Origin of the sequence: Chitinophaga eiseniae, assembly GCF_012641265.1 — a bacterium.
GTDB classification, from domain to species: domain Bacteria; phylum Bacteroidota; class Bacteroidia; order Chitinophagales; family Chitinophagaceae; genus Chitinophaga; species Chitinophaga eiseniae_A.
On the sequence record NZ_JABAHZ010000008.1, the window covers coordinates 1 to 57,671 of the forward strand.

Here is a 57,671-nt window from a genome sequence, read left to right on the forward strand (position 1 = left end):
TGAATGTATAGATTCATTCCCTTTTTCTACAGCGACAACTGCCGCTAACTTTTGCTTTAAGCTGTATTTTATCCTTTTATCCATAAAAATGCCCCCAAGAAGTGTCTAACTTTTTGGGGGCACTACATTTTAAGCTGTCTTTGTTTATTGACTAGCTTAAATTTATCTACGACCATATCAAATGTATCAGAATCATCAATGGGAACAGCTGGTTTTCCATTCTTTTCGTTATCTCTGATTCTCCTTAATATGTCCCCCTTCAAACCAATAACGGGATCTTTATCATAGATATCCATTAATTTCCGAAATCCTGCTTTTTCCGCAATCAAATTATGCGTTAAGTTGAGCTCTTTCGTATCATTCAGGCCGTTAAAGCTCCAACTATGATATTCTTCTAAATAACCTTTTGCTTTAATTACACTAGGCTCAGATGAATAAAGGAATAATATTTCTCCTTCCTTTAAAATTCCATTTACCAAGTTTGGAGCTCCCAAGTCTGCACCAGCCTCCTGTACAATCCCGTCCTTTCTGAGTCTATTTGCTAGTTCGATAACTTTCTTGGGATTTCTTCTATTTTGATTCTTTTTTACTTCAAAGACTTCATCTCGATAGCTATCTAAATTACCAACTGAACCATCATAAATAGCTTGCATTGAATCTCCAAAAAAACCAACCACCGTTGACTTTTGGCTTTTTTTGAAATCCGTAAGAAATATTTCTACTACAGATGGACTTGTATCCTGGTATTCGTCAATTAGAATAAAAGGATATTTATCCTTTACTATATCACATAACTTGGGATATTTTTTGAATAAATATGAAGATACAACCAACAATTCATCATGCGAAATGATTCCATCTCTCAATCTTAAATAGTCTTTATATTGAATTCCTGGGGAAAATGTATCAAAATAATTATCAGGAAGCGGGGATGGTGTATCCATAGAATGTTGAGAAATCTCTTCACTATTAATCAGAAAAACAAGAGCCTTTCTAAGCTCCTTTTGAAAATTTTTAATACTATCCCACAAAAAATCGTGAATTGTTGAAACATTTAAATTTGGATGATCTACCCTGTCCTCAATTTCTTTTACTGCTGCATTAGTGTAAGTCATGCATGCAATCTTCACAGTTGGGTTTTCAACAATGATCTGTCGTATGACCTGAACAAGGGAATAGGTTTTTCCGCTTCCCGCTCCACCACTTAATAAAAAATTCTTTCCGCCATCGATCAGTTCGAATACTTTCTGCACCTCCATTTCCAATTCTAATCTTCCTTCAACCATAATAAACCTTCTTTAATATATGCGGGGATTTTCCAGTTTGACAAGTTCGAGTCACTTTGATAAATAATGTCCATCGCAAAATGAGTCTTCTTCTTTATGCAGTTCTCCGCTAGAAAATAGGCACTTTTACCATTGTCAAAATGTTCCTTAAGTTTTAGTCCAGCAAAATTTTGCTTATTATCTTTTATAAATCCTTTGTTAATATGAATATAAGCATCTTCGAAACTTCGCGCATTATATCCATCTTCTTCTACCTGATAAACGATGCAAAGGTTACCTTTTCTGTCTATTACCCACTTATCGGACTCTTTTCTCAAGCACTTTCTATCAAAACTTCGATTCGTCAAATCTTCCAAAGAAGGTGAGTCATAAAAATGCCTTATTGACGCATTTGAATATCCTTTCCCTTTAGAAACCTCACAAGAATTCCCATCTTCGCAAACCGCGTCTAAATCCGTAATAATAAGCGTTTTCATTCCAAGAAAATCGATAAATACTTCAAAAACATGAGAGTAAGCCCCAACTTCAACAATTGAGATATTTTGAGACAATAGTGGCAAATATCTATCCGATTCTCCTTCTCCTGAAAATTTTTCTCTTTCCTCGATATCAATTTTCCTCATGAGTGTCGGTATCAAGATCCTTTCGGTATCACCTTCTATTAATATCGCTTTTTCCGCGAAAAAAATCTCTGCTCTACTGATTGTAAGGTATTGGGTCAAAAAATGATAGTACTTGGGATTCTTACTGTATCTTTCACTTAAATCTTTTAAGTTTTTGGCGATGACACCGCTGGCTTCTCTAGTAAGATACTTAATATCGTCAAAATCACTATCTGCGACTATATGGGCTGAATGCGTACTAATTATGTACTGCAATTTTCTCTTAATCCCATCATTTCTTTTTATACCTTCGGATAACAATGCCTTAATATTTTTAATAAAAACATATTGCATTTGAGGATGAGTATGTGCCTCCGGCTCTTCGATGAAAAGCAAATTTATGTCCGCAGGTATCTTTTCTGTTTCTCTTTTGAATTCGTGTACAAGTATCTCTATTTCAAAGATCATGCTTATCAAATTCATATATCCAAGACCGTTATAATGCTCAGGCAGCCGGCTATCTTCATCATGTTTATAAACAACTGTTGTATTACCCTTCAACAATTCTCTATGCTGTAGTGTTGAAATTATTTCTATATCAGATTCATTAATCTTAACTCCGCCAAAGTTTCTAACTTTTTCAACTATTCCATTGAATAACGTTTTGTATATACCACTTAAGTGATCATCGGTCTCGCTTAACTTGTCCTTAAAATCCTCTACAGCCTTATTCTGTTCATCGGGAGATTCCGTCTTTTCATAAATCCTCGAAGTCTGTGTTGAAAGCGTCTTATCAACATCTTTGTTTGTCACATCTCTTCTTGCGCTAATATATTTAAAGTTAATAACATCCTTGATGGATATCTGCTCCTTTCCTAAGTTCAGGAAAACCGATTCATTAACAGTTTTCGTTTCTATATTATATTCTAGGGACTTCCTAATTAGAGAAAAGAAATCTTCCTGTCTATGCTTCAAAAAATCAAATGCACTCTTTGGCTTGTATTTATTGTCCTTTTTGACCTTTTGCTCTTCGCTAGTCTGGAATTTTTTAAAATCGTCTTTCATTTTATGATACTTCCGATATTCTAACGAGTATTCAAATCCCAGCACAATCACATTATTCAGGGGATTCAAGTCCATCATTAGGCGACTTATATTAGAAAGGTTATCTTGTTGATTGTACTCGATGAATAACCTCATTTTTATCCCCAGTGGCTTGTAGTCTTCCTCTGTCATTAAAATAGGATCTTCTATCAATACTTTAATCATTTTCTTGTATTCAGTATTAAAGTCATCAAACGAAAATCTATTTCCGTCAGAAGGATTCAGAAATTTCTCTAGCACCAACAGTATAGAGGTCTTTCCCATATTATTTTTCCCTATCACCAGTGATAGTTCATTCTCTAAATCCATAGAGAAGTTCTTTAGAAGACGAAAATTCTCGATCTCTATTTTAGAAATTCGCATGACATTCTACATTTTATGATCACTTCCTCGTTTTCTGAAACTTGTCCTTTAAGAGCAATACTCAGACAAATTTTTATATTAACTATCAATACCAGCAGAGTACTGGATACTTTGAAACAAACTCACATGAAGGAAAATACTAAGTACTGGAAAGAGTATAATCTCGAAATGCTCCATTTGAGGCTACAACTATTAATTTTGATTGATCGGGTAATAGCAACTTGACATCAACAAACATGACAAAGGAATTAACTTTGGTTAATGTTTTAAGGGAAATAAAAAGCCCATAAATATAGACGGGTCCATATTTATAGGCTTTCCAATTATTACGAATATAGCAATTCTAACTATATACTCCCAAAATAAATTAATATCGCTTATCCTTAGTGTCAAAATTAAAGGCCAGTAAGTTAAACATCGCCCGCATCCTACTCCGCAACCTATTCCCATATACCTCTTCCAGCTCTTGGCTATTCAAATTCGTGGTCACATGCGTGATCATCTTATTGGAGATAAACAGATCATACCGTGACAGCAATACCTCCCCCATTACGTTACAGTTATTCCCCCAATAGTTCACCGTCTGTTCCACGCCCAGGTCATCAAAGCAATGTACCCGCGGCACATTGGTGTACGGAAAAAAGGCGTTGGTGCTATACCGGCTAATAACATCGTACCCGATTTTGCTGAATTCAAAGCTGATCTGCCGGCAGGAGACCATATGCGGCCGGTACGACTCTGGCGCCAGGGCCCTCATAAGCGTCATGAGTGAGGTTTTACCACATCCGATCTTACCGGTAAGGAGTATCCCTTTATGCAGGTCCATCCCTTCCGCAGCAGCTATTGCTTCGTCCTGCAGGAAGTAAGCTAGTAATTTGATCACCACCGGCCGGTCCACATCATCGAGCCAAAACCGGGGACCGTAGATATTCTTTCCATGCTCCTCCAGCTGCTGGAAGAGCTGATAGTAGTCATAGGGGCTCTGAGTAGCTTTTGTTTTCATTGGTGTGGAGCCTTCCTGCCCCGGTTGATGATCTGGTATGTTTGTCATGATGTTCGGGTTTGGGTGGGTGAATGTTGAGTATCCATTTGTGCGCGGCGGCCTGCCAGTCGGTGATCAGCGTTTTGCCGCCCTGCCGCCAGCCGTTGGCCTGGTAGTGGTGGAAGAATTTGTCGGCTTCCACCTCCTGGTACCGGCAGGCGGCAAAGAATTCCTGCACCTCGGACAGCGAGGGAAGAATCCGCGCGGCGCCGGCTGAATTTTCCGCGCCGGGTGCATCCGGATCGCGCGGGAGGTTTTCAGTTTCATTTTTATTTTTTTTTGATGGGGGCGGGCGCCTGTTTTCTCCCTCCCGTTTACTATTGTTTATATGTTTATTAAAGTGGCCCACTTTTGGGCCTGTATGTGACCCAGTTTTAGGCCACGTGTCAGGCCCATTATTGGGCCTCATGTGTGGCCCAGTTTTGAGCAGGTCATGTGGCTCACTTTTGGGCCGCATGGTACCGGTCTTTTCATCCTGGAACAGAAACAGCTGTTCAGGGTGCTGATCGGCAATAAAATCGGCTAATGGGATGATGGAAACGTAGCTGGTGGCGTAGGCTTGCCGCGCCTGTACGTAGATGATATAGTGACAGTGGTCCAGATGCTTTAAGCAACGTACATAGGTACTCCGGGAGCCTATGCAGGAAAGACTCATGACTTCTTCGCGCAGGATGGGAAAAGGATTCTGGAAACGATGATAGTTCCAGACCTGAAACAATGCCAGGTAAAGGCTTACATGATTGGCCTGCAAGCGGGTTTCCTTCCGCACCTGTGCGAAGAAAGCATTTAAGTGTCTGATGTAGTTAGTATGAGCTGCTGGTGCCGGCATCAGGAACGCTTAACTGGTTTCTTGGTGCCTTCCATCAGTTTCAGGATGTCGTCGTACTCGTAGAAGATTAAGCCGCCGATTTTGGTAAAGGAGAGCGTACCATTGATACGCATGTTTTGAAGAGTACCGGGGGAGATACCCAATAGGTCGCGGACTTCGTAGGATTTAAGCCATTTCCGGGGCTGGATGGCGGGAGCGTTTACAAGTTCCCGCAGTTCCCGGAACAGTTCTGTTTTGAAGATCGCCAGATCTTCACGGGTGAGGATTTCTGCTGCCATAAGGTTTGGGTTTGTTTGTTACGGCAGCAAAAGAATAGCTAATAGGGACGCAAGAATAGTTACAGGGGTTTTACAACCCCCTGTAACTTATTGATTACTAAAGGAAAGATTTTAGTATAATTATTTTAATAATATTTGAATCAGCGTGTAATGGAGGAATCAGAATTGTTGAAGGAAACAGTCTACCATCAGGTAAAACGCTACGTTTAGCCCTTTGTGTGACCGGTTGACTAACTGCATCAGGATCTCGCGGACGGATCGGGAAACAGCTGCATTATCATTATAGAAACTATTTCGCAGGCTGTTGGGAGAAATACTATCCTGTTTTACAGAGGTGAAGAAGTAAGAGAAGAAGTCGAGGACTTCCGCCCTGTTTTTATTTACATAAATGCCGTTATCTAACAGTAGTTTGAGAATATGGCCAATTTGCGGCACTGAAAAAATAGTCTGAATCTTAAAATCTTTCCAGCGGCTTAGTTCATCAGGAAGATGGGCGCCTCCTGATGTTACGCTGATTTCCTTGTAGTAAACAATTTCCTCTGCCAGCCATGATTGCATTTTGTTTTGAAGTGGTGGCCGCATGGAGTTGAACACATATGCAGGCTTCAGGGTTGCCTGGCTGATTTTCTTCTGCAGATATATCAGCTGTTCCAGTTTCTCCCGGATGGTAGGATAGTCTTTGAGTTGCGCCGTTATCATGCTTACCCAATATTCAAAGTAGTGAATGTTGTTGAAGTTGATAAACAATAACAGCTCGTGCAGTTTTTGGGGAAAATCTGCCTTGTCGCCGCTGGCGTCCAGCAATTGGAATAATCGTTTATTCATCTCCGTTAAATAGTGTAACTGCTGGTAACTGATCGGGGATGCAGTGTGGTTATTTTTGGTGAGTTCCAGAAATGGCATGAATACCACATGCTGTAACTGTTCATCAACACCGGAGGAAATAAAACCGTCTTTCAGTATCGCCACGTCTTTCTGAAACTTCGCCTGGGCTGTCAATAGGTAAGACGGCGGTACTTTACAGTCAATGTCCAGGTACTTCCCGAATTTCCGTTCGAGATATGCCAGCAGTTCGGCAAGGTTGAGATAGATGATTTTGTACAGATCTGTCCAGGTCTTTTTAGCTGTAGAAATGGAAGTATCCAGTAGGCTCTCTTCCGGCAGGTTGGCCGCAACCAGCTCCATCAAAATAACCAGGTGCTGCTGGCAATGCTGAATAAACCACCCTACCTGCTTCTTTTTACGCAGATCGTAGAGATACCTTCCGGTACGTTCGAGAATGTTGTTTTTTTCGTTAACAATGTCGTCAACGGCTTGTGTGAAAAATTGTTCGTCAGGGTGTTTGCGTTTGTACGATGCTTGTTGGAGGTCAACGTGAATAAATTTTTCAAAAAAGGATAATGGGTAATACTGTTGCATATTGGTGGTTTTAAAATGTGCGCAGTATAATTTTGGTTGCGTAATGGTCTTTCATAAATCACATGATCGGGGCCGGGGTTGTGATACGCTCAGTATCAACAGGGGTTGCAATAAAATGTATCGGGCGACAAGAAGATGTTAACGAATTGTTAATCAGATACTTATCAAAGCTGGCGGGCTTTCCAATCGACCAGCCTTGATAAGTTAAATCTATCTGCTTTAAAAATTAATCCAGTGACAGGAAATTGGTTCGTTATCCAGTTCTTCCATTATCTCTTTGACTATTTCTTTTCTTATACTGATGATTTTTTCCTTTTCAGCATTGCTTAACAAAGAATTTCTTCTTCGATAGCCGGCAAAGCCCGGTGAGCGCATTTTTCTATAGTATGTAGCCTCACTCCAGTTACATTCTTTACAAACCCGTATCCTAAACTTTTGCAGAAAGCTGCCCAGCTCTGTATGAATGCAAAACAAGATATTTTGTTGTATTTCGGTTTCCATAACAAACAATAATGTAGAGGTTAACAAATATTAATCAGTAAATAATCAGGGAATTAAGCCACTGCTACACTCAGCATAGAATCAGGCAATGAAAGGTTAAATCTGTTCTTTAACGCCCTCATGTCATCGCTTACCTTACTGGCTACAATCTTCGCATATATCTGTGTAGTGCGTATGGATTTATGCCCCAGCATGGCGCTCACGGTTTCCAGTGGTACGCCGTTAGCCAGTGTTACCGTGGTGGCAAAGGTATGCCGCGCAGTATGGGTGGTAAGATTCTTCTCTATGCCGCAGAGGTCTGCAATTTCCTTGAGGTATCCGTTAAAACGCTGATTGCTTTTGATGGGTAACAGTACATTGTTAGCAACACAATGCGGATGTTCGCGGTACTTCCGCAGGATCTCTTTAGCCAACGGTAACAGAGGAACGTTTTCACGGCACCAGGTCTTTTCCCTGTTTTTCACAATCCAATCTTCGCCATCGAAGTATTTAGTGATACTGTCAGGTGTCAGCAACTGTGCATCTTTATAAGCGTAGCCGGTGAGTGTCATAAACACATAGGCGTCTTTGGCCTCCTGCAGGCGGGGAATGGAGAATTCTTTATGATACAATGTGCTGAGTTCTGCCACGGTAAGTATATCCCGCTCGGGGTTGATATAGGAACATACATAATCCTGCAAGGGGTTACACTGTAACCATTTCCGCTGGACCGCCAGCTTTAACAGCTGCTTGGTGTTCTTCAGGTATTTCATAGCAGTGTTATCCTGGATACCTTCTGTAAGGGTGAGATAATCGAAGAAATCTTCTGCGAAGGAAAACTCAATTCTTTCGAGGGGAATATCTTTCATTTTCAGGACGCCAGCAAGAAAGGCTGTGATCTTATCCTTTGTGGTGAGCCATTTTTTATAGGTGCTGTTTTCCCGCTTCCCTTTGTCCACCTTTTCTTTGAACTTCCCGTTGTGAAAATCTACAACCTCCAACAGTGTCCGTTTTTCCTGATGAACACCCAGATAGGCGTTTTTAATCATGGTAGGGGTAACGGCTGATCCCTGCTTCTTCAACAGGTTGTAGTGCCGGAGCAGCTCACCTCTGACGTGTTGCAGCTGGTTGTTTATCTCAATGGCTTCTGCTGACTTTCCCATAAAGATGCCGGCTTCTTTGTTGAATTTCGTGGGATCAACTTTGTAGCCCAGTGAAAATCCATCCCGGGGAAAGCCCGTAACAGTAATACGGACGCAGATAGTAGCCTTTCCGCTGGAATTATTGTTATCGTACCGGAGATGAAAGAGGATTGATAAATCTTGACTTACTTTCATAGTCAAATAAGTTTTAGGTTACCGATTTTTGGTTTTGTTTGGTTTGTTTTGTTTCGGTTTGCAAGTCCTAAAACCCTTTACTGATAAGCATCTACCAGAAAAAAGGATACACTAAACTTAGATTTTTTTTGTATCCTTTTTTGTATCCTCGCAGATTCGTTTGATATGATTTATCTTTTCATACCAAAAGCAGAAAAGCCGCATAAATCCTACGATTCAAGCGGCTTTAATTTCCTTTGATGATTTAGTAGTGATCCCGCTGGGACTCGAACCCAGGACCCATACATTAAAAGTGTATTGCTCTACCAACTGAGCTACGGAATCCTTTGCTGTTAAGCGGTTGCAAAAATAGGAATATTTTTATTCCTGCCAAATTTTTATTCAAATTTATTCGCGACCCCGCCACCGCAGACACTTATAACAACAAACTCCCCAAAATAGTTCAGTACATTTCTGTAAATGCCTTATAATAAATTGATGTTACTCACCTATTTTTGTGTCGCTAAATTATACCCATGAATACGTACTTTCAGAATAAGACGGTAGTCATTACCGGCGGATCTTCAGGAATTGGTAAGGCACTGGTCGTTGACCTGCTGGCACAGGGCGCTATCGTAGCGGTGTGTGGCCGTAAGCAGGCGGCATTGGACGCATTGCACCAGGAACTTGGCAGCCAGCAGCTGTTTACCTTTGTGGCCGATGTGAGTGTGGAAGCCGATTGTAAAGCGTTTATTGATGCCACGCAGATGAAGTATGGTAAGATAGATGTGCTGATTAATAACGCGGGGATTTCTATGCGGGCGCTGTTCCGTGACTTGGATATCAAGGTGCTGAAATCGTTGATGGATATTAATTTCTGGGGTACGGTATATTGTACCAAGTTTGCGTTTCCTTCTATTTTGGCGAACAAGGGTACTATTGTGGGTGTGTCTTCTATTGCAGGCTACCGGGGGTTACCGGGACGTACGGGCTACTCTGCTTCCAAGTTTGCGATGCAGGGTTTCCTCGAGGCGCTGCGCACAGAAAATTTACATACAGGCGTTAACGTGATGTGGGTATGTCCTGGATTTACGGCGTCGAACATACGTAATACGGCGTTGAATCCAGAGGGTAATGCACAGAGTGAAACACCGCTGGATGAAGGGAAGCTGATGAGTGCGGAGGCGGTAGCTGCTGCCATCACCAAGGCTATTGCTAAGCGCAAACGTACGCTGGTATTGACAGGCCAGGGAAAGCTTACGGTGTTCCTGAGTAAGATCCTGCCGGGCGTATTGGATGGATTGGTTTTTAATCACTTTAAAAAGGAGCCTGGTTCGCCGTTACAGTAGCAAACAGCCGTTGACGTTAGTGGGAAAAAATTCCGTTCAAAATACGATCGCCTCGGGATTTTTATCGTTATTTGCACTAAGTTCAGCTCGCGTTACCCCGGTGGCATCTTTTTTGGAAGGAAAGCGCGCATTTAACTTGCCATTCTGAAATGAACAAAAGGTGAGAACGGGATTTTGAACATAGGGATTTGGATTTAGATTTTCGGGCATGTCCATCATAACATTAACATCAGACATAGGGATGCAGGATTACCTGGTAGGTGCCATCAAAGGGCAACTCTGGCAATACTGCCCGGAATGTCATGTTACCGACATCACCCATCATATCAGTCCTTTTAACTTACCACAGGCCACTTACATCTGTAAAAGCGCCTTCGCCTATTTCCCGCTGGGCACCTTCCACTTTGTATTAATCAACTTATTCGATAAAAGACCCGATCATGTGCTGGTAGCAGAACATAACGGCCAGTATATCGGTTGCGCCGATAATGGCTTGCTCACCATGATTGTGGGAGGTATGCCGGAGAAGGTGATCAAATTGCCCCTTCCTCCCGACGCGCCTAAAAATACGTTTACCATTTTGCAGCTGCTGGCATCTGCCGCCAGGGAACTAAGCCGGGGCAAGGCCCTCGGTGAACTGGGACCACTCACCCAGCAGATCCAGGTAAAGAACAACCTGCAGCCGCTGGTGGGGGACGACTTTATAGAAGGCCAGATCATTCATATCGACAGCTTCGAGAACGTGGTGGTCAACATCACCCGCCAGCAATTCGATATGCAATGCAAAGGCCGTAAGTTCCGCATCTTCTTCCGCCGCGATGAGGTGATCAGCCAGATCAGCGAAACCTACGCCGATGTGCCGGAAGGTACTAAGCTGGCCATTTTCAATGCTGCCGGCTATCTCGAAATTGCTATCAATAAAGGCAATGCCGCCGGCCTCTTTGGCCTCCAGGGCTTCCGGAGGGAACAGCTGACCCAGCCCGCCGGCTACCAGCAACTGTCATACTACCAAACTGTAAGAATAATTTTTCAATGATCAACCGTATCGTAAAAATGGAATTTGACCCGGGAAAAGTAGCAACCTTCCGGGCCCTCTTCGCCCAACAGCAACAACAGATCCGGAATTTCCCCGGTTGCCTGCACCTGGAGCTCTGGGAACATGACGCCTCCGGGAATACCTTTTTTACCTTCAGCCAATGGGAGTCCGAAGCCGCACTTGAAAACTACCGGCAGTCCCCCCTCTTCCGGGAAACCTGGGCCGCTACCAAGCCACTTTTTAATGCCAAACCCGCCGCCTGGACCGTTACCCAGGCCGCCAGCCTGTAATTCCGGGCAGAAGCCCCTGGATTCTAATGGATTTTTAATATCCCCGCTAACGCAAAACAGGATGCTGAAAACCAGTAGCCAAAGGCTCCCAATTAAAAAGATATTTACAAAAAGTTAAAACTGTTCACCAGATTAGCATAATTTGCTGTTTTTTATATTTTTGTCGGACCTTAAAACAACCTTATGAATTTCAAAAGGACCAACAACATGGTCGGCTGGGTCATTTGCATCATTGCCTGCTTTGTTTACATTAAAACGATGGAAGCTACAGGCAGCTTGTGGGACTGCGGCGAGTTTATTTCAAGTGCTTATAAAGTACAGATCCCCCATCCGCCCGGAGCACCGTTGTTCGTGTTGCTTGGAAGATTGTTTAGTATGTTCCTGAAACCCTCCCAGGCTGCATTGGGCGTAAATACCATGACTGCCCTGGCCAGTGGTTTCACTATCCTGTTCCTCTTCTGGACCATCACCCACTTCGCACGCCGCCTCATGGTGAAAGCCGGGGAAGAAATCTCCCGCGAAAAAATGATCGCCATCATGGGCGCCGGTATCGTTGGTGCGTTGGCTTATACCTTTTCTGATTCATTCTGGTTCTCCGCTGTGGAAGGTGAAGTATATGGTATGTCCTCTTTCTTCACTGCCATCGTATTTTGGGCTATCCTGAAATGGGAGCATGAAGCCGACGAGCCTTACTCCGACCGCTGGATCGTATTGATAGGATACCTGCTCGGTCTGTCTATCGGTGTGCACCTGCTCAACCTCCTCACCATCCCCGCCATGGTAATGGTGTACTACTTCAGACGCTACAAAGTAACCGGCTGGGGTACCTTCTGGGCTTTCGTGATCGGTTGCGGCCTTACCGGTATCGTACAGAAATACCTGATCCAGGACACCGTGAAAGCATCCGGTTATATGGATGTATTCTTCGTAAATAGCCTGGGAATGGGATATTTCTCCGGTTTTATCTTCTACTTCGCTTTAATCACCGCTATACTGATCATCGGTTACCGTAAGCCGAAATTCGCGCTCTATGCACCGTTGATCGTTATCGCTACCATTATATTGGTGCCCGCTTTCAACGATGTGAGCGGTGGTACTATCTTCTTTAAAATAGTACTGGCTGCCCTGTTCGTGGCTATCCCTTACCTCCTCAAAATGGTAGGTGTAAAGCTCGACTTTATCAGAACCACCCACGCCAGCCGCCTGTCGATCCTGTTCGTGCTGTTTATGCTGTTGGGTTATTCTACCTACGTAACTACCATGGTACGTTCTACCGCCAATCCGTCTGTAGATATGTACAACGTAGATAACCCTATCTCCCTGGTAGGTTACCTCGGTCGTGAACAATATGGCGATTTCCCACTGGTATATGGCCAGGTGTTCACCGCACGTCCTACTGAATATAAGGAAGGCGGTAACATCTACGCCCGTGGCGCTAAGAAATACGAAGTAGCCGGTAAGAAAATGGACCCGGTATATGCACCCGATGATATGATGCTGTTCCCGCGTGTATGGGATGCCAGCAACGACCAGGGCCATGCCGATTACTACAAAACCTGGCTGGGACTGCAACAAGGCGAAAAGCCAGGCTTCGGCGATAACATCAAGTTCTTCCTCCAATACCAGGTAAACTTCATGTACTTCCGCTACTTCATGTGGAACTTTGCCGGAAAACAAAACGATACCCAGGGCTATGGCAACGTAAGAGATGGAAACTGGATCTCTGGTATTCCATTTATTGATAACCTGATCTATGGCGACCAGTCCATGATACCGGATAGCCTCAAGGACAACAAGGCACACAACACCCTGTTCTTCCTGCCGTTTATCCTGGGTCTCCTCGGATTCTTCTATCAATATAACAACCACCGCAAAGATACCCTGATCGTATCCCTGCTGTTCTTCTTTACCGGTTTAGCGATCGTTATTTACCTGAACCAGGCCGGCAACCAGCCACGTGAACGTGACTACGCCTATGTAGGCTCTTTCTACGCTTACGCCATCTGGATAGGATTGGGTGTACTGTCTGTATATAATTTCCTGAAGAAGAAAACCAAAAGTGCCCTCTCTCCTGCCCTGGCCACCGCCGTGTGCCTGCTGGCAGTACCAGTGCTGATGGCCTTCCAGGAATGGGATGACCACGACCGCTCTACCAAATACGTAGCCAGAGACGTAGCCAAAGATTACCTCGAATCCTGTCAGCCCAATGCCATCCTGTTTACCGTAGGGGATAACGATACTTACCCGCTCTGGTACGCCCAGGAAGTAGAAGGCATCCGTCCGGATATCCGGGTAATTAACCTCAGCCTCCTCGGGGTAGACTGGTACATCGACCAAATGCGCAGAGCGGTAAACCAAAGCCCTGCCGTGCAAATGTCCTGGACACCGGATAAATACAAAGGCGAAAACCGCAACTACATCCGCTTCTTCGACCCGGGAAATATTCCGGCCGATAAGTCCTTTAACCTGAAAGAAATCATGACCTTCATGGGAAGTGATGATGTAAACAGTAAAGTGACTACCCAGGATGGCGGCTCCGAAAACTTCCTGCCTACCCGTCAGCTGTATGTGCCGGTTGATAAACAAGCCGTACTGGCCAACCATGTAGTAGCAGCGAAAGACAGCGCGAAAGTCCTGCCTTCTATGCCGTTTAAGATCAGCAAAAACTTCCTGTTGAAAAATGATCTCGCCGTATACGATATCATTGCGACCAACAACTGGAAACGCCCGATCTACTTCACCAGCCCAACAGACCTGGGCCTGAACGAATACCTGCAAACAGATGGTCTTACCTACCACCTGGTGCCACTGCCTAAGCAAACCGCACAAGACCCGCTGGGTATGGACATCAACGCTAACGTAGGGGTAATGTATGATAACCTGATGCATAAATTCGAATTCGGTGGCGCACAAACCCGCGGTACCTACTTCGATGAGCCTAACAGGAAAATGATCATGTACCTCCGCCAGGCGTTCACTAAACTGTCGGTAGCCATGACACAGGAAGGCCAATCTAAAGACAGCGCCCTCAACGTGCTCCGTTACATGGATAAAAACATCATGGAAACTAACTTCCCTTATGCGATGACCACGCCAGGTAACATGCACAACTACACTTCCATCCAAACCATCTATGCTTACTACATGGCTGGCGATGCGAAGAGAGCAGAAGAGCTGTCGGCCAAAGTGGTGAAGGATTGCGAGCAACAGTTACGCTACTACGCTTCCCTCCCTGCCAGCAAAATGACCAACGACTTACAACGCGATGGCCAGAATGCGCAGCAGTTCATCACCTGGTTAGGCCAAATGAAATCTGACTTCGGTGTAAATGGTACTAAGAGAAATAAAGAAGGATTAATCCAGGTAAATACCCAGGAAGATTCCAACGGTACCAAGGCGCCTGATTCCGCTAAGTAATTATTTTATATAGAAAGAGGGAGGCCCTCACGCTGTAGCGTGAGGGCCTCCCTCTTTCTATATAAGGACTATTTCTCCCACAAAGCCTCATTCAGCTCATAGCTGGCACTCCGCCCTCCCGCTGTTGCTTTTATCAAAACAGACAAATCCAGCAATTGCTGAATATCCCGAAGCGCTGTATCCTGCGAACACTTCGCAATCTTTGCCCATTTGGAAGAAGTCAGCTTTCCTTCAAACCCGTCCAGCAGCCTGTTCAGCAGCAGTATTTGCCGCTTATTGAGCACTTGTGTAACTGGATTTTTCCAGAAGTGAGCTTTTCTGATAACGGTAGTTAATATTTGGTCAGTAGACATTAACGCACGATCCAGGCATTGCAGGAACCAGGTCAGCCAATCCGTTATATCCAACGTTCCCTGTTGCGTACTTTCCAGGATATCATAATAGCTGTTTCTTTCTATTCTTATTTGAGCCGACATGCTATAAAACCGTCGCGCACTTTCATCAGCGCGGGCCAGCTGCATATCTGTTATTGCTCTTGCGATTCTTCCGTTGCCATCATCGAAGGGATGGATTGTTACAAACCACAAGTGCGCGATGGCAGCCTTTATCACCGGGTCTTCTGCTGCCGGTGCATTAAACCATTCTAAAAATCCGGTCATTTCAACATCGAGCTTATCAGCATCAGGCGCCTGGAAATGTACTTTCTCCCTTCCCATCCCGCCAGAAACCACCCTCATAGGATCCTCTTTGGGATTGTTTCTCCAGCCACCTATAAAGATTTTGTACATACCGCTATACCCTGTTGGGAACATGGCAGCATGCCATCCGTATAGCCGGTCGGCGGTAAGTAGGCTGTCATAATGTTGAGTGGCATCGAGCGTCATTTCCACTACGCCATCTACGTGCCGGTCGGCAGGTACCATACCTGCCATATCTATTCCAAGCTGCCGGGCTATGGACGAACGCACCTGATCAGGGTTAAGTACTTCCCCTTCTATTTCACTGGACTTTACCACCTCCAACGTCAGGTTTGTAAGCGTAGCTTCTGACTGAAGGGCTGAGCTGAGGGCTTCCATATGCCCCAACAACCGGCCCTGGCGGTGGCGGACAGCCACCAACAGCCGATACACTTGTTCTCTATTCCACTGAAAGTGAGGCCAATCCCTTAATTGATGTATGTAACGTGCCATACCCCAATATATCATTTATTCTCCGCAAAACATGCGGTGAATAGACACGTCTTTCTCCGCATCACCTATCTAAAACAAAAATCCGGAAGCCATGGTACTACCCATGACCTCCGGACAATATCTTCGCGAAGCGTTAGGAACTACAGGTTGCTCACCATCGTTCTCCAGAAAGCAGCGCTGGCTTTCACTTCTGGTACGTTGTTATCCCAGTTGTATTCATATTCTGCAGAAAACAGCCCTTTGAACTTCTGGTTTTTCAGTGTTTCCAGTACTTTAGGCATCTGGCTTACACCGTTACCCCATACTACGTCGTGAGATTCAGGTGATTTATTATCCAGGTCTTTGAAGTGCAGGCTTACAATATGACCGTCCAACTTCTTGATGCACTCTACCGGATCCAGGCCGGAACGTACCCAGTGACCAATATCAGCGCAAGCGCCCATCAGCTTGCTTCGGCCTTTGATAGCCGCCAGCACGATGTCGGGGTTCCAGTAATGACTAGGTTTTGGGTGGTCGTGGATAGCCAGTTTGATCTGGTATTGGTCGCACAGGGAAGAAATCAGGTCCAGGTCTTCTTCTTTAGGTTCAGAAGTGATGCTCTGGATACCCATCCTGTTGGCAAAATCAAACAGCATACGCCATTCCGCCGCAGAAGTAGGCACTACTACGCCAAAAGCCATCAATACCTTGTGTTTCTTTTTAAACAGCGCTTTTACCTGCTCCTGTTTTTCGGGCGACATATGGTAATCAAATTTACCTTCAATACCGCCACCGATGGTTTGTCCGGGAAAAGCTTCCACATACTGGATACCGCAGCTATCCATCTTATCCAGGGCCTCCGCCAGGGTAAAATGATTGAATGTCCATGCCTGCGCTCCCAGTTTCCAGCCCAATGCATCAGCCCTGCTTTGTGCAGCCGCGGATTTTGCAAATAATGCAACTGCCAGGCCGCCCGCCAGCATCAATGCATTTCTCAGTTTTTTCATATAGTTATTTTTTTGATGATTGAAAGTAATTGCTTTCAAGGTAAAATGCAAGTTTTCGGAGAAGAAATTACCCCGTGGCCTATATCGCCGGCAATTGTTACCATGTGGTCACTTTTCTCTCCCCCCTTTCTTCATTCCCGTAAAAGTGGTAAATTTAATCCAGAAGACGTGCTATGAGAGGAATACAATTTACCAGGTTCAACCCGGACGATAACAAGAAAACACCCTTCCAGAAACTACTGGACCTTTTCACCCAACTTCTTACCTACACCAGCGGGGATGTGACAGAAGCACTGCAATGGCTCACCGAGCTGGATAACCAGTACCAACTCACCAACCAGGAGTATGGTATAGGCGACTTTATAGAAGAGTTGAAAAACAAAGGGTACATCCGCGAAAACGAGGAAAGCGGCGAAATAGAAATCACTTCCAAGGCAGAACAAACCATCCGTAAAAATGCCCTGGAAGAGATCTTCGGTAAACTCAAAAAATCTGCGACCGGCAACCATAATATCCGCAAATCGGGCATGGGCGATGAACTCAATGCCGAAACCCGCCCGTTTGAATTTGGCGACGGGGTAGATCAGCTGGATATTACGGCCTCTATCAGGAATGCCCAGATTAATCACGGTATCGACAGCTTTTCTATTCAGCAGGACGACCTGGAAGTGAAGGAAACCGACTTCAAAACCCAGACGTCTACCGCCCTCATGATCGATATTTCCCACTCCATGATCTTATATGGAGAAGACAGGATCACGCCGGCCAAAAAGGTGGCCATGGCGCTGGCGGAACTGATCACCACCCGGTATCCCAAAGATACCCTCGATATCATCGTTTTTGGGAACGACGCCTGGCAGATCGAAATCAAAGACCTGCCCTACCTGCAGGTAGGCCCCTTCCACACCAATACGGTAGCCGGACTGGAACTGGCCATGGACCTGCTGCGCCGGCGGCGCAATCCCAATAAACAGATCTTCATGATCACAGATGGTAAACCCACCTGTTTGAAGATCGGGTCACAATATTATAAAAACAGCTTTGGCCTCGACAGGAAGATACTGAACCGCACCCTGAACCTGGCCGCACAATGCAAAAAATTAAAAATTCCTATCACTACTTTCATGGTCGCTACCGACCCATGGCTGCAACAGTTTGTACAGGAATTTACAGAAACCAATAACGGTAAAGCCTTCTTTTCCGGGACCGATAAACTGGGACAATTCCTTTTCCGGGACTTCGAAAACGGGAAAAGAAAGTTCTATTAAACATATATCACTCGTAAATATCTCAGATGAATACCAGTATAAAAACATTAGGCGAGCTCAAAAAAAGTGGCTATAAACCAGTTTCCGTAAAAGAAGAGATCAGACGTAACCTGATTAAAAAATTACAAAATAAGGAAAGCACCTTCCCCGGTATCATAGGCTATGAAGATACCGTAATTCCTGATACTGAAAGAGCCCTGTTATCCAGGCACAACATACTTTTCCTCGGTTTACGCGGACAGGCGAAAACCAGGATGGCCCGGCAAATGACCGACCTGCTCGATGAATACATTCCCATCGTGGAAGGCTCGGAAGTAAACGATGATCCATTTCATCCACTGTCCCGCTATGCGATTGACCTGATTGCTGAACTAGGCGATAAAACACCCATCGCCTGGGTGCACAGCAGCGCAAGGTACGGCGAAAAGCTGGCTACACCGGATGTTTCCGTGGCCGACCTGGTGGGTGATATCGACCCGATCAAGGCCGCCAACCTGAAACTCAGCTACGCCGATGAACGCGTAATCCACTTCGGCATCATTCCCCGCTCTAACCGCGGTATCTTTGTGATCAACGAATTGCCCGATCTGCAGGCCCGTATACAGGTATCGCTCTTTAATATTTTACAGGAAGGCGATATCCAGATCAGGGGCTTTAAAGTGAGAATGCCACTGGATATCCTGTTCGTATTTACCGCTAACCCGGAAGACTATACGAACCGTGGCTCTATCGTTACGCCGCTGAAAGACAGGATCGAAAGCCAGATCATTACCCACTACCCTAAAACCATCGAAAACGCCCTGCTGATCACCGAACAGGAAGCCGATATACACGATGACCAACAGGCCAAAGTGCAGATTGCCGATATGGTGAAACGTCTCATAGAACAAGTATCTTTTGAAGCACGCACCAGCGAATACGTAGACAAGAAAAGCGGAGTATCTGCCCGTCTCACTATTGCCGCTTACGAAAACGCGGTGAGTGCCGGGGAACGCCGTGCCATCATCAATAAGGAAAAGGAAACACAAGTGCGCATTGCGGATCTGCAAGCCATTATCCCGGCTATCACTGGTAAAATAGAACTGGTATATGAAGGAGAGCAGGAAGGCCCGCTACAAGTAGCCCATAACCTACTGGATAAATCGATCCGCACCCTCTTTGCCACCTATTTTCCCAATCCCGACTCCTTTAAGAAAAAGAAACAGAACGCTCCCGCGGAAAATCCATACCGCAGCGTGATACAGTGGTTCGACAAAGGCAACGCCGTACAGCTGCTCCAGGATATCAGCGACAAACAATACGAAGCCACCCTCTCCCGGGTAGAAGGACTCAAGGAACTGGTGAAAGCCCGCTTTCCCAAAGCCAATAACAAGGAAGCGCTGCTGCTCATGGAATTTGTGCTCCATGGCTTATCGTCCTACTCCCTCATCAGCAAGAAAGTAGTGGAAAATGAAACCCGCTTCAGCGACCTGCTCGGTACCATGATGAATTTCGCGTTGGGCGGCGATGGCGACGGGGAAGAACCGGAAGAATAAATATTACCTGGTTATATTTTTAATAGAGAGAAGTTTATAGAGACTTCTCTCTGTTTTTTAGGATGATACCCCATACAACCGTTTTTCACAAAATCATCATGAAAGATGAATATCCTCGCATTTTTTCCTATTTTGTATTATTAATTGTCATTTTAACAATTCCACAAAACGTTTTATTACATGAACAATTCCCGTAGAAACTTTATTAAATCCGCCTCCACGTTAATGGCGGGTGCCGGACTGGTAGCAGCCCTCCCATCTACCCTGAAAGCGGCGGTAGCGCCGAGCGACCGGCTCAATGTGGCCGCTATCGGCATCAACGGTATGGGCTGGGCGGACCTCACCTCCATGCTGAAAAATCCGGCGGCCCAATGTGTGGCCCTTTGCGATGTAGACCAAAACGTGCTGGACAAACGCGTAGCAGAACTGGCGCAAAAAGGCATCAAAGTAAAGGCGTATTCCGACTATCGCAAGCTGTTGGAAGACAAAAGCATTGACGCCGTAGTAATTGGTACCCCCGACCACTGGCATTGCCTGCAAATGATCGACGCCTGTGCCGCTGGCAAAGATGTATATGTAGAGAAGCCAATGGGTAACTCCATCATTGAATGCCGCTCTATGGTGGCTGCCCAGCAAAAATATAACCGCGCCGTACAGGTAGGGCAATGGCAACGCAGTCAACAGCACTTTAAAGACGCCATCGAGTTTGTACATTCCGGCAAGCTCGGTCAAATACGCCTGGTGAAAGCCTGGGCCTATATGGGCTGGATGAAATCGATCCCTGTGAAGCCCGACGGTACGCCTCCTCCAGGCGTAGATTACAAAGCCTGGCTGGGCCCCGCTACTACCCGCCCCTTCAATGAAAACCGCTTCCACTTTAACTTCCGCTGGTACTGGGATTACGCAGGTGGACTGATGACCGACTGGGGTGTGCACCTCCTGGATTATGCCCTGCTGGGTATGCAATCGGCCGCACCTAAATCTATTATGGCTGCCGGTGGTAAATTTGCCTATCCCGATGATGCGGCAGAAACACCAGATACCCTCACCACCGTATATGAGTTCGATGGCTACAACATCCAGTGGGAACAGGCTATCGGCATTGATGGCGGCCCTTACGGGCGTGATCATGGTATCGCTTTCATCGGCAACAACGGTACGCTGGTATTAGATCGGGGTGGTTGGGAAGTGATTCCGGAGAAAGGAAAAATGGAAGCCGTGCCCAGGCAAAAATCTGTGGACAATGGCCTCGACATGCATACTACCAATTTCATAGAAGTGATAAAATCACGCAACTTTACAGACCTGCACGCGCCGGTACAGGTAGGCGCGCTGGTAGCCACCACCGCGCAAATGGGCAACATTGCCTATCGCACCGGGAAAAAAATCTACTGGGATGCCAGTGAGGGCAAATTTACCGACCGCGATGCCAACAAACTGCTGGCAGCCGCTTACCACAATGGGTACAAACTGCCTAACGTGACCGTATAAACGAAAGTAACCTTACCTGATCATCTCTCTAAAAAAAATAAAAGCACCGTATGCGCACCTTATTATTCGCCGCCTGTACCCTGCTCTCGGCAACCGCCCTGGCACAGAACAACGGGCAGATGAAGCCGGAAGAAACAGAAGTATGGGAGCCGGTTCCCAAAGTAATTACACCCGGCACGGAAGTCCTCACCGCGCCTTCCGACGCCATTATCCTGTTTAATGGCAAAAATCTCGATAACTGGGAAGCCGAAAAAGGAGGCCCGGCCCAATGGGAAGTGAAAAACGATATCATGACGGTAGTAAAAGGCACCGGCGTGATCAAAACCAAACAACAGTTTGAAGATTTTCAACTGCATATCGAATGGCGCACCCCGGCAGAAGTAAAGGGAGAAAGCCAGGGCCGCGGCAACAGCGGTATTTTTATGCAGGAGTATTACGAACTGCAGGTATTGGACAACTACAACAACCGCACCTACTCCAATGGGCAGGCTGGCAGCTTCTATAAACAAAGAATTCCGCTGGTAAATGCCTGTAAAAAGCCGGGCGAATGGCAAACCTACGATGTGATCTGGACTGCTCCCCGGTTCAATGAAGACGGCTCGTTGAAATCGCCCGCCAGGGCTACCGTATTGCAAAACGGCGTATTGGTGCAGAATAATGTGGAACTGGATGGCTCAACGCAGTATATCGGCAAGCCTTCTTATGTAAAGCATGGCCCTAAGTCCATTGCGTTGCAGGATCATGGTAACCCGGTAAGCTACCGTAATATCTGGATCAGATCATTATAAACATAAAATAACCGGCTTTTGGCAGAGACGTTTATCCCGCCTTTACCAAAAGCTGGTTTTATACGGCTCAATGCGTTACGGGCTCTATATTCAGTGATAAATATACCGCATCACTGATAGGATTATCGTAATAAGCTGCTATCGGTTCAAATCCGAGGGAAGTATATAAATCAATGGCCGGGCGCATATGTGCCAGGGTATCCAGCAAAATACGCTTGTAGCCCAGCTTCCGGCTCTCCTCGATGGCTGCACTGGCCAGCAGTTTACCTACGCCATGTCCTTTATAGGCATCTTTTACAAAAAGACGTTTCATTTCTGCAATGCTGTTATCAAACGGCCGCACCGCTACACAACCCGCCAGTTGTCCGTCTACCAACGCGAGAAACAACGCTCCCTTGGGCGCTACATAAACACCTGGCAAACTGGCCAGTTCTTCTTCAAATCGCTGAAAACTTAGGTCAACATTTAACCAATTGGCATATTCGCGGAAAAGTAGCTTCACCTGGGCCAGGTGCTGGGTATCTTCGGCGGTTACTTTAATAATCTCTGTCATAACCCCTTCTTTTAAATGGTATATAAAACGCAAGAAGCCTTCTGCATGCAGAAGGCTTCTTGCTTGTATTGTTCGTGGGAAACTTTCTTTTTAGTAGAAGTATTCCCTATATCATCTTATGATCAATTACGCAGTGTAATGTAATTTCTTAATCATGGATAAATATCATGCCTTCTGTAAATCATCGTCCCTCAATGCGGGGGATGCAATATAACCTTTTACATCGACATTTGCATCACTCTTAAAATAAATCTTTATTAATACTGAAACTGGCTAGCAGTAAGGGGTTGGAAGAGCGAGCAGGGGCTCGCAAAGGGAGTAAGGAGCAAAGTCGCAAAGGCATTTTGTCAAAATATGAGCACTTCAGGAGCTTATAAATTTCTTTGCTGCTTTGCTCCTTAGCGTGAAAAAAAAAGAGCTGCATCGCTGCAGCCCTTTCAGATTCGAGGTTCGAAGCGGATTCGAACCGCTGTACGAGGTTTTGCAGACCTCTGCCTAGCCACTCGGCCACCGAACCATCTTATCAAAATGTTCGCCGTAACTCCCCCACTGGCGTACATCTCATTCGTTTTGTGGGATTGCAAAAGTAGTGAATTTCTGATAACTGCCAAATATTATTTAAAAAATATCTAAAAAATATTTTGATAATAAGGCAGAACGGTGGAATATTGAGGCGGAAAACCTGGAAACTTGACTTATGACAAAATAAAAAATTAGTACCATGGATAATCAACGTATTGCTGAATCAGAGCTGATCATCAACAACCGCGGAGCCATATATCACCTCGATGTAAGACCGGATGAACTGGCTGATACTATCATCACTGTAGGCGACCCGGATCGGGTGGGATCTGTCAGCAAACACTTCGATAGAATAGAAGGCAAATTTCAACACCGTGAATTCGTGACCCATACCGGGTACATCGGCCATAAACGTATCTCTGTAGTATCTACCGGCATCGGTACTGATAATATCGACATTGTACTCAATGAACTGGATGCTTTAGTCAATATTGATTTCAATACCCGGCTGGTAAAACCGGACCTTACTTCCCTGAAAATCATACGCCTGGGGACTTCCGGCGCACTGCAGGAAAGCATCCCGGTAGACAGCTTCGTGGTTTCTTCTCACGGATTAGGCCTGGATAACCTTATGCCTTATTACGCATTTGAAAATACCACGGCAGAAAAACAACTGCTGGAAGCCTTCCGCGGACAAGTATTCCTGCAGCCCGGCGGCGCCAGTCCCTGCCTCTTTGAAGCCTCCGCAGCACTGCACAATCATTTCAGAGATGGTTTTCATACAGGCATCACCGTTACCTGCCCGGGTTTTTATGCCCCACAAGGTCGCGCTTTAAGAGGCACGCTGGCTAATCCCAACCTGATCGACAACCTCACCGGGTTCTCGTACGAATCGCATCGCATCACCAACTTTGAAATGGAAACCTCCGGTATTTACGGTATGGGACGCGTACTGGGCCACCAATGCCTGTCTATCAGCGCTATTGTAGCTAACCGTATCCGCAAGGAGTTCAGCAAAGATGGAGGCGCCGCGGTAGCCGCACTAATTGAAAAAGGATTGGGTATTATCGCCACCCTCTAAGGGATACACGCATCGCTTATTTTTTTATCTTTGTTCCATGAACAATATCCACTTCTATAAATACCAGGGAACCGGCAATGATTTCGTGATCATGGACAACCGGAATGGACAATACGACTGGCTTACAGACGAACAGGTGAATGAACTCTGCGACCGCCGCTTCGGCATCGGCGCAGATGGACTGATGCTGCTCAACAAAAGTGAAGACTACGATTTTGCCATGAAATACTACAATGCCGACGGCCGCGAAAGCAGCATGTGCGGCAATGGAGGCCGCTGCCTCGTAGCCTTCGCGCACAAAATGGGCGTTGGCGATGGTAACCTCTACTTCACTGCTGTAGACGGCGAACACGAAGCCACTATGGACGGCGATAGCTGGGTAAACCTGAAAATGCAAAACGTGGATGATGTAGAACATGGCCCGCTTTACTATTATCTCAACACCGGCTCCCCGCACTTTGTAAAATTTGTGGAAGATGTACAGGCGGTAGACGTATTCAATGAAGGTCGCGGTATCCGCTACAACGACCGCTTTGCGGCCGTGGGCACCAACGTCAACTTCGTACAGCCATTCGAATCCGGCATTTTTGTACGCACCTATGAAAGAGGCGTAGAAGATGAAACCTACTCCTGCGGTACCGGCGTAACCGCCGCCGCACTCACTTTTGCAGGTAAAGAAGAAAAAGAATACGTGGTACCCGTACAAACTTTGGGCGGTCAACTGGAAGTACGCTTCACCAAAACCGGCGAACGCACTTTCGATAACATCTGGCTCTGTGGCCCCGCTACACTGGTGTTTGAAGGCGATATCACTGTAAAATAAATAACTATCCAACCGTTTTTGCCCCCGCCTGGTAGCGTGGGGCAGAAACGGCTACTCTCCCACTACCCGGACGCTGTTTACACCAGGCACCTATCCAAAGACTATAAACCAGGCAGCATGAATTACCATATAATGGCCGATGACAAATTCATCAATGATTTTATCAGGGATGCAGAAGCTGTGGCCCCCGGCAACAATACCTATATCATCAACACCACCAAAGCCAAAGCCACCTTTATCAAATCCGACCAGGTAACTTATCTGCCTTTTTATACACCGGCCTTTAAAGCACTGCTGAAGAAAATTACTGCGCAGGACCGTCTTTTTATTCACTGGGCCTCTGAAGAAGCCATACAAGCAGCCTTATCCCTCCCTGCAAACATTACTATCGGTATGTTCTTCTGGGGCGGTGATATCGTGGAAATACCGGCTTTCCGCTTTAAACACAGCGTATACGGACCTATGAGTCTCCGGTACTTTGAGCAATATGAAGAACGCCCCAGGCTGAAGCTGAATCCCATGAGGCCTAAAAGGGCGCTCACTTCCTTTGCCCAGCGCTTCTTCAACTACAAAGCCCCGGACCGGAAAGTGGCCCGTACCCGCGACCTGTTCTTTAAACGGCTCAACCTCTTCCTGCACTGGAATCCCATCGACTTTGAATGGGTACAGCAGCATTATACTACCCATGCCGAATACAAGTACTTCTTTTACGATGTAAATCCGCATCCGGGCGAAGATGAGCTGGCCATCATGAACACCCCTAAAGATGGAAAGGTAACTACCATCCTGCTGGGCAACTCAGATACCTCCACCAACAACCACCTCGAAGCACTGCATGCCTTATCCAGGTACAAAGACGAGCCCATTAAGCTGGTGATCCCGCTCAGCTATGGCTATCAGCAATATGGCGATGTGATTGAAAAAGAAGCTATCCGCCTCTTTGGACACGAGAAAGTAATGGCCCTGCGTACATTCCTTAACCGGGAACAATACTTCAAAATGCTGGCCCAGGTAGATATTGCAGTGATGTACCATTTCCGCACCCAGGCCGCCGGCAACGTCATTGCCCTGCTGCACCGGGGTAAAAAGGTGTTCATTCACAGCAATAGCACCCTGTATCAGCTGCTGCAACAAAATCATGCAGCCGTTTTTGATGCCAAAGCCATTGACCACCTGGATTTTAAAGACTTCAGTACCCTGCTCAATAAAAGCGATGTACAGGAAAACATCCGCATTACAGAGGCACTCTTCAACAAACCAAAGAAGTTTGCTGTACTAGCGGAAGTATTGGGATAACAGTCACGCAAAGGCGCTAAGGAGCAAAGCCGCAAAGATATTTTGTCAAAACATAAGCTCTTAAGGAGCTTATAAATTTCTTTGCGGCTTTGCTCCTTAGCGCCTTTGCGTGACTGCATTATTGCTTCCTTCTCAACTTATGAATGGTTTCGTTCACCGTACTGTTCACGTCGTCGGATACACGGAGTACCAGTGTAAGTCCTATAAATATCACGGCAAACAAAGCGCCTTTAATGGCTATATCGATAATGGGATGGATAATAAACGGTATCCACGTAACCCCGAAATAAGCCACCAGCGATACACCTATCGCTTTTACACTGTTAATTGTAAAGGGTTGTAATCCAAACTTTGCCCAGATAAAAGCATAACGGATCAGGTTAAATACAGCCATTGAAATCAGCGTAGCAAACCCGGAACCTATCAACCCGTAGTGGTTAATCAGGTAAAAGTTGAGCGGCAGTGACAACGCCAGCAACACGGCGGAGCTATATAAATCATACCGCCATAACCTGGAGGTAGCCAACAACTGGCTATTCAACCCGGTGCCCATATCTATTACCCTGGAAATACCATAGCAAAGCACTACATATTTTGCTTTCGCATATTCAGGTGGCAACAATTTGAAAAAACTGTCAATATTCAGCCAGATAGCCAGGAAGATGAACAAAGCATAAATCAACTGCAAAAGCGAGGACTTCACATACACTTCTTCAATCTTACTCATATTCTTTTCTTTCCAGGCCTGCGCCAGCACCGGCAACCCGATAGCGGAAATACTGCGCTGCGGGATCAGTATCAGCATCGACATGTAAGTGGCAATTGTCTGATAGGCCACATCATCCAACCCCTTCGTGCTTCCCAGGATCAGCGGCGCCACATTGTTGGCCAGCAGGTTAAACAGGATAGCTCCCAGCAGGGAAAATGCATAGATGGACATCTTGGGCAGCAAACGGCGACTTACCGTACTTACCCGGAATGTAAAATGCAGGAAATTATGCCGGTAAAGATATACCAGCAGCGCCACCAGCAATGCCCCATATAGCAGCGAAAACAACCACAAAAAAGTAGTAATATCCACCAACTTAAAATAATACAGGAAGATCAACACAGTGGTCAGGAGTCGCATTACCAGCTCTTTCAGGAAGTTGGGAAATACCGTCAGGTGCCTCGCCCCGCTGTAACTTTCCAGTACCGCGAAAAAGGCAAATAAGAAAACGTTGGGATAAACGAGATAGAAATAGTCGACAAAAAGCGGTGATTTCTCAATAAAAGCATTAATGATCTGCTGCCGGAAGAATAACGTACCCAGGGCAAATAAGCCACACCCCACCAGGGTGGCCAGCATAGCCCAGGTTAACATATCATTATCTTTATCCTTCAGGCGACTGGAATAATAAGGGAAAAAACGGCTGATGGTAGGCACGGTACTCAAGGTACAAATGGGCACCAGCATCATGGCAATTTCGGGCAAAAGCCGCGTCAATGCGAACTCTTCATTGGAAAAGAAATGGGGAAACAGGAAAACGATATTAATACCACCAATGGCAAACCCAATATAAATCAACAAGGTGGACTTGATACTCTGCTGCTTGATTACTCCCATTTATATAAATATATTTATCTTTTTCCTGATGTGCAATATTACGCCAATTGCTAACAGGATTCAACATTTTAACTACCTTTGCGCCCGATGATCCAGTATTTCACAAATATAAACTCCAAAACCGTTGAAATTAAACAGCCCGAAAACGGGGCCTGGGTAAATATAACCCCTCCCCTCAAACAGGCTGAATTTGAACAGCTGTCCGAGGAACTGGACATCCCGCTCGACTTCCTCACGGACTCCCTGGATATTGACGAAAAATCGAGGTATGAACTGGAAGACAATGTAAAGCTCATTGTACTCAAAACGCCTACCGAAAACAACTCGATCAATGAAAGTGATGCCTTTTATATCACCATTCCTATCGTGATCATATTGACGCACCACCAGATCATTACCGTGAATTCCTTCGATAATACCGCCATCAAAAAATTCCTGAATACCTTTCACAACCGTTCCCCGGAGAAAAGGAATATGATGGTGCTGAAAATATTCGAAAAGGTGGTTATTAATTTCCTCGACTACCTCAAGGAAATCAACCAGCGAAGGAATATGCTGGAAGCCAAACTCTACGACTCCAACCGGAATGAAGAACTGTTGGGTATTATGCGTATCCAGAAAAGCCTGGTATACTTCGTAACGGCCCTGCGCAGTAATGAGTTGCTGCTGATGAAGCTGGAGCGCACCAACTTCCTGGGGCTCAACGAAGATGAAAAGGAATTCCTGCAAGACCTCATCGTAGACACTTCCCAGGCGTTGGAAATGGCCAACGTATACACCAACATCCTCAGTAGTACGATGGATGCCTTTGCCAGTATCATCTCCAACAACCTCAATGTGGTGATGAAACGGCTTACCTCCATTACCATCATTCTCACCTTCCCTATGCTGGTAGCCAGTATATACGGGATGAACGTAGATATCCCCTATCAGCATACTATGCACGCCTTCTATATCCCGGTCATTCTGTCCATCGCTATTTCGGTGGTGATCAGCTGGTATTTTATGAAGAAGAAATGGTTTTAGCCTAATTTATACAACAACATGCAAACAGGATTTAACGTAAGAGTATATGGCATCATGATCAATGATCAGCGCCAGGTATTGGTTAGTGATGAATATATCCGTGGCGGTTATTATACCAAATTCCCCGGTGGCGGCCTCGAATTCGGCGAAGGCACCCTGGAGTGCATTGTGCGGGAATGGCAGGAAGAGCTCAGCCAGGATGTAACAGTGGTAGAACATATTTATACCACGGACTTCTTCCAGATTTCTGCATTCGACAACGAAACCCAAATCATCTCTATTTACTACCTGGTGACCCCTACCTCACCCTTTACTGCCAGTGTAAGCAGCAAACCATTCGATTTTACCGTGCCGGAAGGCGTATCGGAAGTAGAACGCGCCCGCTGGATCAACTGGGACGAGTTTTCTTCGGCAGCAGTTACCCTGCCTATAGATAAGGTAGTAGCGGATATAGTAAAAGCAAGATATTAGCCCACGCAAAGGCGCAAAGTAAAAAAGCAGCAAAGGATAGTATCATATTCCTTTGCTGCTTTTTTACTTTGTGCCTTTGCGTGCCTACTCGCTCACTACCGGATCAACAAAAGGATGTTCCTGGCCCATGGCTGCTGCCTTCATTTGTTTGGCAACGTCATGTCCCAGGAAACGTTCTATCCGGTGTTCAAGTAAATAGATCAACGGCGTGAGCACAATGGCTATCACAAATTTATAGCTGTAGTTAACCATACAAATAGCCAGCACCCGCTGCCAGCTCCAGTTATTACCGAGCTTAAAGGCGATATACAATACAATGAAGCTATCTACCAACTGCGATACGATCGTAGAACCGGTAGCCCTTAGCCACACGTGCTTATCACCCGTCCGTTTCTTAATACGGTGAAATACCGTTACGTCCACGATCTGGCTCACCAGGAAGGCCGTTAAGCTACCCAGTATAATCCACATACCCTGTCCGAAGATACTAACGAAGGCCGACTGCATATTAGGGACCCCATCGGCAGCCTTGCTGCCCAGCCACCAGCCATCGGCCGGTACGTTCATCGCCACAAAAAACATGATAAAGGCATAGGAAATGAGTCCCACGGCGATATAGGAGATCCTGCGCACTGCTTTAGGCCCGAAGTATTCGTTTACGATATCTGTCATCACAAATTCCAGCGGCCATAACAATACCCCTGCCGTCAATGTATACGACAGGCCGCTCTCGCCAAAGAGCGTAAAGGTATGTACGGGCAGTCCCAATAACTTCTCCAGGGAAAATAGTTTACCGCCAATACATTCAGCAATAAGCGCATTGGCCACAAAAAAGCTGGTAAATATGACAAAAAGCTTGGTGGGCTTGTCGTTTAATAGGTTCCGGATCATTTAGTAATTAACTATGAGTTGAAATATAAAGATGGCAATGTTGCACAAATATACCCACGGAGGCAATGTCTTCCATTGTATTTTTTTTAACAATAATAACACCGCCGTGAGTATACATAAGATCCCATTCAGCGGAAAGGCAATGCCCACACCCAATACCAGCACATGATTCACCAAAGTATCCAGCGAATGGTTATACGTAGTGATACGCAGGATTTCACTGATCAGAAAGCACAGATTGCATATAAAAGCAAATTTTAAAAGGAACCGTATCCAGCGCATATTGAAATTTCGGATAAATTACAGTTATTTTTGTTTCTTTAAAACTAAATCCAAAATATCCGATGAAGCAAAACTGGCTAAAAGCCGTTCTTCCGCATCTCGCGGCAATAGGGATCTTCCTGTTGCTGGCCATGGTATATTGCGCTCCTGCCCTGGAGGGTAAAGTAGTAAACCAGGCCGACATGAAGAATGTAGAGGGAATGGCGAAAGAAGCAAAGGACTACTATGAAGCAACCGGTGACCGTCCGCTGTGGACCAACAGCATGTTTTCTGGCATGCCTTCCTATGTGATCTATTCTGGTCCGGGTACCAACAGAATGGGGTACATGAACTGGATTATCACCCTGAAGACGCCCTTCCCTATTAACATGCTATTCCTCGCCATGCTGAGCATGTACCTGCTGCTCTGTGTGCTGGACCTCAAATACTGGATCCGCGTTATGGGCGCCATTGCTTTTGCGTTTTGCTCGTACAACGTGATTATCATTGATGTAGGCCATATCACTAAAATGTTCGACATCGCCCTGATGCCTGCTGTACTGGCGGGTATCATCCTCACCTACCGGGGTCGCCTGCTCACAGGAGCCGCATTAACCGCCCTCGCTACCGGTATGCTGATCTATAATAACCACTTGCAAATTATCTATTATACCCTGATCATGGTAGCCTGCCTGGCTGTTGGCGCGTTTGTACACGCCTTTAAAACCCAGCAGCTGCCACAGTTTTTCAAAGCTTCCGGACTGCTGGCCATCGCCGGTGCACTCGCCATCCTTACTTCTATGGATAGCCTGATGATCCTGCGGGAATATACCGACTATACCATGCGTGGCAGCAAATCAGAGCTTACGCTCGATAAGGACGATGCCGCTCAGAAAAAGTCTACTGGCCTGGATATCGACTACGCTTACGACTGGAGCTACGGCAAAGCTGAAACAGGCACCTTCCTTATCCCTGGTTATGTAGGTAACTCCTCTGCTCAGAAACTCACTGCCAGCTCCCATTTCGGGGAGCAAATGGTGAGCCTGGGCGTACCTGCCGCACAGGTAGACCAGTTCCTGTCTCAACAAAAATTACCGATGTACTACGGCGCTCAAAGTAAGGGCACTTCCGGACCGGTATATGTGGGCGCCATTATCTGCTTCCTGTTCGTATTATCGTTACTGTTAGTAGACAGCTGGCATAAATGGTGGCTCATTGCCGTTACCGCTATCGGCTTTATACTGGCATGGGGTAAAAATCTGGCCTTTATCAACGATTTCCTGTTTTATCATCTTCCCCTGTACAATAAATTCCGCGCCCCTGCACAGGCGCTGGTACTGCCTTCGCTGACATTTATAGTATTAGGCTGCTGGGGATTGCAGGAAGTGGCTGCCGGGAAATACACCAAAACAGTGCTCCTGCAAAAACTGAAACAGGCTTTGCTGATCACTGGTGGATTCCTGCTGGGCTTTGTGCTGATCACCAATTTCTTCACCGGCTTCAGCAGTGCCAGCGATGCCAGCATGCTGCAATATTTTGCGCAGATGATGGGTGGCGAAGAAAATGCGAAGCTCCTGATCCGCGCCCTCGAAAAAGACCGCAGCAGCCTGCTCTTACAGGATACGTTCCGCTCTGCTATCTTCATCCTGATTGCCGCCGGCGCCATCTGGGCTTACCTGAAAGATAAGATGACCTGGAAAGTTTCCGCCATCGTTATTACCGCCGCCGTTACCATCGACCTGCTGCAGGTAGACAGAAACTATCTCAACAGCGACAGCTTCGTGGATGACCTGAGCTTTATGCAGGCACTGCAACCATCGCCCGCTGACCAGCAGATTAAACAGGATCCTGATCCGTATTATCGCGTATTCAATGTAACCACGGCGCCTTTCGATGATGCCTCCCCCTCCTATTTCCACAAGAATATTGGCGGTTACAGCCCGGCTAAATTGTGGCTCTACCAGGATCTGATTACGCACCAGATTGCGAAAAACAATATGCATGTGATGAACATGCTCAATACCAAGTACTTTATTGTACCAGATCAAAAAACAGGGCAGCCCATCGCACAGCGCAATCCGGATGCTTATGGCAATGCCTGGTTTGTAAAAGATATCATCTGGGCGCCCGATGCCAACACAGAAATGAAAACGCTGGATTACCTGAATACCCGCGATTCTGCGGTGATCGACAAGCGCTTCCAGGCACAGGTAGGCAGCTTTAAACCAGGAGCCGACAGCAGTGCAGCCATCAAGCTCACTAAATACGGACCTAACCAGCTCGAATATACGTCGCACAACTCCCAGGAAGGCTTCGGCGTATTCTCCGAAATATACTACCCTGCCGGATGGGAAGCATTTATTGATGGCAAGCCCGTAGATATCATCCGTACTGACTATGCCCTGCGTGGATTTAAAATCCCCGCTGGTGATCATAAAATCGAGATGAAATTTTCGCCTAAAACATTCTTCACCGGTCTTAAAATTGCCGGTACCACCTCTATCCTGCTGCTTGTATTGGTAGTATTGATATTTGGATGGGAATTTTACCAGCAGATGAAAAGAGAAACCGTGCCGGTACCAGAAAAGAAAAAATAAATACCTTACTGATATGAAAAAGGCCTGAGCGAAATGATCCGCCCAGGCCTTTTTTATGATAGTAAATAACGTTAGTACCGCTTTGAAAAAATATAACGCAACCCAATAAACAGGTGATGCGCAAAGTTGGGAATATGCCCATAGTACCGGCTCAATATCTTATAGCGTTCCTTCCAGGCCAGCTGCTGATGCTGCTTGGAAGTGCCTCCTACCCGGAAGCGCGCTACCACCTGGTGCGTATTACATATTTTTTGAGATGCCTTCAGCGTACGGATCATCCAATCGATATCCGCGCATACTTTATACTGCAAATCGTACAACGGGCTTAAACTGCGACGAATAATATAGGCCTGGTGCGACACCACCATGCCATGTTTCAGGCTTTTCCAGGTGAGCTGATCCGGTACTTTATGCGGCGTTTGTTCAGAACGTAATCCAATATCTACCCCATTTTCATCCATAAACATGGCTTCTCCATAGTATACATCGGCATGTGCACAGGCGGCAAACATATTGGCAACTACGTTGTTGTCGCCCAACACATCATCGGCATTGAGAAACAACAGGTAGTCACCGGTGGCTAGTTGCATTCCCTTGTTCATGGCGTCATACAGCCCTTTATCCTTTTCTGAAAGCACGGTGGCAATACGGGAACGGTATTTTTCAATCACGCCCATAGTATTGTCGCGGGAAGCGCCATCAACAATAACGTATTCGATATGCGGATAGGTTTGCGACAGCACGCTTTGAATGGTACTTTCAATAAATTTTTCCGCGTTAAAACATACGGTGATAATACTCAACACCGGGGAAGCTGCACTCATGTATTAGTTATTTGCGGCGATGATATCACCGATTCAAACAAATGATAATATTGTTCGGCGACTACCGGCATACTGAAATGCTGTTCGGTATGTACCCTGGCCGCCTGTCCAAACTGCCGGCAGGTAGCCGGATCACGCAGCAGCGCCAGGGTTCTGGCGGCAAACTGTTCATGCTCACCTGGCGGTATCACATAGCCCGTACGGCCATCAATCACTATTTCCCGGCAACCGCCTACGTCAAAGGTGATACAGGCCGTTTCACAGCTGCCGGCTTCTATCAGTACATTGGGCAGGTTGTCGGCCTTTGTCGGGTAAAAGAAGATATCGCTGGCACTATAGCACTGCATCATTTTGACAGTATCCTTCACATAACCGGTATATACACATTGGAGATGCTTGAAAGTACCGGGCAAACGGTCATTTCCTATCATCAGCAGATATACCGGGCTGTCCAGCTGGTCATCCAGCAGGTGCAGGATTTTAAGCAGCTCCGCTCCTCCTTTAAACTCACTGGCAAATAAACGTTCGGATACGAAGGTGATCACCGGCGCATCGGCAGGGAGTCCCAGCAATTGCCGGGAAGCGGCCCTTTCCTGCGGCCGGAAATAGGCCGTATCAATCGGATTGGGAATATGATATAAAGGCTTTTCCCGGGTCAGCGGGCTTTCCCGCGTCATGTCGTACAGCCAGCGGGAGGGCGAAACGATGTGCAGGTTGCTGGCTGCATACAGCCGTTGTTTCCGTTTAATCAGGTAATTACCATTGGGTAATCCCATATAAGGTGCATGCCTGTGCTCATTCTTTCCCGCCTTGCCTGTCTTCCAGGACGTATCGCCGAAGCTATGGGCGGCGCTCCCGGTGAGCGCCCACATATCATGCAGCGTCCATACTACCGGTGCTATGGCTGACAAACGGGGCAGTATCGATGCATCAAAATAGCCCCCGTGAATATTATGCAAGCTGATAACATCTGGCTTAAAGGCTGCGGTATACCCCAGGATAGCCGGGGTAGAAAAAGGGAAGTATAAATATTGCAGGCCTACACGGTTGGTCAGTACATTAATGCCCCGTTCTATCACATTACGCACCGTTCCCGGGCGCGTTACCGTTACCTTCGAAGATGAAGTGCGATGAGTCCCTACCAGGAAGTGATTATCGGTATGATAATATTCTTCCAGGCCGGTGGCGATGCGTTGTGCTGCAATGGCCGCCCCGCCGCTGTTTTCATATTTATTGATAAAAAGTACTTTCACGGGCTAGTATTTAAAGAACTGTCGCATATGTGCCTGGAATACCTCCAATGGCCAATCCCTCACTAATATACGGGGCAGTGCATAAGGATTACTCCAGCTATGTACCTGTCCGTGGTAGTTGGCGGTTACCAGCTGTAATCCCAGTGCCTTACAGGCTTTAATGCTATCTGCATTATAATAGCGTTTGGTGCCCAGGAACTTGCGGCCGCCGAAAGGATAGGAAAAGTGTACCTGGGGTGTGCCCAGCACGCCTTCCAGTATTTCTTTAGACATGCCTATTTCTGTGTATTGTTCTTCGTAGCTAAGCATGCCCACTGCGGGATGCCGGTGGGTATGGCAGCCGATGGTGGCATAGTCCGCGCTGCCCATGGCTTTCACTTCTTCCCAGGTCATTAACCGGTGTGAAGGGCGGCCGGCAGCCGATTTACCCGACCAGTCATATAGCTGTTGCATAACGGCTTCTATGACGGCAGGTTTACAAAAACGTAGTACCTGTTGCAGTGCATAGTACGTTTCGCGTATAGCCGTGAGCGTGCCGGTATTATATTCCCATTTCTTTCCGTCAATATCTACCGTTAACGTCAGCGGTAGCTGATCGGTGGTCAATAAGATACGCTCCAGGTCATCCCACCATAATTCAAGGCTGGTATTGATTTTAGAGGTGGTGATATAGAACAGTGCCGGCACCTGCTCCTGTTGCAGTAAGGGCAGGGCTTCGTGGTAGTTGTCGGCATACCCGTCGTCGAAGGTGACAAACACCGAGCGCTCAGGGAATGCTTTTTTATTTTTTACGTGATAGAGAAACTGATCTGCGTCCAGTACGTTGTAATCTGCTGCCAGGTGCGCCAGTTGTGCCCGGAAGTTGGCTGGGGTCACCGCCAGCTCCTGTGGGTCCCGCTCCAGGGTAGTGACCCGGTGGTATAACAGGATGACAGCCGGGCGTTGCACTTTGTTGGCTACATAGTGTGCGACAGCAAATATTTTTTGGCTCAGGTTTCCCATCGGTGATATAACTTTTATCGTGTTTACGCCTTCCTCGCTCTCACGGCAATGATAATAGGATATACGGGGTCCTGGTAGTCCAGTTCTTCCCGGGTGAGTTCTTCTGCCGCCAGGCCCTGTAAAATAGCTGTACAGGTGAGTACGTTACCATAGGCAGTGACTTCCACATTGTCTTTTCCAAAAATTTCTCCAAATACCTTTTCGGCCGACTGGGTGGTAAACCGCCAGTAGTCCCCCCAGCGGGCGGCGTCGTAAGCCGATACCTGGGTAGCGCCACCTAAAGTAGCCAGCAATACCCCACCTGGTTTCAGCAGGTGCCAGGCGCCGGCAATGGCTGTTTTAAAATCGTAGATAAAGTTGAATGTCTGGGTGCAGATGAAGCAATCTATCTGGTTGGCAGGCAATGACGCTGTATTGGTGAGATCTCCCACAATGGTAACATTCGCCCCCGGCTGTACATGCAGCACTTCAAAACTGGTGACCTGGCTGCCAAATTGTTTGGAATAACTGCTTTCCGCTATCTCCAGTACATGACCGTGAATATCGGCGCGGTGGGCTTCCAGGAAAGCGGCAATATAGTGACGGTCTACCGGGGTGCCCCGATCGAATCCAAATTTGGTAGACATCGGCTGCAATCTTCTTAAATTATCCCACTGTACCGGCGACACTACGTCCCGCCTCAATTTCCTGAATATATTCCGAACTGTTTTAAGCATGCCCCGTTATTTTTTTCCAGTATTTTTTAAGTCTGTTCTTAATCTTCGCGGAAATGGTCATACCCGCATGATATCTCAGGAAGCGGGCAAACACTTTTTCCATCGCAAGGTTATTTTCTACCGGGATATCCGTTACCGGGATATCATCCTGGTATATCTCCGTATATAACCAGTCTTCTTCTTTATAATGATGCGTAGCGGAGGCCACATTGCCATCGTGCCGTACCAGCGATTTTACCGGGTAAAGCGTCAGCATATCATGCAGGTAGGCGGCGCCTCTCCAGCGGATAGCCCAGGAACTTACTTTTCCATGCTTATGCTGGTGCAACATCCGGAAAAAAGGATAAGCACCCCAAAAGTCAAAAGGCTGTTTCAATCCTTTTTCCCTGATGCCGGCAATCACCTTGTCGGTATCTCTTTCAAATTTATCCCAGGCCCTGGACCAGGTTCCCCAGCCTAAACTTCCCGGATCATGCACCAGGAAAGTACTATGGGGGTAGTTGGCCGGCATGTCAAACGGGTACAGGTACCCATGTACTGCCAGCAGCCTTTCGTCTTTTTCGTACTTGGTCAACGCATCGTTCATGTATTTCAGGAAACTGGGCGATACGGTGAGGTCGTCTTCCAGTACAATGATCTTACCATGTTTGGCAATTACCTCAGATACCCCATCAATCACAGCGGTGGCCAGTCCTTTGTTCTTTTCGGCTTCGTATACCACTACTTTACCGCACCAGGGCTGGCTATGCACAATATCCCTCACTTCCTGTATCAGCTGCCGTTGTTCGGCACTGGCACCGGCTTTGGGCCCATCGCAATAAACATACAGTGTACTCTCCGCCGCTTCTTTATTCTGCTGAAGGTGCTGCAGGGTATTCCGTGTGAGTGCTGGCCGGTTGTAGACAAATAATACGATGGGAGCAAATTCCATAATGCCAAAGGTACTGCACAGGGCAGCAGATTAAGTTTAAACGGTAAAAATCGTATAAAATTAACAATAAAACAAATGTGTTGAAGTGGCTACAGTCGTCCGCCGCCAGCAAAATACTTCTTCCAGTAAGGTTCTTTCAAATCGCTGATCATCACGCCATTGCTGGTAGAAGCATGTACAAATTTGTCGTTCTCCAGGTAGATCCCTACGTGAGAAATGCGTTTATGGTGGATTTTGAAGAATACCAGGTCTCCTTCATGCAGGTCATGTGCCGGCAATCGTTTTACCTGTGTAAAAAGATTGGTGGAATTACCGGTCAGCCCCATTTGAAAGACGGTATTCATCAGGGTATTTACAAAGCCGGAGCAGTCAATACCATCTTTTGTTTTCCCGCCCAAACGGTAGGGAGTGCCCCACCATTCTTCGATAAAATTGTACAATTTGTAATTCAGCACATCTTCCACCGGCACATCGAGCATCTGTGCATATTTGAATTGCCAGCTCTGTGCATTTTCCAGGTTGGCGCTGCCCCTGGTAATGTTTTTGCTGATGCTGATATCCCTGTTGTTGTAGTTATTGGTGTTGCGTGTATGGCGATTGGTAGCAATGCCGTCTATAAACTCAACACGGCGGTTATTATTGGTAGAAGCGGGTGTGGTAGTGGTTTTCCTGGTGGTACTCTTTTTTAGTGAAGCGCAGGAGGTAAGTGACAATGCACAAATCGATACCTTCACAATAAGATGTCCCTTTACTCTGATCATAAGCTCTGGCTAAATTTTCGCTAAAATGCAAAGAAAGCCTTTTTTCCCGTATTTTTGTCGCTTGACGAAAAAGACTAGCAGATGATTTTTTCCCACTTACACGTTCATACCCAATTCTCATTACTGGATGGTGCCGCAGATATCAAGTCACTGTATAAAAAGGCCATGGCTTCCAATCAGCCGGCATTGGCCATTACAGACCACGGTAATATGTTTGGCGCATTTCAGTTTGTGGCAGAAGCATATAACAATAAGTTAAACCCGGCCGATCCCAAAGATAAAAGACTGAAAGTAAAACCGATTGTAGGATGCGAATTTTATGTGGTAGACAACCGCCATAAACGCGCTTTTACAAGAGAGGAAAAAGATATACGTTATCACCAGGTATTGCTGGCCAAAGATGATGAAGGTTATCGTAACCTGATCAAGCTTTGCTCACTGGGCTATATGGAAGGGCTATACGGTAAATATCCCCGTATCGATAAGGAGCTGATATTGCAGTACCACAAAGGGCTTATTGCCACTACCTGCTGCCTGGGCGCCTCTGTTCCCAAAACCATTATGCGTCATGGCGAAGAGGCCGGTGAAAAAGAATTCCGCTGGTGGCTGGATATTTTTGGAGATGATTTCTATGTGGAAATGCAACGCCACGGTATTCCGGAACAGGAACAGGTAAACGCTGTATTGTTGCGCTTTGCAGAGAAGTACAATGTAAAAATCATTGCCTCCAACGACTCCCACTACGTAGACCAGGCCGATGCCAACGCACATGACATCCTGCTTTGTATCAACACCGGTGAGAAGAAAAGCACCCCTACCAACAAAGAATTTTCGGATGACGAATCAGCGGTAAAGAACCGTCGCTTTGCTTTCTATAACGACCAGTTCTATTTCAAGACCACGGAAGAAATGACGAAGCTGTTTCATGATCTTCCGCAGGCCATTGACAATACCAACGAAATCGTGGACAAAGTGCAGCTGCTGGATCTCAAAAGAGATATCCTGCTACCCAACTTCCCTATCCCCAAAGAATTTATTACCCAGGACCAGTACCTGCGCCACATTACCTATGAGGGCGCCCGCAGCCGGTACATGGAAATGACCGCCGATATTGAAGAACGTATCAACTTTGAGCTGCAGGTAATCGAAAACATGGGTTTTGCCGGTTACTTCCTCATCGTAGCCGACTTCATCAAGGCCGGGCGCGAACTGGGCGTATTCATAGGCCCGGGACGTGGTTCCGCCGCTGGTTCGGCAGTAGCCTACTGTATCGGTATCACCAATATTGATCCCATCAAATACAATCTGCTGTTTGAGCGTTTCCTCAACCCGGAACGTAAGAGCATGCCCGATATTGATACGGACTTCGATGATGAAGGCCGTCAGAAAGTAATTGACTACGTAGTACAGAAATATGGCCGCAACCAGGTAGCGCAAATCATTACCTACGGTACTATGGCGGCTAAAATGAGTATCAAGGACGTTGCCCGCGTAATGGACCTCCCTCTCGTAGATTCCAATACCCTGGCTAAGCTGGTACCCGATAAACCCGGCATACAGCTGGATCGTATCTTCAACGCGCCGCTGGAAGGGGAAAAAAGCCTGGCCGACAAGGAAGGCCTGGCCGGGGAAGATATTGAAAACGTGAAAAAGCTCCGGGAGCTGATCAAAGGGGAGGATTTACAGGGAGAAGTGCTCCGCGAAGCCTGTGTACTGGAAGGATCGGTGCGAAATACCGGTATCCATGCGGCAGGTATCATCATTGCGCCGCAGGACCTGTACGACCTGATCCCGGTGTCTACCGCGAAAGACTCCGATCTCCTCGTTACCCAGTTTGAAGGTAGTATCATTGAATCGGCCGGCGTAATCAAGATGGACTTCCTGGGGCTGAAAACCCTTACCATCATCAAGGGCGCCCTGGAAATGATCCGCCAAAACCATGGTATCAGCATCGAAATTGATGACATCCCGCTGGACGACGCCAAAACCTACGAACTGTACCAGAAAGGCGAAACCAACGCCACGTTCCAGTTCGAGTCGCCCGGCATGCAGAAATATCTCCGTGAGCTGAAGCCCGATAGGTTCGACGACCTCATCGCCATGAACGCCTTGTACCGCCCGGGACCACTGGAGTATATCCCTTCCTTTATCCGCCGTAAACATGGCCTCGAGCCCGTACAATACGATATCGCGGAAATGGAGGAATACCTGAGCGATACCTACGGTATCACGGTATACCAGGAGCAGGTGATGTTGCTGAGCCAGAAGCTGGCTAACTTCTCCAAAGGCGACGCGGACGTACTCCGTAAAGCCATGGGTAAAAAGCAGATTGCCGTACTGAATAAGATGAAGGCGCAATTTATGGAAGGGTGCGCTAAAAATGGCCACGATCCAAAGGTCTGCGAAAAAGTATGGACCGACTGGGAAGCGTTCGCCTCCTATGCGTTCAACAAATCGCACTCCACCTGCTATGCCTTTGTAGCCTACCAGACGGCTTACCTGAAAGCCCACTACCCTTCCGAATATATGGCTGCCGTACTCAACTGTGCCAGCAATATTGAAAAGATCACCTTCTTCATGGAAGAATCCAAACGCATGGGCATCGACGTATTGCCGCCCGACGTGAACGAGTCTTTCAAAGGCTTTGCCGTAAACAAACAGGGACAGGTGCGTTTCGGTTTGGGCGGCCTGAAAGGCGTAGGTGAAGCGGCTATCGAAAACCTGCTGGAAGAGCGTAAAAAAGAGGGTCCGTTTAAAAATATATTCGACTTCATCAAACGCGTGAACCAACGCGCAGTCAATAAAAAATCACTGGAAGCCCTGGTGATGTCCGGCGCTTTCGACAGCTTCCCGGAACTACATCGTGCCCAGTATTTTCACAAACCAGATGGCGACAACCTTAACGGCCTCGACAAAATCGTGAAATTCGGTCAACAGGTGACTGCCGGCTCTTCCAACATAGGCAGCCTCTTTGGCGCCGATGAGCTCCCGGATGTAGAACCACCTAAAATTCCGAACTGCGATGCCTGGCCGCTGATCATGAAGCTGAACAACGAACGGGATATCACCGGTATCTATATTTCCGGTCACCCGCTGGACGATTACCGCTTTGAACTGAAACACTACCATATGAATACCGTACAGGAACTGGTAGAATATCAAACGGAGATTGCACAGCCAGGGGGCACAGGCGGGCGCTCCCGGGAACGTAATTTCCGCCTGGCAGTATATATCACCAGCGCCCAGGAAAGGATTTCCCGTAATAACCGCCAGTTTGGGGTAATGACCATTGAGGATTATACCGGCAAATTCGAGTTCGCCCTCTGGAGTGAAGACTTTATCCGTTTTGCTCCGTACCTCAAGCCGGGACTCTGCCTGTTTATCAATGGCGGCTTTAAATCCAAGCGTTTCAATGATAATGAATATGAGTTCAAGGTAAGCAGCATACAACTGTTGCAGGAAGTGAAAAAAACGCATACCAAACAGGTATACCTGAATACGATGCCCAAACTCCTCAGCAGGCCTACTGTCGACTTCCTCGTGGACAATGTGAACCGCTTCCCGGGCAATAGCGTACTACATGTGCACCTCACGGACCGTGACGATAACACACATGCCAAGCTGCATACCTTTAACCGGAATATAGAGATGAATGATGAATTGGCAGTGTTCCTGAATAAACAACCGGATATTGACGTGTATATTGAAATTATCAATAAATAGGTAGTATTAAGAATTGCTATTTATAATAAACGCGGCAGGAGGCTCTCCTGCCGCGTTTTGTCTGTTATCGCTCGTCGTAATCGCCCATTTTAATGAGGTAAAATATACCCTTTATACCATCTGGCGCTGAATTTATTATACGTTAAACCGGGAAATAAGAACTTTCCCTGTTTTCTTTTGATAATTGGCCAAAATATTTTCTCTACATAAAAAACCTGTTTTATCTTTAATTAAGAAGAATACGCCACAATAAGTATCTCTATTTTACGTTTGCTGGCAACGTTCGTAGAGAGTAACTAACCGAATACTTTAAACTACTCCTCGATACCGTCCGATAGTTGTATCATTCCTATCGCATATTTTAACCACCTCCTCGTGACTACACTTTTAATGGCGGGTTGTATTACCTCATAACCAGCACATGGCGTTCTAAAGGATATGCATCTCCCCATCTTGTCCATTCATGTAAAATCCAGTTTAGAATTAGGTTGTATTACCTATTAACCGCAGCACATTGATTCTATAATTATGCATCACCAGATGATGCTATGACCCTTCATTGTCTACGGCAATAAGTAATCCCTCCTTTTCCGGTAAAAAACTTACATCATATTTTCTTCCAGCATGGTTGCATGACCAATAAGTTGGCGATTTACTGAACTATAGTTATTCGACTCGATGACAGGATGCCTTCAGGCGTCCAGGTAACAGCTGTTTGCGCTTCTCAATCATTTTATCAATTACCTATCAAAACAAAAGTCATGAAGTGTAGAATTTTTACGGTGATCTTGTTCTTATTAGGCACCTCCACAGCATTTGCGCAGTTAAAAGTAGGTTCCAATCCCAGCCAGATCAACAAGTCCTCCATACTGGAACTGGAAAGCACCCGTCAGGGTCTTTTACTGCCGAGGATACCAGGCGCTAACCTCACTGCCGCACCACTCAATACTGCTCCAGACGGTATGATCATTTACGTAACAGATTCTTCCAGCCTCTTTATCCGGAAGAATGGTTTATGGCAAAAAATGTCGGTGGACAGTGTAGCCAATAATGGTAACTGGAATACCATTGGTAACGCCGGTTTAGACTCCACCAAAAACTTCCTGGGAACTACCGACCAACAGGCGTTGGTATTCAAAACAGGGAATGCAGAAAGAATGCGTTTATCTGCTAATGGAAATCTTAAAGTGGCAGCAGGTACAATCCCCGATGGTACCAATCAGCTACAGGTACTCGTAATAGATCCCAGCACAGGCAACGTGCTGCAACGTACCATGGCTGCTTCCGCATTCAATAATGCCATCGTATCCTTAAACGGGTTAAGAGATACGGTACAGACATTTGCGATCGACAGCACCGCAGCAAAAGATTTCTCCATTACTTCTACCAATGGCGTACATACGTTGAACATTCCCACTCAAAGTGGTACTGGCGCTACCTCCCGTGGTTTATTATCTTATAGCGACTGGCAACGGTTCGACTCTTCAGCAAGATTCCAGATACTGCACACTTTATTCGCCACCGCTCCAGACCCCAATGGTATTAGTATCAATAATGGTACGCTGACACTGCATGCGGCCGATGCCACTAATCCGGGCGGTGTTTCAGCAGGCGACCAGACCTTTGGTGGTAATAAAACTTTCCAGAACAATGTGCATGTCGTTCAAAATGCCACTATTGATGGTAATGTAGTACTGACCAATATTAATAGCGCTGCACCCACCGACAGTAACAATGTACTGATCCGGCGCACAGACGGTACGCTCGTAAAGAGATTACTGAATGACAATGCCTTTAAAACACTGGTCATCGGCAAGAGCCCTGGTACTGTAAATGATATCAATATCGATAGCAGTTCGGCTACACAAACAGTTATCAACGTTCCTGATGCCTCCACTACAGTAAGAGGGGTCATCAATCTCCTGAGCGGTCAAACTTTTGCCGGTTATAAGAGCTTCCGTGATTCACTGGCAGTAGGCGTTGCCGAAGGTACCAAAGCTAATTCCAGCTTCCAGGTAGTGGGCTCCGTGGCTACTAATCTGACCAAAGTAACCAGCAGCTATGCTGCCACCGCAGGCGATAATACCATCCTGGCAGATGCTACCGGCGGCGCGCTTACCATCACTTTGCCCAGCCCCACCACTATTGCCGGCCGTATTTACACCGTCAAAAAAGTCGGCAGCGGCGGCATTGATAAGGAAGTCACTATAGCTACCACCGGCGGTACTATAGACGGATCCAGTAATTATATTATTTACAACGACTGGACCTTTGTTACGCTGCAAACAGATGGAACAGACTGGTACGTGATTAAGAAGTAGCGGTTTCTCCCACTTCTCTCATCATTCAACTAGTTGCTATGAAAAGCATATTTCATTTCCCCCTGCTGGCGGTGCCAGTGCTCTTATTGCCTTTATTTTCAGTTGCACAACAACTGAAACTGGGTAGTAACCCCAGCACCATCAATAAGGCCTCTGTATTGGAACTGGAAAGTCAAAACCAGGGATTATTACTCACCAGGATCGCAGATACCACAGTAGCCCCTTTGACTACTGCGCAAGACGGCACCGTTCTCTTTTTCAAAGGAGATAACAGTTTGAGGGTGCGTAGTGCAGGCTCCTGGAAAAAAGCTTTGTTTGCGGTTGACACGACTGATATAGCCAATTTCAGCGTGAAAGTGAGGAGCCTGTTCTCCGGAACGGCTCCTATCACTTACAGCAACGGCGTAATTGGTATCAGCCAGGCTTCTACCAGTACAAATGGATATTTAACCAGCGCGGATTGGAATACTTTCAACAACAAACTTTCTTCCATCGATACGACCAACATTGCGAATTTTAGCGGAAAAGTGAGGAGCCTGTTCTCCGGAACAGCTCCTATCACTTACAGCAACGGCGTAATCGGTATCAGTCAGGCTTCCACCAGTACAAATGGCTATTTAAGCAGTGCCGATTGGAATACTTTCAATAACAAACTTTCTTCCATCGACACGACCAACATTGCGAATTTTAGCGTGAAAGTGAGGAGCCTGTTCTCCGGAACAGCCCCTATCACTTACAGCAACGGTGTAATTGGTATCAGCCAGGCTTCTACCAGTACTAATGGATATTTAACCAGCGCGGATTGGAATACTTTTAATAACAAACTTTCTTCCATCGATACGACCAACATTGCGAATTTTAGCGTGAAAGTGAGGAGCCTGTTCTCCGGAACAGCTCCTATCACTTACAACAACGGTGTAATTGGTATCAGCCAGGCTTCTACCAGTACAAACGGGTATTTAAGCAGCACCGATTGGAATACTTTCAATAACAAACTTTCTTCCATCGATACGACCAACATTGCGAATTTTAGCGTGAAAGTGAGGAGCCTGTTCTCCGGAACAGCTCCTATCACTTACAACAACGGTGTGATTGGTATCAGCCAGGCTTCTACCAGTACAAACGGGTATTTAAGCAGCACCGATTGGAATACATTCAACAATAAACTCTCCACCATTGATACTACCAATATTGCGAATTTCTACATAAAAGTGCGTTCATTATTCAGTGCAGGTACCGGCATCACTTATGACCAGGTTAATGGTACCATTTCATATTCAGGCTCCGTAGGTGGCTGGTTACTGGGAGGCAATGGAGTTGCCGCAGTACAAAACCTCGGCACCACTACCAATTTTGATCTGCCATTCATTACCAACAATACCGAAAAAATGCGCATCAACGCCACCGGCAGCGTAGGTATTGGTAGCAATTTGTTTAATGCTACCAACCCCGAACGCCTGCTGGTAGATGGCGGCACCACCTCTACCTCCACTAATCTGATACGCGGACAAGGCTTCGTGAACAGTACGCTGCAAATGAGTATCAAAAACACCCACGGCGGCCCGAATGCCAGTACCGATATCGTTGCCTATGCCAATAATGGCAGCACCACTTTCATTGACATGGGTATCAACTCCGCAGGAAATGGTAATGGAACCGTGATAGGCGGCGGCAATACCGCTTACATGTATGCTACCGGTAATAACTTCGTCATCGGTAACGCCAGCTCCGGCAAAAACCTGATGTTCATCACCGGCGGTACCGCCAGCACCAATGAAGCCATGCGGATAGACGGAACAGGAAATGTAGGTATAGCCAACACCACTCCGGCTGCCAAACTGGATGTAGGAGGCAATTTTAAACTGGGCGCCAGTGGTACCGTGGTAAGCAGCATGATTAAATCAAATTTCTCCCTGTCAGATGCTGTTACCAATATCACCACTACCACTAGTCTCACCAAAACAGCCGCTGTTGCAGGCGCCAATGTAAATGCTTCCGTGATCGTGAATCCCCGTACCGCGCTTCCACAGGGATTGGCCATTGCTTATTCCTTTATCAGCGCAGCCAATACCATTACCATCAACTTTATTAATACCGGCGGTGGCGCTGGTGGCAACCAGAAACTCGGGACCGTAACTTTTGATGTAACTATTATCAATCCGTGATGCGCAAGTTTACACTCCATATGATCACCTGCCTCTTAACCGGAACACAGCTATGCCTGGCGCAAACGGGCGTATATGTTCCTCCCGGAGGAAATATCGGCGTGCATCCACGTGATACAGTGGCCATTTTCAGTGATGTAAAAAATGACGGCAGGTTTGGTTCACTAAAAGGAAGTGTCGTCAATTTTTACGGCAGTAAATGGGAAAACAGTAATAACGCCACCTTACCTGATGAAAATGATTACAATAACAGCCACCAACCCAATATGGGCGGCACTTTCCGCTTCCTGCAGACAAAAGGTATTAGCATGGGTGTTCAGCATATATACGGAGGCTATAGCGCCAGTATCGGCACTGGCGCCAGCTTCCCTAACCTGAGCATCGGCAATAGTAATAATATTCACCTCGACGATTTAAGTGATCTGAAAGTACGCTACAACCTGAATTTTGAAACCGGCCACCTCCTGCTCAACGGCTGGAACCTGGTGGTAGGTAACGGCGATCCGGGTACTATCACCGGCTATTCCAACAAAGCCTTTGTGGTAACAGGCAGTCAGTCATCCGGCGGCTTCCTTTTCAGAGAACAGATCACTCCTGCCAACGATATGGTGGTATACCCCGTTGGCAGCACCACCGACAGCTACTCTCCCATGGCGTTGAAAAGCAACACCAGCACCCCGAAAACCATCCAGGCCAGGGTGTTCGACAACGTTTACCAATATGGCCTTTCAGGAGATATGAACACGTCAGGTTATACGCTAAAAACCTGGCATGTAAAACAAGACTCCGGTGCATTGAACAATGTGACTGTATTGTTACAGCACCCCGAGGAAAGTGAAACGCCGGCTTTTTCCATTAACCGCGACAGCAGCTATGTAACCCGCCTCGCCGGCGGCGTGGCATGGGATACCGTGGCGCCTTCAGGAGTCGTTACTCCGGGTACGCTTACCACCGGCGCTGCTTTGCGCAACACCTATATGAATAGCAGAACATTCGGGGATGGCGGGGAAGTCAACACCTTCCTGTCGTTAGCCTCTTTCAATAAAGTAACTTCCGATGTAGCCTTCTTCTTTGAAGCTTATCGCGAAACCATCCGGTGGGTAGGCACCCATTGGCGTACCACCAAAGAACTCAACCTGGATCACTATGAGTTACAACGCCGCCGCGAAAATGAAGACAGCTTCTATACCGTGGCCAAGGTTGCCCCGCATAGCCTGAACGGCACCAGCATTGGCACGCTCGACTATAACTACCGCGATGATGACGAGTATGATAACTGGACCTACTATCGCGTAAAAGTGTTCGGCCGGGATGGTAAGATCTTCTATAGCGCCGTTAGACAAGTGCCCTGGTGGATCGAAATCACCATCACCCCCAATCCTAACAATGGTAACTTCACTGTAAACCTGGTGGGTATACATCATAAACTGCGGATGGTTATCCATGATGTGTTAGGCAGGGAGCGGGATAACCGGCTGCTCACCAGTAACCATACTTTCGTTTCCAAATCAGATCTTCCGGCTGGGTTATATATCCTGACATTCTATGATACAGAAGATGCCGACCGTGTAGTAAAGACTGCTAAGGTAGTAGTGGTGCATTGATGTAAATTCACACTTCATCCGAACGGAGTAACGGCAGGAGGCTTCCTGCCGTTACTGTTGTATTTATTAGTGAAAGATTTTCGCAATAAGCCACATCAGTGGGATGCTTCCCAATGTACTCCCAATCAGGTAGACTAACACATAAATTTTCCCTATGAAACTTGCTTCTGGACTTTCATCCTTAAACTCCCTCTCGTAACTGGCCCATTGTTTCTTAGCATAAAAAAGAAAGTAGTGGACAATTAGTAATAAAATAAGGGAAACACCGCCATATAACGCTATGTTACTTGGTAGATCAACGTGAAATGGTAAACACTCCAATACCAATAAACCCAATACTATTAATTGTGCAAAATGAACAAACGTGAGTGTTGCTATCACATTAAAGATAGGTGTGCTATTACTGGGTCCATTCTTTGCCCAGGTATAAAGTCGGTAAATGAGATATTTATAAAACTGTCGTATCATTAATAGCACAACGGAATGAGACCTACCGCCCATTATAATGTTCTACTTGCTAAATAGTATGAAAAATTTTACCAAGGAGTAACATTAACGGAATGGCACCAAGTGTGCTTCCTATTAGATACGCCAAAACCTTAATTTTACCCCTCAGGCTTTCTTCAGAGCTTTCATCTTTAAACTCCTTTTCATAGCTGGCCCATCTTTTTTTATTATAAAAAAGGAAATAATGGGCGATTAGCGATAAAATCATAAAACCAGCTACAAACTCAGGTGCCATTCTGGGAAAATGAATACAAGAGCCCAAACTTAGTTGTATCAACAAAAACACTACACCTAACTGTATACTATGCACGACCGTGAGTGTTATGATCACATTAAAAATCGGTGTATTGCTACTTGGCCCATTCTTAGCCCAGGTATAAAGTCGGTAAATGAGATATTTATAAAACTGTCGTATCATTAAATAACATACCGGCAGGAAAATTTCCTGCCGGTATTGTTTTATCTACTATACGGTATGAAAGATCTTGGCAATAAGCCACATCAACGGGAGAGCTCCAAATGTGCTTCCGATCAGATATGCCAAAACATAAATTTTGCCTCTCCTGCTTTCTTCGGGGCTTTCATCTTTAAACTCTTTCTCATAACTAGCCCATCTTTCTTTATTGTAAAAAAGAAAATAGTGAGCGATTAAAGATAGAAACATGAAGCCAACAATATACTCAGGCCCGATTCTCGGGAAATGAACACTGGACCGCAGACTCAGTCCCACAATTAGAAGTACTATTCCCAATTGCATATAATGTACAAACGCAAGCGTTATAAGTACATTGAGAATAGGTGTACTATTGCTAGGCCCATTCTTAGCCCAGGTATAAAGCCGGTAAATGATATATTTATAAAACTGTCGCATCATCTAATTCTTTTTATTCTTTATATGTAGGTTGTCCCCAATCTTTTCCCCACCAGCCGTTGGCATCACCAATAAAATAAATGGCCCCTATCGTCCAACCTACCGGTCCTCCCCATACAGAAGCGGCTCCAATTGCAACATCCAGCGTTGCTTTGGCCAGTACCCCGTTAGCATTAGGATCACCGGTATAGTAAGCATCAAACACTTTATAAGCACTAATCCCAACTTGTGCATAGAATACAACTCTCCCCAACCCGTCGATAGCGCCTTTAAATGCCTTTCCCTCATTTCCCAAAATAGCCATCGTTCTCCATGCCTGTTGGCTGGAAGTTAACTTGCCGAAGGCCCACCAGGATTGCGCAGACTTAAAACTAGTTCTTACTCCATATGCCATCATTTCGGACTGAAGTCCTAGACCAATAATAAGAGGGCTCACCACCGAATTGCCTTTATCATAATTTGAAAAGTCGGTGGGCCTGGACTTATCCATCTGGCTCCAGATTTCAAGCCCTCCTCTTACATAGGAGTCGTAATTTTTATACTGAACGGTTACTCCAACCAAGTACCTTACATTAGGCGGTACAAAACTCTGGCTGTTTTGTGCCTGTTCACTGGCATTATAAGCTGTAGCAGCCGTTTGGTAATTTGCGGCTACACCGTAGCTACCCCAGAGTCCCATCGCCGAGAGTTGAGCAGCCCCTGTCATGAATGCCTCTGTCCCAGAGGTAAATGGCTGGTAACCTCCTGCAGCCGACCATGTGCCTCCATAACCAGGCCCATTCAGACTATTGTCTATAATTTCGGCCAGGTTAGTTTCATCCCCCAACGGATCATTAAAGCTTATTGGGTTGTTATTTGCGTAGGCGTATGGGCTTAAATCATACATCTTTACCGCAGCAATATCCACTCCCTGGAAGCGGCCAATCTGAGGATCATATTTCCGAAAGAAAGTACTATATTGGCTTACTTCCAGTTCATTTTCCCATTCAGCACCACCGTTGTATCTATAGTTATTTTTGAGCGGTGCTGTTGCATTATATGAAATTCCAGCCATTTCCAATCCAAAAGGATAGTAATGCGTTTCTTCCATTACGGGGCTCAAAGATACACCAAGAAGTAAATTGTCAAAATAAACATCTTGCTGGCTTTCGTTACTTGTATATACATACAAAAATCCACTCTTCGTTACCGGCATCTTGTCGGTAGCCAGCGTCTGCAATTGATCCGGGGTCTCCTGTACTTGCTTTACACCACTATTCGCATCTACCATATTAAATTGATCATCGAAGAGTACGTAGTTCAGGTAAGCCTTGGGCTTATTGGGCTGCTGTGGATCCTGGTCTTTCTCTGTTAATCGCTGGTAATCGCGGGCCGTAAAGGTAGTACCAAAAGGAGATGCGGTCATTCCTGCTACCGTATGCTCGTCTGCAGTAGGGGCAGCTCCACTGAAATTGTTGATCAACCCGGTAAGCATCTCTTCCGGCAGAGGGTGCCCCTTGTCTGTGGGCCCTCCTGATTTATAGAATGCCCGTGTTGAAATCTGTATGGTATCGCCTGCAGTGACCTTTAATACAAGGGAAGGACCTATTTTCTGTCCACCTGTCCGTGCGTTGAGGCGGGCAACAAATTCATTTTTATCCGTTAATTTATCGTCCGGATATCCCACAGGTTTTGCGCTGCGGCTGGCATCGATGTTACTGAAAAGTGCCGTTTCAACCGGAGCTGCTGAGGTTTCCATTGTCGCCGCATATAATTGGTAGTCCGCTTGTTCTGTAAGTACTACCCGAACATTATTCTGATGGTCGCGCTCAAAATAATCGTATGCCATCGTAACAGGGCTACCGGTTTTGTATACGGCACGCACCCTGCCTTCCTCATGGGCAATCATCTGCAAGCTATCATTCTTATATATGATCTGGCCGATATAATCTGTAGTTGTGACTAATGCCGTTGAGCCGCTATTGTCTGTGACTATTTTCCTCTGTTTGTTGCCTGCTGCATCATATATATACCGGATATTTCCCTTTCCGGCTACCGTGATCAGTTCTGGTTTGTCCAGGAAATTATACGTAATCTGTGTAATTTTCTTATTCAGGTCTTTAGTAAGGTTTCCGTTGGCGTCATAGTCGTAGTCTATGGTGTTGGTTCCATTAGCATCTTTAAAATCACCCAGTGTTGAGTTGGGATCATTTACAGCATCCAACACACCTTGTAACTTATTACTTTGAGGTACATAGCTGTAAGCCAGTTTATCAACAGGCGTAATCGCAGCTCCTTTTAAGCCCTGTTGCGACATGGAAAGGATATTCCCGTTTATGTCGTAAGTGAGGTCATTAACGGAGAAATCTGCTTTATCTTTTGTCCATGTTGCCCCTGCCGTATTCTGCTGATTAAAGTCTGCGTTGGTAAGCCGCCCGAGATTATCATATTTATATCCGTATGCCCTGGCAACTTTATCGTTCCACCCCTTCCATTTAATACCTGTTATGCTGCCATTGTATTGCGAAGAATCGAAACCGAAATCATAACACAGTATTTCTCCGAATTTATTGGCAGTACTATTATTAGTATTTACGAAGCTCTGATTAATCCCTTTCAACCAGCCCCGGACATTGTAATCGTATACAAGGCTATCCAGCATATTGCCGTTTGATTGCACACCTAGCATTTTCTTTCTCAACTGCCCCATGCTATTAAACTGCTGCTGTACAATTATTTTATCGTTGGCAGCATCGTCATTCAATCTTTTCTTGATTTCCGTGATCCTTCCCGCGTGATCATATTTGACAATCGACAACATAGTCGTACCGGGCTTTAACGTGCTACGGGGGTTGGTATGAGCCACATAATTACTCAACATTTTTCCACTAAAATCGAATAATGACGTAACAATGTCCTTACCTCCGGCAATGTTATCTGATATCGTTTGCAGTGGTCTTCCGTTTTCATTATAGAACGCCGTAGTAGTAAGCCATTGATCCGTTCCCAGGACTCTTAGCTTGTTGCCGGTCAATTTTCCTCGTATTATACTAACAGGAGTAAACGCCAGATCAGCATTGGGATTTCCACCATCTGTCAGCTTCCCGGTATAGCTACCCTGGAAAGCAGCGGCTCCCGTCCAGCTATAATCGTCATAATAGGCGTAAGACCACCACTCGATATTATCTTCCGGCGGCAATGGGTTCATTACAACCGCTTCCAGGTAGCTGTCATTAGTGCTACCCGGTTCAATATAAGCGTCCATATTATCATTGGCGCCGGTATCAAAACCATCTGTAAAAGTAATAGATGATCCAGCCTTATATACCTGGATACTCCTGTCTCTGGCAGACACCGTCATATCTCCGGTCTGGGAAAGCACCTTATTTCCCTGTTGAAGGGCAGCTGCCTGGTTATCCATTAGTTGTTGCAACTCACTTCTGGATTTATTCAGGGTATAAAAACCTGTTTTGACTTGTCTGTCCATTGCATCATAGAAGCTCACGCGCCAGCCTTTATCTTTCATATTGGCTTTGCGGAGGTATACCAGCCTGTCCCGGCTATCGTACACCATTTCGGTGAGGCCATTTCCTGGAACTACCTGTGCCACTACTCTCCGTTTATAATCATACTGGTACTGGTAACAAAGTTCATTTCTGACATCCGCATTACTTAATTGCCAATTATTCATGATTTGTTCCACTGCCTTAGGAACAATCACAAATCTCAGGTTATTTACCTCATCATAAATGAAATAAGTAGATGCCCAGCCTATATGTCCCTGTCCCGCATTTGCAGCCACCTTCTTCCTGATGAGTACTATCCTTCCCTTCTGGTCGATGTACTTTACCTGGAGGTGATTCTGCTCGTCTGTTTCTTCCTGTACCAGAAGTTGATTGGCACTATAAAAGCCGGCAGATACAGGTATTGTAGATATGTCAGGTGAACTAATGGACCATCTTCCAACAGAGTCGGCTATAGTATTAGCTCTTTCTTTCGTAGACATTCCCCGCTGGCTTCCAGCCCAGCTATTACCCGGAGTCATTACTTTTAGTACCTTATTGAGCGGAGAACCATCAAAGGATGATTTCCCGTAAAAGACCTGCTCACCAGGAAACGTCGCCGTGTTGTAAGTATTGGCAGCCTGGTAAACATCCTGTTTAAACAATCCGTCATTACCGCCTGCAACGTACGGCAAAAACTTCCTCGCTTCCCTCCCCAGGTTATCATAACTATTAAAAATAACAATGTCCTTTTTATCTGGGGATGCCTGGCGCACCACCGTTTGCAGGGGGCGCTGAAGACCATCGGTATAATTGGTGGAAATGGCCACATCAACTACATTACTCTGCATGGTAATGCTCGCGGGATCTGTTACTGTTTTCGCTGGGGTATAAGTACGGATAAAATTGACCCTTGTGTTACCGTCAAATGCCGTTGGTAAAGAATCTGGCGTTACAGCCATGGGAGCGGTTACATTGTTTGGTTTATTCTGCGCACAGACATCCAGGGCAAACAATGAAAATGCTACAACTATAGGAACAAATATTATTTTCATAAAAGGAAAATCGGATTAAAAAACATTCATAGGATTACATACACGGGCTGGGAGAATATTCATCGTATGGCCCTATAGTTGTTCCATCCGAAAATTCATACTGGTAAATGCATCGCCAGCCGGTCTTCTGCGGTTCCGATTCTATATATACCTTCTTACCGGTTTCGCATTTGCCATTGATAATTTTCTTGAATTCACCAATGCATAAATCACGGCACATTGTATTATCTATACCGCCATACACCCAAAGATAGGCTCCATAAGTTGATGAGTGCGGATTTACATTCCGTTGCTCTATATCATATCCACCAGTATTATTTCCATCCGATGTTACAATACATCGCTTACGGCCAGTAGGTTCGTATCTCGCCGCCGGTATACAAGCGTACGAGTTTCCGGCAGTCACCCATTTGGTAGCGCCCCAGGTGGCGCTATTCGTATTGATGTCTGTTAACTCTATTTCCAGTATTCCAGTAACCCCGTCCTTATCTGTCTGACAACGGTTTACGCCAGTGGTATCCCAGACGGGATTTGTGTGTAATACGCTGTTAGCTCCATATTCTTTTTTAGTGATAATTTGCCTGTTTTGGTTTCTGACCAGTACCAGTCTTTTAAACACATCATAAGAATAATACACAGGCTGATTATCCACTCCACATTCAGAAGTTACGCCTAATGATGACTCATACGTTTGGGTTCGCATTACAGCACCTACAGGAAAAAGCCTGATTTCATCGACCAACGCTGTTCCAGAAATACTAATGGTAGCCTGATTTACTTTGTATTCGTTGAGCGTCCATCCGGTTTTAGTATTGGAAAACGCTGCAATTTTTGCAGCTCCGGTAACAACCGGTTCACTTCCTCTAAACCATAAACTCAATGAATAAGCCATGGACTGGCGAATATTGGCGCTGGTAACTGCCCCGCCGGAAAGGTTATAAATGTACTGCCCTGTTAAAGCATTATCATCAACTACCGGGTTTCCACTATAACTGAAATTTCCTTTCTCGGAAGTTTCGAAACTGGTATATGCAACATCTGAATAGTTGGCATTTTGTACTCTCATCAATGCCCCCTGCTTATCGGGGCCAAGCAAAATAGCAGACACACGTCCTTCTTTCTGTGAGGTTTGTAAGAACCCCTGGTTGTCATATTGCGTATTAATCGCATTTACCGTAAACAGATTCGCACCTCTTACCAGTACAGCCGGGCTAAAGGCGCCGGCAACACTTAGCGCAACAGGCGCATTAGCGGCAAAAGTATAATTCCTATATGGCCGAATAATATTATTGAAAGATTGGTACTCTACTACTTCTCCTCCGGTCATCCGTGGATCGGCATCACCCGTGATCCATTCCTCCGTAGCCATCAGCTGTGTGATGCTTTTATCCTTAAAGGTCTGAAAAACACCACCCGTAATAGTATAATCAGTGTTGTAGTAACACCTTTTTTCAATCGACAGTCCCTTTGCAGCATCCAGGTCCTGGACAATTGTCTTTACATTAAAATGCACCGGGCTATAAGTAAAAGACGTTGTATTCGTAGTGCTCCCACTATTATCATAATGTGTTATTTCCTGAGTTTTGAGCAACTCAGTTCTTCCGATCAGTGGATAGAACATATCCGTACGGAGTTTCTTCACATCAAAAATTCCATTACTGGAAGTACTCACATGTGATAACTGTGCAGAAGCCACGGATGGATCAGTCAGTTGTGCCTGGATAATATTATATGTATTAATAATTTCCTTCTTTAATTTCCCAGCATTGTCATAAGTACTTACTTTCTTGGGCAAGCCCAATCCCCAATCTGCTTTCTCTATCTGCAGATATGGATATTCAGCCTGAACCTGATTGTAGTTAATATCCCGGAAATCAGAAAATTCATATACTGTCTTCCCGTTATTTCCCTGTTGTCCGCCTTCTAATACTTCTACTCTACTATAGCCGATTGGATTACCCCCAACATACTTCAAGTTATTAATAGGATCGGAGGATGCAATTCTAATTTCCCTCATTGTACCATCTGTGTAAACAATTGGCCGTGTATACTCATACTTGGGCAATTGCGCCATATATCCCGAAGAAGTAACGCCATCTGGCATTACATACTTATACTCCGACGTGATCGGTGGCGCACTATTATTACCGGGATAGGTAGTCACCTTTTTAATCCTGATTCCTCCCCCAATTACTTTCGGCGCATTTACTACGTTATTATTCCAGCTCACTACAAGGGAAGCACTCACGGGCAACGTACAACCGCCCGATTTTTGTACTGTAACAGTATAGGTACCTGAGGGTGCATTTATATCCCATACGGCATCTCCCGTATTGTTCAGCACATCAAAACTATAGGTTTTACTGTCAATAGTTTGCCCGCTGGAATTCTTTAAATAGAAAGAATAAGTACACCCAGCAGGAGGATTTTCTGATAAATCAGCTCCCGGATCCAGACGGATATTAAGCTGATGCTTGCTTGTGTAATACTGAGAGAGATTAAGTGAATAGCTCCCAGGTGAATTTGCACTGACATTTACCTCCTGAACGGCATTGGTTATACCAACCCTGTCATGCGACTCAAAAGTGTATTCCCTGATCATACCCTCCGGGGAAACTACTTTCTTTAAACTTCCCGCAAGCACGAAAGTGCTACTGGGCTCCCTGTCTGCACCCTGAAAACCGGTAACCGATGGAATCCCTGTACTGTTAGGCTTTCCGTTATAAAATCCCCAATGATCCCGGGAATTTGAGCCTAATCCCTTTGGGCCCGAAGGACTTCCACTTAGTCCTATACCTTTGCTGGGTAATAAATAATCTGTATTATATACAAATGAATAATATGGAAATTGGCCCTGAGGGGTTTCCTTCACAATTCGCTTCAGGAACGCCCTATATTTGTGGCTGTCCTGCTCACCCAGATAGACTCCGAAACCGAAGTAAAAGTTATCTATCCACTTGTTATTACTTGCATCGTATATAGTATAATCGAATCGGAACTTATCTCTGACCTGTCCATTACTATACAAGGCGACAGACTTTATAGTTTCTCCATAATCATCCGGACGCATTGAACGAATAATAGAAACAGACTGACCTCCAGGCATTACTATATCCTGAATACGATTTAAACGACGATTAAAAATCACAAAACTACTATTGTAGTATTGGTCATTTTTGTCAAACGTGATACTTTCTTGTGCCGCCTCCGATTTTTGAATATCATAGATCTTGTATTTGAATGATATAGTATCTTCATTA

40 protein-coding genes and 2 tRNA genes (1 of these 42 running past the window's edge) are annotated in these 57,671 nt (G+C 45.9%); 18 read left to right on the forward strand and 24 right to left on the reverse strand.

What is annotated here, in order from left to right:
• Positions 1 to 122: 122 nt before the first annotated feature.
• From HGH91_RS25640 to HGH91_RS25680, 9 genes are all read right to left on the reverse strand, one after another.
• The gene (locus HGH91_RS25640) at positions 123 to 1,286 is read right to left on the reverse strand and encodes a UvrD-helicase domain-containing protein (RefSeq protein ID WP_168741770.1); all 1,164 of its coding nucleotides are present in this window, start codon (positions 1,284 to 1,286) and stop codon (positions 123 to 125) included.
• The gene (locus HGH91_RS25645) at positions 1,268 to 3,355 is read right to left on the reverse strand and encodes an ATP-dependent nuclease (RefSeq protein ID WP_168741772.1); all 2,088 of its coding nucleotides are present in this window, start codon (positions 3,353 to 3,355) and stop codon (positions 1,268 to 1,270) included. The genes HGH91_RS25640 and HGH91_RS25645 overlap by 19 nt, the downstream gene beginning before the upstream one ends.
• A 367-nt stretch (positions 3,356 to 3,722) precedes the next feature.
• On the reverse strand, positions 3,723 to 4,406 hold the full coding sequence (locus HGH91_RS25650) for a hypothetical protein (RefSeq protein WP_211092433.1): 684 nt from the start codon (positions 4,404 to 4,406) through the stop codon (positions 3,723 to 3,725).
• Positions 4,327 to 5,226: a hypothetical protein gene (locus HGH91_RS25655; RefSeq protein ID WP_168741773.1), complete on the reverse strand. Its 900-nt coding sequence runs from the start codon at positions 5,224 to 5,226 to the stop codon at positions 4,327 to 4,329. Before HGH91_RS25655 ends, HGH91_RS25650 begins: the two co-directional genes overlap by 80 nt.
• Positions 5,226 to 5,504 carry a helix-turn-helix domain-containing protein gene (locus HGH91_RS25660; protein ID WP_078668340.1) on the reverse strand — a complete coding sequence of 93 codons (279 nt, stop codon included), beginning with the start codon at positions 5,502 to 5,504 and terminating at the stop codon, positions 5,226 to 5,228. The genes HGH91_RS25655 and HGH91_RS25660 overlap by 1 nt, the downstream gene beginning before the upstream one ends.
• A gap of 159 nt (positions 5,505 to 5,663) precedes the next feature.
• Entirely contained in the window at positions 5,664 to 6,923 is a 1,260-nt protein-coding gene (locus HGH91_RS25665; RefSeq protein ID WP_168741775.1) for a hypothetical protein, read from the reverse strand.
• A gap of 219 nt (positions 6,924 to 7,142) precedes the next feature.
• Positions 7,143 to 7,424: a hypothetical protein gene (locus tag HGH91_RS25670; RefSeq protein ID WP_168741777.1), complete on the reverse strand. Its 282-nt coding sequence runs from the start codon at positions 7,422 to 7,424 to the stop codon at positions 7,143 to 7,145.
• A gap of 53 nt (positions 7,425 to 7,477) precedes the next feature.
• Positions 7,478 to 8,740 (reverse strand): site-specific integrase, encoded by a 1,263-nt coding sequence (locus HGH91_RS25675; protein ID WP_168741780.1) that lies wholly within the window; start codon positions 8,738 to 8,740, stop codon positions 7,478 to 7,480.
• 251 nt (positions 8,741 to 8,991) lie between these two features.
• Positions 8,992 to 9,064 (reverse strand) — tRNA-Lys (locus HGH91_RS25680).
• Between the two features lie 191 nt (positions 9,065 to 9,255).
• Between HGH91_RS25680 and HGH91_RS25685 the strand changes: the two genes are divergently transcribed.
• The 4 genes from HGH91_RS25685 to HGH91_RS25700 all read left to right on the forward strand — a co-directional run bounded on the left by HGH91_RS25685 (position 9,256) and on the right by HGH91_RS25700 (position 14,811).
• Positions 9,256 to 10,068, forward strand: coding sequence for an SDR family oxidoreductase (locus tag HGH91_RS25685; RefSeq protein WP_168741782.1), 813 nt, complete (start codon positions 9,256 to 9,258; stop codon positions 10,066 to 10,068).
• 208 nt (positions 10,069 to 10,276) lie between these two features.
• Positions 10,277 to 11,104 carry an S-adenosyl-l-methionine hydroxide adenosyltransferase family protein gene (locus tag HGH91_RS25690; RefSeq protein WP_168741783.1) on the forward strand — a complete coding sequence of 276 codons (828 nt, stop codon included), beginning with the start codon at positions 10,277 to 10,279 and terminating at the stop codon, positions 11,102 to 11,104.
• Entirely contained in the window at positions 11,101 to 11,394 is a 294-nt protein-coding gene (locus HGH91_RS25695) for a putative quinol monooxygenase (RefSeq protein ID WP_168741784.1), read from the forward strand. The genes HGH91_RS25690 and HGH91_RS25695 overlap by 4 nt, the downstream gene beginning before the upstream one ends.
• Before the next feature lie 183 nt (positions 11,395 to 11,577).
• Positions 11,578 to 14,811 (forward strand): DUF2723 domain-containing protein, encoded by a 3,234-nt coding sequence (locus HGH91_RS25700; protein WP_168741785.1) that lies wholly within the window; start codon positions 11,578 to 11,580, stop codon positions 14,809 to 14,811.
• A 68-nt stretch (positions 14,812 to 14,879) separates the two neighbouring features.
• Here HGH91_RS25700 and HGH91_RS25705 read toward each other — a convergent pair whose 3' ends face one another.
• A complete protein-coding gene (locus HGH91_RS25705; protein ID WP_168741786.1) occupies positions 14,880 to 16,001 on the reverse strand; it encodes a Fic family protein in 1,122 nt (373 codons plus the stop codon).
• A 140-nt stretch (positions 16,002 to 16,141) separates the two neighbouring features.
• On the reverse strand, positions 16,142 to 16,987 hold the full coding sequence (locus HGH91_RS25710; protein ID WP_168741787.1) for a sugar phosphate isomerase/epimerase family protein: 846 nt from the start codon (positions 16,985 to 16,987) through the stop codon (positions 16,142 to 16,144).
• Between the two features lie 173 nt (positions 16,988 to 17,160).
• Between HGH91_RS25710 and HGH91_RS25715 the strand changes: the two genes are divergently transcribed.
• The 4 genes from HGH91_RS25715 (at position 17,161) to HGH91_RS25730 (ending at position 22,069) form a co-directional block, all read left to right on the forward strand.
• Positions 17,161 to 18,255, forward strand: coding sequence for a vWA domain-containing protein (locus HGH91_RS25715; protein WP_145670824.1), 1,095 nt, complete (start codon positions 17,161 to 17,163; stop codon positions 18,253 to 18,255).
• Positions 18,256 to 18,281: 26 nt separating this feature from the next.
• The gene (locus HGH91_RS25720; RefSeq protein ID WP_168741788.1) at positions 18,282 to 19,790 is read left to right on the forward strand and encodes a sigma 54-interacting transcriptional regulator; all 1,509 of its coding nucleotides are present in this window, start codon (positions 18,282 to 18,284) and stop codon (positions 19,788 to 19,790) included.
• A 180-nt stretch (positions 19,791 to 19,970) separates the two neighbouring features.
• Positions 19,971 to 21,281: a Gfo/Idh/MocA family protein gene (locus HGH91_RS25725; protein WP_168741789.1), complete on the forward strand. Its 1,311-nt coding sequence runs from the start codon at positions 19,971 to 19,973 to the stop codon at positions 21,279 to 21,281.
• Between the two features lie 50 nt (positions 21,282 to 21,331).
• The gene (locus HGH91_RS25730) at positions 21,332 to 22,069 is read left to right on the forward strand and encodes a DUF1080 domain-containing protein (protein WP_168741790.1); all 738 of its coding nucleotides are present in this window, start codon (positions 21,332 to 21,334) and stop codon (positions 22,067 to 22,069) included.
• 67 nt (positions 22,070 to 22,136) lie between these two features.
• Here HGH91_RS25730 and HGH91_RS25735 read toward each other — a convergent pair whose 3' ends face one another.
• Together HGH91_RS25735 and HGH91_RS25740 are read right to left on the reverse strand one after the other, a co-directional pair.
• A complete protein-coding gene (locus HGH91_RS25735) occupies positions 22,137 to 22,622 on the reverse strand; it encodes a GNAT family N-acetyltransferase (RefSeq protein ID WP_168741792.1) in 486 nt (161 codons plus the stop codon).
• A gap of 446 nt (positions 22,623 to 23,068) precedes the next feature.
• A tRNA-Cys gene (locus tag HGH91_RS25740) sits at positions 23,069 to 23,139 on the reverse strand.
• Between the two features lie 204 nt (positions 23,140 to 23,343).
• On the opposite strand from HGH91_RS25740, the gene HGH91_RS25745 reads away from it, so the two are divergent.
• The 3 genes from HGH91_RS25745 to HGH91_RS25755 all read left to right on the forward strand — a co-directional run bounded on the left by HGH91_RS25745 (position 23,344) and on the right by HGH91_RS25755 (position 26,344).
• Positions 23,344 to 24,225 (forward strand): nucleoside phosphorylase, encoded by an 882-nt coding sequence (locus tag HGH91_RS25745; RefSeq protein ID WP_168741793.1) that lies wholly within the window; start codon positions 23,344 to 23,346, stop codon positions 24,223 to 24,225.
• A 37-nt stretch (positions 24,226 to 24,262) separates the two neighbouring features.
• Positions 24,263 to 25,048 carry a diaminopimelate epimerase gene (gene dapF / locus HGH91_RS25750; RefSeq protein WP_168741795.1) on the forward strand — a complete coding sequence of 262 codons (786 nt, stop codon included), beginning with the start codon at positions 24,263 to 24,265 and terminating at the stop codon, positions 25,046 to 25,048.
• Between the two features lie 117 nt (positions 25,049 to 25,165).
• Positions 25,166 to 26,344, forward strand: coding sequence for a TDP-N-acetylfucosamine:lipid II N-acetylfucosaminyltransferase (locus tag HGH91_RS25755; RefSeq protein WP_168741797.1), 1,179 nt, complete (start codon positions 25,166 to 25,168; stop codon positions 26,342 to 26,344).
• Positions 26,345 to 26,462: 118 nt separating this feature from the next.
• Here HGH91_RS25755 and HGH91_RS25760 read toward each other — a convergent pair whose 3' ends face one another.
• Positions 26,463 to 27,950, reverse strand: a complete 1,488-nt coding sequence (locus HGH91_RS25760) for a polysaccharide biosynthesis C-terminal domain-containing protein (protein ID WP_168741798.1) — start codon at positions 27,948 to 27,950, stop codon at positions 26,463 to 26,465.
• Positions 27,951 to 28,037: 87 nt separating this feature from the next.
• Here HGH91_RS25760 and HGH91_RS25765 point away from each other — a divergent pair, with 87 nt between their 5' ends.
• Positions 28,038 to 28,976 carry a magnesium transporter CorA family protein gene (locus HGH91_RS25765; RefSeq protein ID WP_168741800.1) on the forward strand — a complete coding sequence of 313 codons (939 nt, stop codon included), beginning with the start codon at positions 28,038 to 28,040 and terminating at the stop codon, positions 28,974 to 28,976.
• Between the two features lie 18 nt (positions 28,977 to 28,994).
• A complete protein-coding gene (locus tag HGH91_RS25770) occupies positions 28,995 to 29,447 on the forward strand; it encodes an NUDIX domain-containing protein (protein ID WP_168741802.1) in 453 nt (150 codons plus the stop codon).
• 84 nt (positions 29,448 to 29,531) lie between these two features.
• Here the strand turns inward: HGH91_RS25770 and HGH91_RS25775 are convergent, their stop codons facing one another.
• Positions 29,532 to 30,338 (reverse strand): queuosine precursor transporter, encoded by an 807-nt coding sequence (locus HGH91_RS25775; protein WP_168741804.1) that lies wholly within the window; start codon positions 30,336 to 30,338, stop codon positions 29,532 to 29,534.
• A 344-nt stretch (positions 30,339 to 30,682) separates the two neighbouring features.
• Here HGH91_RS25775 and HGH91_RS25780 point away from each other — a divergent pair, with 344 nt between their 5' ends.
• Positions 30,683 to 33,196: a YfhO family protein gene (locus HGH91_RS25780; protein WP_168741806.1), complete on the forward strand. Its 2,514-nt coding sequence runs from the start codon at positions 30,683 to 30,685 to the stop codon at positions 33,194 to 33,196.
• Between the two features lie 71 nt (positions 33,197 to 33,267).
• Here HGH91_RS25780 and HGH91_RS25785 read toward each other — a convergent pair whose 3' ends face one another.
• The 6 genes from HGH91_RS25785 to HGH91_RS25810 form a co-directional block, all read right to left on the reverse strand.
• Complete coding sequence (locus tag HGH91_RS25785; protein ID WP_168741807.1) at positions 33,268 to 34,020, reverse strand: glycosyltransferase family 2 protein; 753 nt, start codon at positions 34,018 to 34,020, stop codon at positions 33,268 to 33,270.
• Entirely contained in the window at positions 34,017 to 35,273 is a 1,257-nt protein-coding gene (locus HGH91_RS31550; RefSeq protein WP_168741809.1) for a glycosyltransferase, read from the reverse strand. The genes HGH91_RS25785 and HGH91_RS31550 overlap by 4 nt, the downstream gene beginning before the upstream one ends.
• Before the next feature lie 3 nt (positions 35,274 to 35,276).
• Positions 35,277 to 36,275: a polysaccharide deacetylase family protein gene (locus tag HGH91_RS25795; RefSeq protein ID WP_168741811.1), complete on the reverse strand. Its 999-nt coding sequence runs from the start codon at positions 36,273 to 36,275 to the stop codon at positions 35,277 to 35,279.
• Between the two features lie 23 nt (positions 36,276 to 36,298).
• Complete coding sequence (locus HGH91_RS25800) at positions 36,299 to 36,991, reverse strand: methyltransferase domain-containing protein (protein ID WP_168741813.1); 693 nt, start codon at positions 36,989 to 36,991, stop codon at positions 36,299 to 36,301.
• Positions 36,984 to 37,922 carry a glycosyltransferase gene (locus HGH91_RS25805; protein WP_168741815.1) on the reverse strand — a complete coding sequence of 313 codons (939 nt, stop codon included), beginning with the start codon at positions 37,920 to 37,922 and terminating at the stop codon, positions 36,984 to 36,986. The genes HGH91_RS25800 and HGH91_RS25805 overlap by 8 nt, the downstream gene beginning before the upstream one ends.
• Positions 37,923 to 38,011: 89 nt before the next feature.
• A complete protein-coding gene (locus HGH91_RS25810; RefSeq protein ID WP_168741816.1) occupies positions 38,012 to 38,683 on the reverse strand; it encodes a C40 family peptidase in 672 nt (223 codons plus the stop codon).
• Between the two features lie 81 nt (positions 38,684 to 38,764).
• On the opposite strand from HGH91_RS25810, the gene dnaE reads away from it, so the two are divergent.
• From dnaE to HGH91_RS25830, 4 genes are all read left to right on the forward strand, one after another.
• On the forward strand, positions 38,765 to 42,406 hold the full coding sequence (gene dnaE, locus HGH91_RS25815) for a DNA polymerase III subunit alpha (protein ID WP_168741818.1): 3,642 nt from the start codon (positions 38,765 to 38,767) through the stop codon (positions 42,404 to 42,406).
• 761 nt (positions 42,407 to 43,167) lie between these two features.
• A complete protein-coding gene (locus HGH91_RS25820; RefSeq protein WP_168741821.1) occupies positions 43,168 to 44,727 on the forward strand; it encodes a hypothetical protein in 1,560 nt (519 codons plus the stop codon).
• A 38-nt stretch (positions 44,728 to 44,765) separates the two neighbouring features.
• A complete protein-coding gene (locus HGH91_RS25825) occupies positions 44,766 to 46,892 on the forward strand; it encodes a beta strand repeat-containing protein (RefSeq protein WP_168741823.1) in 2,127 nt (708 codons plus the stop codon).
• Positions 46,892 to 48,496, forward strand: a complete 1,605-nt coding sequence (locus HGH91_RS25830) for a T9SS type A sorting domain-containing protein (protein ID WP_168741825.1) — start codon at positions 46,892 to 46,894, stop codon at positions 48,494 to 48,496. The genes HGH91_RS25825 and HGH91_RS25830 overlap by 1 nt, the downstream gene beginning before the upstream one ends.
• Before the next feature lie 517 nt (positions 48,497 to 49,013).
• Here HGH91_RS25830 and HGH91_RS25835 read toward each other — a convergent pair.
• The 3 genes from HGH91_RS25835 to HGH91_RS25845 form a co-directional block, all read right to left on the reverse strand.
• Positions 49,014 to 49,238, reverse strand: coding sequence for a hypothetical protein (locus HGH91_RS25835; protein ID WP_168741827.1), 225 nt, complete (start codon positions 49,236 to 49,238; stop codon positions 49,014 to 49,016).
• A gap of 649 nt (positions 49,239 to 49,887) precedes the next feature.
• Complete coding sequence (locus HGH91_RS25840) at positions 49,888 to 54,411, reverse strand: DUF6443 domain-containing protein (protein WP_168741829.1); 4,524 nt, start codon at positions 54,409 to 54,411, stop codon at positions 49,888 to 49,890.
• A gap of 34 nt (positions 54,412 to 54,445) precedes the next feature.
• Positions 54,446 to 57,671, reverse strand: partial view of a hypothetical protein gene (locus HGH91_RS25845; protein WP_168741831.1) — the 3' portion only. The gene runs 728 nt beyond the window's last position; only the last 3,226 of its 3,954 coding nucleotides appear in the window; its start codon lies beyond the right edge, outside the window; its stop codon occupies positions 54,446 to 54,448.

Bases quoted from the DNA above. Each gene is read 5' to 3' on its own strand.
- HGH91_RS25690 (WP_168741783.1), top strand. From the start codon at position 10,277: ATGTCCATCATAACATTAACATCAGACATAGGGATGCAGGATTACCTG.
- HGH91_RS25745 (WP_168741793.1), top strand. From the start codon at position 23,344: ATGGATAATCAACGTATTGCTGAATCAGAGCTGATCATCAACAACCGC.
- dapF (WP_168741795.1), top strand. From the start codon at position 24,263: ATGAACAATATCCACTTCTATAAATACCAGGGAACCGGCAATGATTTC.
- HGH91_RS25730 (WP_168741790.1), top strand. From the start codon at position 21,332: ATGCGCACCTTATTATTCGCCGCCTGTACCCTGCTCTCGGCAACCGCC.
- HGH91_RS25710 (WP_168741787.1), bottom strand. From the start codon at position 16,987: ATGAAAAAACTGAGAAATGCATTGATGCTGGCGGGCGGCCTGGCAGTT.
- dnaE (WP_168741818.1), top strand. From the start codon at position 38,765: ATGATTTTTTCCCACTTACACGTTCATACCCAATTCTCATTACTGGAT.
- HGH91_RS25755 (WP_168741797.1), top strand. From the start codon at position 25,166: ATGAATTACCATATAATGGCCGATGACAAATTCATCAATGATTTTATC.
- HGH91_RS25830 (WP_168741825.1), top strand. From the start codon at position 46,892: ATGCGCAAGTTTACACTCCATATGATCACCTGCCTCTTAACCGGAACA.
- HGH91_RS25835 (WP_168741827.1), bottom strand. From the start codon at position 49,238: ATGGCACCTGAGTTTGTAGCTGGTTTTATGATTTTATCGCTAATCGCC.
- HGH91_RS25805 (WP_168741815.1), bottom strand. From the start codon at position 37,922: ATGGAATTTGCTCCCATCGTATTATTTGTCTACAACCGGCCAGCACTC.
- HGH91_RS25810 (WP_168741816.1), bottom strand. From the start codon at position 38,683: ATGATCAGAGTAAAGGGACATCTTATTGTGAAGGTATCGATTTGTGCA.
- HGH91_RS25795 (WP_168741811.1), bottom strand. From the start codon at position 36,275: ATGGGAAACCTGAGCCAAAAAATATTTGCTGTCGCACACTATGTAGCC.
- HGH91_RS25720 (WP_168741788.1), top strand. From the start codon at position 18,282: ATGAATACCAGTATAAAAACATTAGGCGAGCTCAAAAAAAGTGGCTAT.
- HGH91_RS25665 (WP_168741775.1), bottom strand. From the start codon at position 6,923: ATGCAACAGTATTACCCATTATCCTTTTTTGAAAAATTTATTCACGTT.
- HGH91_RS25695 (WP_168741784.1), top strand. From the start codon at position 11,101: ATGATCAACCGTATCGTAAAAATGGAATTTGACCCGGGAAAAGTAGCA.
- HGH91_RS25785 (WP_168741807.1), bottom strand. From the start codon at position 34,020: ATGAGTGCAGCTTCCCCGGTGTTGAGTATTATCACCGTATGTTTTAAC.
- HGH91_RS25735 (WP_168741792.1), bottom strand. From the start codon at position 22,622: ATGACAGAGATTATTAAAGTAACCGCCGAAGATACCCAGCACCTGGCC.
- HGH91_RS25655 (WP_168741773.1), bottom strand. From the start codon at position 5,226: ATGCCGGCACCAGCAGCTCATACTAACTACATCAGACACTTAAATGCT.
- HGH91_RS25685 (WP_168741782.1), top strand. From the start codon at position 9,256: ATGAATACGTACTTTCAGAATAAGACGGTAGTCATTACCGGCGGATCT.
- HGH91_RS25780 (WP_168741806.1), top strand. From the start codon at position 30,683: ATGAAGCAAAACTGGCTAAAAGCCGTTCTTCCGCATCTCGCGGCAATA.
- HGH91_RS25650 (WP_211092433.1), bottom strand. From the start codon at position 4,406: ATGACAAACATACCAGATCATCAACCGGGGCAGGAAGGCTCCACACCA.
- HGH91_RS25840 (WP_168741829.1), bottom strand. From the start codon at position 54,411: ATGAAAATAATATTTGTTCCTATAGTTGTAGCATTTTCATTGTTTGCC.
- HGH91_RS25725 (WP_168741789.1), top strand. From the start codon at position 19,971: ATGAACAATTCCCGTAGAAACTTTATTAAATCCGCCTCCACGTTAATG.
- HGH91_RS25775 (WP_168741804.1), bottom strand. From the start codon at position 30,338: ATGATCCGGAACCTATTAAACGACAAGCCCACCAAGCTTTTTGTCATA.
- HGH91_RS25645 (WP_168741772.1), bottom strand. From the start codon at position 3,355: ATGCGAATTTCTAAAATAGAGATCGAGAATTTTCGTCTTCTAAAGAAC.
- HGH91_RS25760 (WP_168741798.1), bottom strand. From the start codon at position 27,950: ATGGGAGTAATCAAGCAGCAGAGTATCAAGTCCACCTTGTTGATTTAT.
- HGH91_RS25640 (WP_168741770.1), bottom strand. From the start codon at position 1,286: ATGGTTGAAGGAAGATTAGAATTGGAAATGGAGGTGCAGAAAGTATTC.
- HGH91_RS25820 (WP_168741821.1), top strand. From the start codon at position 43,168: ATGAAGTGTAGAATTTTTACGGTGATCTTGTTCTTATTAGGCACCTCC.
- HGH91_RS25825 (WP_168741823.1), top strand. From the start codon at position 44,766: ATGAAAAGCATATTTCATTTCCCCCTGCTGGCGGTGCCAGTGCTCTTA.
- HGH91_RS25675 (WP_168741780.1), bottom strand. From the start codon at position 8,740: ATGAAAGTAAGTCAAGATTTATCAATCCTCTTTCATCTCCGGTACGAT.
- HGH91_RS25765 (WP_168741800.1), top strand. From the start codon at position 28,038: ATGATCCAGTATTTCACAAATATAAACTCCAAAACCGTTGAAATTAAA.
- HGH91_RS25705 (WP_168741786.1), bottom strand. From the start codon at position 16,001: ATGGCACGTTACATACATCAATTAAGGGATTGGCCTCACTTTCAGTGG.
- HGH91_RS25800 (WP_168741813.1), bottom strand. From the start codon at position 36,991: ATGCTTAAAACAGTTCGGAATATATTCAGGAAATTGAGGCGGGACGTA.
- HGH91_RS25670 (WP_168741777.1), bottom strand. From the start codon at position 7,424: ATGGAAACCGAAATACAACAAAATATCTTGTTTTGCATTCATACAGAG.
- HGH91_RS25700 (WP_168741785.1), top strand. From the start codon at position 11,578: ATGAATTTCAAAAGGACCAACAACATGGTCGGCTGGGTCATTTGCATC.
- HGH91_RS25770 (WP_168741802.1), top strand. From the start codon at position 28,995: ATGCAAACAGGATTTAACGTAAGAGTATATGGCATCATGATCAATGAT.
- HGH91_RS25715 (WP_145670824.1), top strand. From the start codon at position 17,161: ATGAGAGGAATACAATTTACCAGGTTCAACCCGGACGATAACAAGAAA.
- HGH91_RS25660 (WP_078668340.1), bottom strand. From the start codon at position 5,504: ATGGCAGCAGAAATCCTCACCCGTGAAGATCTGGCGATCTTCAAAACA.